The following is a 57,671-nucleotide window of genomic DNA, read 5'->3' as shown; positions in this document are numbered from 1 at the left end:
AGTACTATGCTTATCAACCTTTACACCTTCAATAGACGATAAATCAATAGTTTCACCACTATTCACCATTGCCATTGTTAAATCTTTAGTTTCTCTCTTATTCATTTTTTGAAAGTATATAGCCATAAGCAATGCTGAAACTTGATAATCCGGGATAGTTCCATCTGTATATCCGCCAACAAAAAAATTAATTTCTTCTGTAGTAAGTTCGTTGCCATTTCTTTTTTTTATTATTAAATCATTCATTCTCATACTAATCACCCCTAATTATTCATTTTAAATATATTTATATGTCTTCAAATTTAATAATTATAATTTGACTATTTAAATCCCTGGACTATTGCTATAGAACTACTAGCTCCTACTCTACTAGCGCCTGCTTCAATAACAGCTTTTGCATCTTCAGCTGTCCTTACTGCTCCAGACGCTTTAACTCCCATTTCTGGTCCTACAGTCTCTCTCATTAATTTTACATCATGAATTGTTGCTCCACCTGTTGAAAATCCTGTTGAAGTTTTTACGAAGTCCGCTCCAGCTTCTTTAGCTATTTGACATACCCTAACTTTTTGTGCATCTGTTAAAAGACAAGTTTCTATTATTACCTTTACTAGTGCGTATCCTTTACAAGCACCAACTACTGCTTTAATTTCATCTTTTACTACATCAAACTTGTTTGATTTTATAGCACCAACATTAACTACCATATCTATTTCCTGCGCACCATTTTCAATTGCTTGTTTTGCTTCAAATGCTTTAACTTCTTTTGTTGTAGCTCCCAGTGGAAAACCAACAACGATACAAGTTTTTACGTTACTTCCTTCTAATTCTTTTCTTACAAGTGATGCGTAATATGCATTAGCACATACTGAAGCAAATCCGTATTCTTTAGCTTCAGAACAAACTTTTATAATTTGGTCCTCGCAGGCTTCTTGTTTTAATAGTGTATGGTCTATATATTGTTCTATTTTCATATTAATCTTCTCCTTTATTTTTTATAAAATTATTTCCTATATACCTTTCTGATCCTTTTAAGAGAATCTCTGGCAAAATAGTTACTCTTTTAATTTCGGTAGGCTTGTTACTATTTAAATTTTCTAATAACATTCTCATACCAATTCTGCCAAGTTCAATAGATGGCCCATTAATAAAACTAATGTCCATCCCTATTATATTTAACATATCAAGCTTATCAAACCCAATAATCGCCATATCACGCGGTACATCTATTTTTTCTTCATAAAAAGCTTTTATGCATCCCAAAATCATGGTATTACTACTTACAAAAATAGCAGTAGGTCTATTATCCATTTTCAATATTTGCTTTGTGATTTCATAAGCAGTTTCATATTTGTAGTCACCATAAAAAATATATTCCTTTGCTACAGGAATATTATTAGCTTCTAATGCTTTTTCATATCCTAGCAATCGTTCTTTTGCAGGTCTAGAATTCATATTTCCTGTAATTATAGCAATTTTTGTGTGACCTGCTTCTATTAAAGTAGTTGTTCCAGCATAAGCCCCTTTTATATGATCTATAAAAACTCCACTAAAATCAAGATACTCAACATGCCCATCAATTAAAATTATTGGAATTTCTAAGCTTTTAAGAGCATTTAAGTTTTCACTATTACCTGAATCTTTGTAGAACGTTGGAGTTATAAGGAGTCCTTGAATCCTTTGCTGCTTAAGAACATTAATAGCTTTTAGTTCCTTATCTTTATTCTCATCAGTATCACAAAGAATTATATTTAGATTATGTTCATCCGCAATTTCAGTTACACCTTTAATAATCTCCCCAAAAAACAAATTGTTTATATCAGGAACTATAACTCCAATAGTATTAGTTTTACTTTTGGATAGGCTTCTAGCTATAGCACTAGGTGTATAATTTAGATCTTTTATTACCTTTTGAACTTTTTTTCTTGTTTCATCTTTTACATAACCTGAATTGTTTAACACTCTTGACACTGTTGCATGTGATACTTTAGACTTTTGCGCAATATCACTTATTGTCACTGTCATTTTAGCCATCCTCACTTTCAGGAAAACGATTGTAAAATTCTAAATAAACACCCTTAAGACTCAATTTTCTGAAATATGTTACCGCTTTCACATTTAGTATACTGCAAGGTTATGTAAATTTCAATAGGATTTATTCGACATTTTTATGAATTTTATAACTCTATGTTTGTCTTTCAAAACATGTAGTCACCATTTGAAATATGTCAGAAATAAATAAGATGTACTTTTGGTACACAAAACAAACGCCTAAGGACTATTTCAAAAAGTATACTTTATGAAATAGTCCTTAATCCACCTTTTGGATGCTGCATGTAAAAATATAACAGGCATGCCAGTATTAAATAATATGATGGAAAGGAATAGGCAATAAAGAAATTCAGAATCTCATTCTCACCATGAATAAATAATATAATATACAAGGTAATCCGATGGCAGATAGTATTGTGATTGCAGTATGTACTTTTTTCTCATCTCGTAATATACACAATAAAAACTTATACCCTAAAATACCAATCAATCCACCCAAACAATTTAGAAATATATCATCAATGTCTGATGCTCCAATGCCTAAAAGCCCCTGAATGATTTCAACAAACAAACTCACTATAAATATAAACAACAAATTGGTTATTACTCTTTTATCATTTTTGAATAATGACAAATATGTACCAAGTGGAATAAAAATAACTATATTGCCACCCACATTACCAAAAGCAAATGCTTTTATATTCGCAGAACTGCCAGATATATATTGCATTATACTATAAAAAGGAATGAGATTGATTGACCTATGCTCCAAATGCGAAATTCTTGATAACAACAATATTTTACTTAATAAAAGTATGTAACAAATGAAAACACCATATAAAAAGACTGTTTTAATTCTCTCTCGTTTATTCATAATACCTCCATTTATTCCTCTATTGATTTATTTAATGGTGCATGGAATCTAATCGATATGATGTTCTGTACACTAAAATAAGCGGACTATTAGATATTAAAAAAGCTACGAAAGATTAATAATTTTTCTTAGCTTTTTTTTAGCTACTAAATGAATTTTAGCCCTATTTCAATGTTCTAAATTCATATCCTTTTTCTTTTAAATACCTTATGATTCTAGGTAATGCTTTAGCCGTTTCTTCCTTACCATATGTATCATGCATCAAAAGGACTACCTTTTCAGTAGTTCCTATAGATGCTTTTGTTAACTCGAATATTTCATCTGCAGTTTTCTTTTTCCCCTCTGAATCAAAATCATAGGCATTCCAATCAATCTCATACATATTGTTTTCCTTTAATCTAGTACTAAACTCATCCAAATTAGGGTCATTATAGTGTTTTCTAGACATATATCCACCTGGCATTCTCAGAACTCTTGTATGAAAATCTTGTCCAATAATTCCTCTTATTACCCCATTAGTTTCATTAACTTCATTCATGTAGGCTCCTATATCAATCTTATTCCCAGGATATATCTTTTTTAAATCGTGGCTATATGTATGATTTCCTAAGGCATGACCATCTTCAAAAGCTCTTTTTACTATCTGCTTACTTTTTTCATCAGCTTCTACGCTTTTCCCAATTAAAAAGAAAGTTGCTTTCACTTCTTCTTCATTTAATACATCCAATATCTTAGAAGTCACCGTGACAGATGGCCCATCATCAAAAGTAAGAAAAACCATTTTTTTACCATCTTTCTTACTACTCATTAAACCCTTTAATTTTGAAATATCATAGGTATACTTATCCCCTTTTTCGTTCACATTTGACCCCTTGATAAGACCTCTATCCGTTGTACTACCTTCATTTTTAGGTTTAGTTTCTTCAACATCCTTAACTATTTCTACCCTACTAGCTTGTCCATCTTTATTATAAAAATGATTATATACCTTATAACCCCCAGAAAAACTTCCAATAATTAAGGATAATATTAAAATATTCTTTATTGTTACAAGGCCTTTGTTTTTTCGCCTATTTCTTCTTATCATTTGTGTTATTTGCATTATTTTTTCTCCTCATATAATCTAGTTATGAATTTTATCGCTTTAGTTCTCACAGGGACAATTAAAATGGCCGCCCAAAGCTTCCCATTCCCATACAGAATATCAATAACGGCTCGGGCTTCTTCTCAGCATTTCCCTATTATTTCATAGGTTCAAATTCTGGTTCAGAAGTAAAATTATTTTCATGATCAATAAATGTTATGCATACATTATTATTTTCTAAGTGTACTGAAACTGCTTAGCCATTTTGATCCTTGCTTTGTTTATAACGTACATTTATATACTATTCCTTTTTTTTTAATAATTATATTAATTTCAATTGTAATTACTTGTAAATTTTTGTAGATTCATAAAATTACCCTTTTCAACCGACCTCCTAAACGACTTAGCAGTTCACTGGCAATTGTCCCAGCATTTTTAGCTAATTGTTGTGCTGTAATTTTCTCTGGGCCATCACAACCAATCAATGTAGCAATTTCATTTTTACGAGCATCAGGAATATCGGTGACATCAACCATGAGTTGATCCATACAAATCCGGCCAATTGTTGGTGCAAAGCAGCCGTGAATCAAGACATAACCCACTCCACAGGAAAGGCTTCTCGGCAGGCCATCTGCAAAACCTATAGGAAGAATGGCAACGCGTGTCTCCCTTTGTGCAATAAATTGACGGCCATAGCTGACACTTTCTCCTGTATAAATTGTTTTTACGAGTACAATTCTCGCTTTTAAAGCCAGAACAGGTTGCAAATTTATCTGCATTCTTGTTTTATTATCGGGCGAACTTAATGCACCGTATAGTGCATCTCCGATTCTGACATAATCGCATTGGAGTTCTGGATAGTTCAAGACTCCATAACTGCTTTGAATGTGAATTTTAGGTAATGTATGCCCAAGTTTCTCAAGCCGATGCAACAGTGCATAAAAACTATGAAATTGATTTATGGTAAATTCAGTATCATCTGCTTTTGTGCTATCTGCGACGCATAGATGAGTGAAAATTCCACAAACCTTCAAATTCTCGCATCCCAGGATTTTATCAATCTCCATCGTGTTGTTGCAGCGTTCACCCAAACGATGCATACCAGTATCAATTTTAATGTGAACCTGTATAAGTTTTCCGAACACATTAAGCTGTTTTGCGTGGTCATAATCGGTTATCGTCTGCATCAAATTGTAACAAAGCATTTCTCTAGACCTCTTCGGTGAGGTATAACCTAAAATCAGTATATTGCCTTCAATTCCGTGCATCCGCAAATGGATAGCCTCGTCTATTGTGGCAACAGCGAAAGATTTAACGCCCAATTGGTTTAGATTGGCTGCTACCTCCACATCGCCGTGCCCATAGGCATTGGCTTTCACAACAGCCATCAATTCGCATCCATCTGAAAGAACCTCACTTAAGGCTTTCACATTATGTTTTAAGTTGGTTAAATTGATTTCAATCCACGCTCTGTCCATATGTGTTTGTTTTGAATTAAATTCCATTCTTTTCGTTTTTTTTAAAATCATACTGCTAAGGTTCGCAGTATCTTTAGGGTCTAATGTCAGTGTCCTCATCGTCTCATCTCCAGCATTATTAGGGAATCTACAATTTTATCAAAAGTCATACCAATTCCTTTAAGCATATTGGGATAGCGGCTATGAGAAGTAAACCCGGGAATGGTATTGACTTCATTAAAAATGATATCTCTATCCGGTGTTAAAAATAGGTCTACCCGTGCAAATCCGGAACATCGCAGCGCCTGATAAATTATGACAGATGTCCGCTTGATCCGCACAGCCATATCTGCGTCAATGCGGGCAGGCATATGAATTTGGGAGGTTTTCGGGGTGTATTTTTCGATATAATCATTAAACCCATTCGACAGTTCTATCTCATCCACCTCTCCAATAGTAAGTGAATCATTGCCAAGGACAGCGCAACCAACTTCGAATCCATTGATTGCTTCCTCTATGAGGATCTTATTGTCATACTGAAAGGCGACAGCGATCGCACCTTGAAGTTCACTCTCTTGCGAAACCTTTGTGATGCCAAGAGAGGACCCTCCACTTACGGGTTTAACAAACATTGGAAATTTTAAGGGAACAATCCGCTCCATCAGTTCTGCATCGGAAATCTTAGATCTAAGCAAAATTGATGGGGGCGTTTTTACTCCAGCCAAATGAACGATTTTATGGGCAATGTCTTTGTCCATGCACATTGCCGAGCTCAACGTGTCGCATCCTACAAAAGGGATACCAGCCATCGTCAATAAACCTTGTACTGTTCCGTCCTCACCGTTTTTTCCATGAAGGACGGGAAAAACCACATCAATTCTGGTCGCAATTATCTTATCATCATAAAACTCAAGCATCCCATGAATATGCCGATCAGGTGAAATAATAGCCGGAACACAGGCCCCAATATCCATCCATGTATTGTCACGAATTTGCTCCGGTGAACCATCATATCTCATCCAAACTCCCCACCGCGTAATACCGATTAGGATTACATCGTAATATTCCAGGTTAAGGCTTATAATAACAGAATAAGCAGATTGTAAGGAAACCTCATATTCGCTAGAACATCCCCCAAATATGATTGCAATTGTTTTCTTTTTCATTGTATTATTCTCCTTTTTCTATAATTTCTATATCATCATGTAACTGATATCCTATTTCACATATATTGTTATAAAGAAGACTATCGTAAAACTGTTGTAATTTTTCATCTGACTTTCTTTGATAAATAGATACCTGCTGAAATACATTGCACCCTTTTCTATAATAGGATATATCTCGATCAAATATTTCGTACGTGAAATCTAGCTCTTTATTTGTCAAAATACAACCCTGCATATAGCTGTCATTGAATGTAATCTTTATTTGGAATATGGAATTTGTCTCATTTTTAACCTTTAAATCCAACCACCCCTCACTGACAGTAGCATCCGTAGCTTCGGGAATATCACTTGCTTCTGATGAAAATGTTTTAATATCGTGGGTATGTCTCTCTACAATTGTAAGTGGGGTGTGAATCAGCAACCAAAAAATTAAATTACTTAATTGACAAAGTCCACCACCATACTCCCCTACTATTTTTCCATCCTGTAAGACTAATCCATCTTTATAATTTTCATAACGGTCGGCTGATTTGACAAGTTGCCAAAAGGAAAAGGTTTCTCCAGGTTGTATTAAAATATTGTTAACTGTTTTGGCAGCAAGTTTTAGGTTATATACTTTATTAATTTGATATTGTAAATCAAATCCACTGTTGTCGTTTATCAACAAAGACCCTGCTTCGAATACCTTGTAGAGTAATTCATTATCTTCTTTCGTTTTCGCATAGCTGTTTTTATCAAAATACATATGTATGTAGAAGAAATTTTTTCTTTGCATTTTTCTAAGTGGCAATAAAAATGGGAATATCTGTGTAATTCTCTTTCGTGTCATATAATCTATCCTTCCATCTATTTATTTGTAATATCTTTTCCTTACTCTCTAATATTACAAGAATTAGTTTAAGAAAATTGTAATTAAATCTTAAGATTTCTTAAGATTACAACTTATTAAGCAATATAATTAAACAATAGTTTTAATTTTTTTTTGTAGCATTTTTGTTAATTTTATCATTTGCATCATATGGAGATATATTCATTATTGAAAACAAATCTGAAAATAGCCTACGTGCTGCTGGTACTGCTGTCTGTCTCGCATAATATTTCATTGAGTTTGGTTCCTCTATAGTAGCTATTGAGCTTACCTTTGTATTACTTGAAGGCTCCATACCTACAGTTGAATTTACAGTAATTATATTTAAATACAACAATACAGTATCCTGCATTTATCATATTATAAATTAGGTAATCATTATACGAGTAGTGTTGTTAATAAGTTTTTATGGGAAGCTTATTTTTTTCCTAAGTTGTTGTACACTGTTAATGCATCGGTAATATTGTACTGCTCAGATTTGTGATTTCCCTTAGCACCGACTGTAATCAAAATATATTCTTTCCCGCCTACTTTAGCGAGACTTGCGAGGCATAGACCAGCCTTATCGGTATACCCAGTTTTTCCTCCTAAAATTTTTCCGCCACCAATATTTGAACCGTTAAGTTTTTCAAACATTGTACTGTTAAATGTTATCCCATCAGGGTGCTTATTCGTGGATTGGGTTGAATAGCTGGAAGAAGTGAAAATCTTACGGAATGTATCATTTTTAAGTGCATAGCTAAGAATTATAGTCATATCCTTAACCGTTGTATAGTGATTTTTATTGTCAAGTCCAGTCACATTGTCAAAATGGGTGTTATTCATACCGAGCTCTGCCGCCTTTTGGTTCATCATCTTTACAAAGTTCTGCTCTGAACCAGCAATTTTGTCGGCAAGCCCAATAGAACACTCCCCACCACTTGGTAGCAGCGCCCCGTATAGCAGGTCAATTGCACTGACTTGCTCATTCGGTAAGAAGCCGGCCATTGAAGCATCTGCATTGTACAGCTTTTTAAACATAGAATTAGGGAGTTCTATTTTTTCCTGCAAATTTGACAAATTTTCTATTGCAACAATTGCGGTAATTATTTTGGTCAAGGACGCAGGATTAATTTTTTCTTCACCCTTTTTCTGCATCATGATAGTGTGATCATTTAAGCAGACCAGAATCGCATGAGGACTATTCAGATTATTTGAAGATATAGAACTAGATGGGTCAGATGCTACCATTACCGAGGGCCTCAGCGTGGTTTTATTATCGCCACTCTTATCATGTAAAGATCGGCCTCCAACGATAGTAATAGATTTATATACGAGAAGGACAATGACAACCATCAATAATAATGACAAAAAAATTACTTTTGTTTTCTTCTTAGGTTTTTTAAGCATAATAAAACATCTCCTTATTTTGTGCTGGTTTTGTTTAATCACAGAAGATTGCACTTTTCTTCTCTTATGTATTATTTATTCATCACGTTTTACAGGAGTAAAATTATAAACTCCTTAATTTAATATTTTTAAAACTCATCCTTTTAACCATTTAAAGGATTGCTATTTTAATAACCTGTTTATTTTATGGTATTTACATATCTCGCCTTACCCTCAAAATATATATCTCACCTGGATGTTACCTTTCCATATCTCTGCACCTAGTTTATTATCATGTTCAAAACATATTTACTCTTCAAAGCTTGTACATTACCTTCTTCACTATCTTATTTCTAATATTACCAAAAGGAGTTTAAGAAAATTGTAATTAATTCTTAAGATTTCTTAAGATTACAATTTATTAAGAAATATTATTACAAAGCTTTGGTCCCAATTCTCATATTATAAACAACCGCTCCATAAAAAAAATAAAAAGGCTACATTCCTTTAAATTATCTTAAAGGGAATGTAGCCTTTTTATTTGGATATTTATTCTGAAGTCATAAATTGACTTTATTAAGAATTTTGCGGTAACTTCTAAATTTTTTTACCATTTTATATACCCAAAATCCTAAAATTGATCCTAAAACATTTAATATAATATCATCAATATCCAAGAACCTAAACTAAAAACTAACTGTATTATTTCAATTGATAAACTTACTGCAATTGTATAAAGAAGATATTTTTCAACTTGTTATATTCATTAAATACCTGTAGCCTAAGATGCTTTTATATTAATAGCTACAGATGTGAATTAACCTATACCATCCTTAGGTAATTCACTTTATTACTCTTATATCAGCTATTTATGGAAGCTTATTACCCGCCGCCCTATATATCTCATACCACTCAATCCTTGTTAGTTTAACCTGCGAGGCCTTACAAATATCCTTTAAACGCTTTTGGTTTGTTGTACCCACTAATGGCTGGATTTTAGCAGGATGCCTTAGAATCCAAGTAATTGCAATTGCTGTATTTGATACACCTCTAGTAGCTGCAATTTCGTTTATTGTTTAGCTCTGGGAATTTATCACCTTATTAACTATCCAAGGGCAATTTAATTATAAAAGCAGTTCTCTCATAATTGCTTTCAACAAAAATTTCACCTTCATGAAGCTCTATTATACTTTTGGTTATAGCGAGACCTAATCCTGAACCTCCAGTAAATCCTGAACGTGATTTTTCAACTCTATAGAACCTTTCAAAAATAAAAGGTACATCTATACTTGGTATTGGCTCACCATAATTAATTATCTCTATAACCGCACTATTATTTTCTTTCCTAGTACATATGTCAATATACTCAGTCCCACTACCATAGTTCATGCCATTAGAAATTAGATTTTCAAATGCCCTAGCCATTTTAACTGCATCAGCCACTATTAAGAGTTTATCCTCCGAAAAATATGTCCTACACTCTATATCTACTTTTCTAAACTCTAGCCTAAATTCCAATACCATTTGATTTATTAGTTCAATTACGTTTATTAATTCTTTATTTAATTTTAAAGTACTATTCCTCATTATAGTATACTGAAATAAATCATTGATTAAATTATTCAATCGTTTTGATTTTTCATAGGCAATATTTACATAATATCTAAGTTCAACTTCATCTTTATATTTATCCTTATCTATGAGTTCAAGATACCCTAGTATTGATGTTAATGGAGTACGTAAATCATGAGATACATTTGTTATTAATTCATACTTTGTTTGTTCGGATCTCCGCTCTTCCTCTATTGATTTATTTAATTTTTCTATTATTTCATTCATATTTTTAGCTATTTTCCCTAGCTCTGCTTTCGATTGTTCTGGTATCTTTTTATCTATCCTACCCTCTGCTATAGCTTTTATATGTTCATCGACTTCTACAAAGTACTTAATCTTCTTGTAAAGCAATAAATGGGAATAACTTATAAAAATTATTATCCATAGTTCAATTGCTATCTTTATAAAATCGTAATGTAGCCTTGCCCTATAAATTCTATCTAAAACTTGTTGTGAATAGATTGCACCTATTTCCAAAAAAAACTTCCACATAATATACATTACTGCCATTGTTAATGCTGATAATAGAAAAGCAAGTAATATATTAAAAACTACTTTTAACTCTAATTTATATATAAGTTTTCTTTTCAATTTTATACCCTACTCCCCATATAGTATGAATAAGTTTCTCACCATCTAAAACCTCATCAAGCTTATCTCTTAATTTACTCATGTGAGTCATAACTGTATTATTAGATTGATAATATTTTTCCTTCCAAACCCTTTGAAATATTTCTTCTGCACTAAAAACTCTCCCTGGATTATTAGCTAAGACGTGTAATATTTCGAACTCTGTAGAAGTTAAAGCAATAATCTTATTATATACTTCTACCCGATGAGTGGATTTTTTAATTTTAAGTGGTCCTATAACTATAATATCTCTATCTTTTAATTCGTTGCTATTTTTATCGAATTCGTAAATTCTTCTAAATATAGACTTAACTCTAACCATAAGCTCTAAAGGATTAAATGGTTTTACCATATAATCATCAGCTCCTGACAATAGCCCTTTTATTTTATCTGAATCTTGATTTTTAGCACTTAACATAATTATAGGTATATTAAGCTTCTCGCGAACTTTGTTACACACTTCTATACCATCAATTTTAGGCATCATTATATCTAGTATTATAAGATTTATATTATAATTATCTATAACCTGCAAAGCTTGTTCCCCATCATATGCTTTGTAAATATCATGTCCTTCATTGGTTAAATATATTTCAATTAAATTAACTATTTCTTTATCATCATCTACAACTAATATATTTTTACCCATATAATCACTCCATTTATTTGTTCAGATAGCATTTTGTTCAATATATAACTTCTAAGCGTACTTAAGGTTGAAACTTATACATTTTTAATAAGTATATAACTTAAAAATATATTTGTCGAACATAAATATAGAAACACAAAATATGGAAGATTTATTCCAAGTTCATTTACTAAAAACACAGGTAATATCATACCAAACATACTTTGATTATATGCTTTGATTGTTTAAGATCCTAAAAACTCCTCCAAAGTAATATCTTTTGAGTAAATTTTCTCTGAATTCTCGACACCTACATACCTTACATGCCAAGGTTCATAATTATAACCTGTAATATCTTCTTTTCCTTTTCCATATCTTATTATAAATCCAAATTTATAAGCATTCTCTTGAAGCCATTTACCTTCTTTAGTGTTTTCAAAACCTGTACTCTTTTCAGCATTAGTTATATCCATTGCTAACCCTGATTGATGCTCACTTTTACCTACCGTTGCCACATACTTATATGTATACCCTTTCCCTCTTATTTTAATACTATTTTCATATAACTCTTTTTGAGTTGCATAAGACCTATAACCAGATAATGCATAAAGTATAATTCCTTCCTCCTCACCTTTATCAAATAGTCTTTTAAGTGCATCTACTGCATTCCCTTCCATTTGCATTTCTTCATTTGACACGTTAGGATAAATTTTAACCTTTGCCACTTTTAAATTATGTGGAACATAATCCTTATCCAGAGTATTTTTTCTATTCACTAACATTAACTCTCCATCATCTACATTGCTATTGTCATTAGACATATCTTTAATAGATTCAATATAAGCATTCCTTTCAATTACATCCCCTATAACTTTTATACTACCATATTTGCTGTTTATATACATTAAGCATACAATTCCTAAAATCAAAATCACTCCGATTTTCTTCTTCACCTTAAACTCCTCCTTATTTACTTTTAAAACTTAATTTCAAGTAAATAACACATTTATTTTATTTGAAATTTTTCAACAAAGTAAAATGTATATTCCTTACTTTCTTATATTACAAAAAGGAGTTTAAGAAAATTGTAATTAAACCTTAAGATTTCTTAAGATTACGGTATGATTATCTTTATGTAGAATACAGCTACACCTTCAAGCTTCATTATTATGTATAAGTAAACAATAAAAAATGGTTAATTTAAACATTTTAGTATTTATTGAATCAATCATTACATACAAATCTTTAGGATAATATATTTCTTTAAAGGACAATATATTAATGAATTAAAATTATTAATATATGGAGGTATTATATATGAGCATACTTGATGGATTTTTTGAAAAAGGTGATTCCGCTGTCAAAAAAACTACTGATGATACCGCAAACCTTAGTCTGCGCAAAGAAGAGCTTGATATTTCGAAAAGCAGAGTACAAAAAGGTGATGTAGAAATTAGTAAGGAAATTTTAGAAGAACATAAAAAAGTTGAAGTACCCGTAATACGTGAAGAAGTAGTAATTGAAAGAAGAACCTTAAACAATGAAGCAAGTGATTCCCCTATTACTAGTGAAGAAACCATTAACATTCCTGTAAGTGAGGAGAAAGTTAATGTAGGTAAACATACAGTAATAACAGGTGAAATTTCAGCTCATAAACACGAAATTGAAAATACAGTGCATATAGATGAGACCCTTAAACGAGAAGAAGCTCGAATAAATAAAATTGGTGATGTCAATATAATTGACAATGGAACCGATCAAAAACAATAAATTAGAAAACACCTCACTAATGGCTCGTGAGGTGTTTTTCAAGATAAGTGGAGGGAAAAAGCATGGCAATGGATTCCACAGAAAACAAAAACGGTAAATATATGCCAAAAGCAGCTGCTTTGAAACAAAGCATATGTGACCCTAATAAAAATGTTACCCTTAAAATTAAAGAAGAACAACTTGATATCTCTAAAGAGTGGATGCAAACAGGAGATGTTAAGATTTATAGAGAGTCTTCTACGCTACAAAAAAGTTTTACTGTGCCTGTTGAACTCGTAGATCTTGTAATAGAACATACAATTCCTGCAGATATTACTACAAAACACAAAGATATGCATACAGAAGTAATACGCATCCCTCTTAGTGAAGAAAGTATCGAATTTACAAGGCACAAAGTTACTTTAGAAGATGTATCCATATATAAACAGAAGATACAAGATATAAAAATCATTGAAGCAACATTAAAAAGAGAAGAAGCTAAAGTTAAGATATCTGGCTCCCTAAGAATTAAAGACTAATTAAGTTTAAAGCGCTTTTAATTTCTAAATTTTATGTTACTTTTTCAAAGATTGAAAATATCCACATAAGTATATTAGGATGAATAGCTCTAGAATCTAGAAATTAAACCATCACCGTGTTATTGAAAACTCACTGTGATGGTTATTCCCATATCTTTCAATACAATACCTTATTTAATCGCATCTATATGTTCTATATTCCTTATAGATAGATACGCAATAAATCCTCCTATAATAGAAAGTGCTATTGATATTGAAATAATATTACTTAATGAGACCCCCCCCATATCGGAGCATACAATAGATACTATTAATATTGAAGATACTATCGTAGTAGGTACCGATTTTTTTCTCATCCCAAAATATAGAGGGATTAGTCCCATACCGGTAGAAGCTAAAGCATTAATACCAATAGTCATAAAACTCCTTATTATTGTGGAACTGGTTAATTTATCAGGCGTAAAATTGTAAAAGTTATTAATAATGCATAAAACAAGATCTATAAAAATATTAGATAAAACTGTAGATATAAAGGTGAATAATACAACAATAAGTAATTTAGCCATAATCAATTTTTTTCTACTTATAGGATACATAAACAATACCGTAATTGTATTGCTTTTATATTCTTCAATTATGAACCTAGCAATAAGCACTGAAGCAAATATTGTGAAATTAGCTTTTACCATTCTATCAACCATAGAAAAAGTAAAAAGAATGCTAGTAAACTCTATTTCCCCTTCATGTTTGGATACAAAAATTATTGCTACTAACATAGCTATTATAATTATGTTTGCGATTATCGCTCCTTTTATATACCCCCCCATCTTAACCTTCTTCATTTCTAATTTCATTAATTTAAACATCCATGTCATCTCCATGTAATAAATTTCAAAAGTGTATTTCCTATTTTTTATACCTCTAAATCTACTTGTAGTTCCTTAATCAAGTTCCTTCTAACAACCTGCACTCATTACTGTACTTACCCTTACCATCATTGATAAATGCAAGAGGTTTCAACTTCATTTATTCCTCTCCTAATATACAAATTTGCTAAATATTATTTAATCAAATCTATATGTTCTATATTCCTTATAGTTAGATACGCAATAAATACTCCTACAATAGAAAGTGCTATTGGTATTGCAATAATATCACTTAATGAGTACCCTCCATTATTAGAACATACAATAGATACTATTAATATTGAAGATATTATTGTAGTAGGTACCGATTTTTTTCTCATCCCAAAATATATAGGAATTAGTCCCATACCGCTAGATGCTAAAGCATTAATACCAATAGTCATAAAACTCCTTATTATTGTGGAACTGGTTAATTTATCAGACGTAAAATTGTAAAAGTTATTAATAATGCATAAAACAAAATCTATAAAGATATTAGATAAAACTGTAGATATAAAAGTGAATAACACCACAATGAGCAGTTTAGCTATGATCAACTTTTTTCTACTTATAGGATACATAAACAATACCGTAATTGTATTGCTCTTATATTCTTCAATTATGAACCTGGCAATAAGCACTGAAGCAAATATTATAAAAGTAGCTTTTACCGTGGTATCAACCATTGAAAAAGTAAAAGGAAGGCTAGTAAAGTCTATGTCCCCTACATTTTTTGATACAACAATTGTCATTGCGAATATAGCTATTATAACTATATTTGCGATTATGGCTCCTTTTATATATCCCCCCATCTTAACCTTTTTCATTTCTAATTTCATTAATTTAAACATCCATGTCACCTCCATTTAACAAGTTTAAGAAGTGTTCTTCTAATGAACTGTTTTTCTTAGTTATTTCTTCAATGAGAACATCATTTAAAACTAAGGTTTTAGATATAATGCTTTGTGGTACTGTAGCTTCATATATCCTTATTACACCAATATCCAGAACTTTAAAATTGGATATATTAAGATTGTTTGATAAAATATACGACGCTTTTTTGTAATCTTTAGTAACCAGTTCTATATATTCTGTATTACTTTCTCTGATGCTTTGCATAGAAACTTCCTCTATTAATCTACCACTATTTATAACTCCTATGGTATCCGCTATTTGCTCAATTTCTCCTAAACTATGACTAGATAACAATATAGTTATTCCGTACTCCTTACTCAACATTTTAAATAAATTTCTTAAATCCTTAATGCCTATTGGGTCAAGTCCATTGATAGGTTCGTCTAGTATTAATAATTCTGGCTTGGTTGTGATTGCTCTTGCAATTCCAAGCCTTTGCTTCATACCAAGAGAAAAATCTTTAACTAGTTTATTATCAATATTTTTTAGATTTACAAGATCTATCGCTTTATCAATTGCTCCCTTATCGTGGTAACCCATGTACCCACAGTGAAGCTCCAAATTTTCTCTGGCTGTAAGCCTTTCATAAAACACGGGATATTCAATGATAGAACCAAGTCTTTTTAAAACCTCATAAGAGGTATCTGTAAGCTTTTCGCCGAAAATTTCAACTTCACCACTTGTAGGCTTAACTAGATTTGTCATTATCTTCATAATTGTTGTTTTCCCTGCACCATTTGGTCCTAGAAATCCATAAATTTCACCCTTTTTAATATTCATATTCACATTTGCTACCACTTCTTTGCCATTATATGTTTTAGTCAAATTACTAGTTTTTAGTATATATTCCATTTTGTCTCCCCCTTCAACCACTTTCCATATTTATATTATAGCAATTGAACTTCTCTTTTTTATTACTTAAATCTTACAAACTTCTTAAGTCTTTTCTAAAAAAAGGTGCCCTATCTTTATAGTGGTACTATAGACAGGTCACCTTGCTTTTCATAATCATTAATAGGTTATTCTTTTTAATTTAAAAATAAATGACGTTTTCTCATAAGGTTTGCTCTCGAGGATTATCTCTCCCTCTAATTTTTCTACAAGTCTTTTAGTTATTGTAAGACCAAGACCACTGCCCTGATACAGTTTATTTCTTGAATCCTCAAGGGTGTACATTCTTTCAAAGACCCTATCTTGATGCGTTTCACTAATGCCTTTACCCTTATCCCAAACCTCTACATATACATACTCCTCATCACTTCTAAGTGTTAATCCTAAAACCATTCCATCGTTTCCATATTTAATGGCATTTGAAATGAAATTATTTATAATTCTATCTAGCGCCTCTTCATTTCCTAGACAATAAATGTTGATTTTTGGAATATCAATAATAACCTCAAAGCCTTTATTAGTTAAAATATCATAAAAAGCTAATATGTTTTTTTTGCAAACCTCATTAATATTAATTCTTGTTAGTGGGATATCCGTGTCCCCTGACTCTAGCTTTGCTAAGTCAAAGAACTTATTAATGAGCTTCATCACTTCTTTTGTTTTATTTTCAACCTTTGATAATAAGAAATTTCTTTCTTCGCTGCTTATATCGCTGTCCAGTTTTATTGTTTCAATATACCCAAGCACCACTGTAAGTGGTGTTTTTAAATCATGAGAGATATTTGAAAGCATTTTCTTCATTGTTATTTCAGCCTTCAAATAATCTGCTAGTATTTTTTGATTATGTTCTAAAACCTTATTAATCTCTATTAAAATGGGTATAATCTCTTTATCGTCAGTAAAGACTAAAAGCTTTTCACCGGTGTTGCTTTTTATAATATTGTTTAACTTTTCATGAATGTACTTTAAATTGTCACTTCTATGTTTTTTGGATTTATGCTGAATGTAAATGATACCCAATAAAATAACTATTACTATTAATAAAAAAATAATCATTTTAAAATTCTCCTAATTTGTAGCCTATGCCCCATAATGTTTTAAGATATTTAGGCTCTGAAGGATTGTCCTCTATTTTCTCTCTTAATCTTCTCATATGCACATTTATAACATTCTCATCTCCAAAATATTTATCATTCCAAACAACACTGTAGATTTGTGCTTTAGTAAAAACTCTATTTGGATTCGAAATGAATAGTCTTAAAATATCAAATTCTTTTGAAGTCAGCTGTAGATTTACACCCTTTTTAGTAACTGAATAGTTTTTCAAATTAACAGTAAGGTGGTTAACATTAATAATAGTCGCTTCTTCTTTCTTATCGTTTTTAGCATATTGATTGGCACGTCTTATCCCTGCCTTAATCCTTGCACAAAGCTCTATCATTGAAAAAGGCTTTGTGATATAGTCATCAGCACCGAGTCCCAGTCCTACAGCCGTGTCTACATCACTGTCCTTTGCTGACATAATTAAAATAGGTATTAAGCTTGTTTCTCTGACAATTTTCATAACTTCCATTCCATCAAGCCTTGGCATCATTATATCAAGAACAATTAAATCAAAGGAATTATTTAAAAACTTACCTACTCCTTCTTCCCCATTGAAAGCAGTAGTTATGTTAAAACCCTCTTTTATTAGGTAATTCTCAACCATTTCACTAATAGCTATATCATCTTCAACAAGTAGAATTCTATTTTCCATAAAAGTGACACCTCTTTTTTTATAAATATTTATAACTTTATTATAACTTAGTTATCAGTGTAAATAAATACCTGTAAATTTACACATTCATTGTTCTCTCTTTCAATAGAAAATACAATGACTAACACCTAATTTGATTATGCAAAATATTTATTTTTCTATAATATATCTTTCAAAAAATTCATTTACATTCATCCCTGTTTCTTCTTCCATCTTTTTATTTAGTTCATCATTCATTTTTATCATATTTTTTATATATTTTTTATAATCTTCATTAAGAATAGTCAAATATTCACTAAATTTCGTGTGAAAACGCCCAAATTCTTTAGAATAATCATCGCAAAATGAACCGAATTCGTTCACTTGTTCCTTTTCTTTTTCATCTTCTTTTAACAATAGGTAACTGTCCTTAATCCTTTTTATATACCCTTTAATGTATGCTTTATCATAATTTATTATATTTTTAATGCCGGACAAATGTCTTCTCTTATCTTCTTCTGAAATACCTTCATTTTCAAGCTTATTTTCAAGTTCCTTAAAATAGTTATTATCCAAAAAAAATTCTTCGGTATTTATTTCATCCAATTCCTCCACAAGTTTTAACCACACTCTTCTTTTTCCCTCGTTATCAATAACAATATTCAAAAATGGTTCAAAGTTCATAATAAGACTTTCACCAAATATTCCTGGGAATATTCTACTAAGAGCAGTTGAAATATATTCTTTCTTTTCACCTATGGACAATTCTAATGTTTCCCTAAGCAGCTTTATATGTTCTCCCGCAGCGTCATAATCAGTTAAATTTTTCTCTATAATATTTAAAATAATTAGTCTACTTTTCTCTAAATTTTCAATATCTTTATCTATTCTAGAAAGCGCTTGCGCCATAACTTCGGGAATACTTTTGTTACCAGAAGTCACAGTTTTGATTTGTGCAATGGGAATACCCACTACTCTAAGCGCCCCTATTAAATTAAGCTTTATGACATCTTGACAAGTGTACTCTCTATAGTTATTTTGAATATTTTTTAAAGGCATAATTAACCCTTCACTTTCGTAATACTTTATTGCCCTTTTGGTTAATCCAGTTTTTTCAGCAGCATCTTTTATGTTCATGCGTCACCCCTCCCTTATAATAATTCAATTTTAAACCTGACAGTGAGGTACATGTCAATTCTTTTTATAGTATTGTTAAATAATCTAGAGATTTACCCTCATTATTATTAATGTTACAATTATACTAAACAAGGCAAATTTTACTGGAAATTTTCAGATTTCTATTATATATAATATTAGGCGAAACTAACCATTGATGTTTCACCTTATTTTAGGGGTGTAAAAAATGTATAAGATAATGATAGTTGAAGATGATAAATCACTGTGCACTAACATGAATGAAATGTTGATAAAGTGGGGGTTTGATGCAATGCCTGTGGATAACTTTGAGAACATAACTGCAGAGTTTGCTCGCAACAATCCAGATTTGGTTATTATGGATGTAAATCTACCTTGCTTTGATGGATTTTACTGGTGTAATAAGCTTCGCGAAGTATCAAAGGTGCCTATAATATTCGTTTCTTCAAGGGATACGAATATGGATATTATCATGGCCATGAATACCGGTGGTGATGAATATATAACCAAGCCTTTTTCAATGGATATTTTAATTGCTAAAATAAATGCATTGCTTAGAAGAGCCTATTCTTATGGTGAGCAAACTTCTGATTTAGTAGAATGTGATGGAGTAATCCTAAACTTAATTGAAAATACTCTAATGCATAAAGAAGCGAAAATTGAGCTGACAAAAAATGAATTCAAAGTAATGCTACTTCTTATGAAAAACAGGGGTAAGACCATATCTCGCGAGAGGATAATGAGGGCACTTTGGGATGATGATAATTTTATTAATGACAATACTCTTACAGTAAACATTAACAGGCTCCGCGAGAAACTTTGCGGTATTGGCCTCAATGATTTTATAGTTACTAAAAAAGGATATGGGTACATGATACTATGACTATAATGACATATATTAAAAATTCAGCCTTAAAAATATTATATTTCATCTGTATTTTGTTTACTATAAATCTAATCCTATTAAGCAGCAATCCTATTGATGCACAATTTACCGATATAGCATACATGGATTTTTTGCTCCTTTTTATATCATTAATCTTTACATTTATTGATTATAAAAGGTGGGCATACAGTTACAAAGGGATTTGCGAAGCTATAAATAATAAAGATAAAGTAGATACAAGATTACCAAGTAGCAGTTACTATTTTGAGGTTCAGCTTATAAAAGATATAGTCAAACTTAAAAATGTTGAAATGGAAGAAAAAGTTCAAGAAGTAAAGTCAGACCTTGATGAAATGAATGATTATATAACAAAGTGGGTTCATGAAATAAAAATACCTGTTTCGGTATGTGAGCTCATCGCTGGTAAAATAGAGGAAATAACTATGTCAGAGCAGCTTATACTCGAATTTAATCGAATAAATTTCCTTATTAACCAGGTCCTTTATACAAGTAGATCATCTAGCTATTCGGAAGATTTACAAATCAATGAAATTAACATTGAAACTCTGATAAAAAAAGTCGTTAGAAGAAATGCTACACTTTTCATATCAAAAAACATAAGTTTAGAACTTGGGAATATAAACTACACTGTTACGACAGATGAAAAATGGCTCTCATATATTGTTGATCAGCTTATTAATAATGCCTGCAAATATGTACCTAATGATGGTAAAATAACTATTTGTGTTAATGAAGAATCGAAAGTTATTGTACTTCATGTTAAAGATAATGGTATTGGAATAAAAGAAAAAGACATAAAAAGAATATTTGACAGGGGTTTTACAGGAGAAAACGGAAGAATCTTAGCAAAATCCACAGGCATGGGTTTATATTTATCTAAAAAAATGGCTCATAAATTAAGTCATAATATATATGTTAAATCTGAGGAAGAAAAGGGTACAGAATTTAATGTGTGTTTCTATAAACTATCAGATTACGCAAAGGTTACATAAATGTAACCTTAAAACATTAAATGTAACTTAAATTCGATGGCAGGAAGCGAGGTCAATAGGTAGAATAAAGGTAAGCTTTTATTTTATGAGGAGGATTTTTATGAGTATTGTTATTGAAACTAAAAATTTAAAGAAAGTTTACGGCTTAAAAGGTATGGCGTCTAACGCTTTAGATGGACTTGATTTGCAAGTTGAAAAGGGTGAATTTCTAGGCATAATGGGACCTTCCGGGTCAGGTAAAACTACTCTTTTAAATATTATTTCTACCATTGATGAACCTACTAGTGGTAGCTATTTCTTTGAAGAAAATGATATGAAAAGAATTAAGGGACGTGACCTTGCAGCTTTTAGGAAGAACAAAATAGGTTTTATATTTCAGGATTTTAACCTACTCGATACAATGTCTATTCAGGATAATATAGCGCTCCCTCTTGCCCTTAGTAAAGTAAATCATGATGAAATAATAAAAAAGGTAAATGAGATTGCTGGCTTTTTAGGCTTAAAGGATCATCTAAGCAAATATCCATATCAGCTTTCTGGCGGTCAAAAGCAAAGAACCGCCGCAGCTAGGGCTCTTATAACTTCACCTTCGGTTATATTTGCAGACGAACCTACAGGGGCCTTGGATTCGAAATCGGCAGCAGAACTTCTGCAATGCCTTACAGACCTAAATGAGAAATTTAAAACTACTATAATAATGGTGACTCATGATGCGTTTGCTGCAAGCTATTGCAGACGAATAATGTTTATAAAAGATGGAAAGATTCATGCAAAACTTGATAAAAATCAAGGAAGAAAAGAGTTTTTTAAGCGAATTATGGACATGGGTGCATCAATGAGTGGCGATACAGATTATTACGGACAAAGGGAAGAAAATAGGAGGGCTTTTTAATGAATTCCTTCAGCATAGCTTTCGATAATTTTAAGAGAAACATAAAAGTCTACAGTCTATATATAATGTCTATGATTTTTTCAGTGCTTGTTTTCTACAATTTTGTAGCACTGAAATATAATCCAGATTTTCAAAAAGCTAATGAAACTAGTTATTATATTAAAGACGTATCAAGTTCAGTTTCTTGGTTGCTACTTTTATTTATTATATTTTTCATCTGGTTTTCAAGTTCTTTCTTTTTAAATCAAAGAAAAAAAGAAATAGGAATTTATGCTTTTATGGGCGTCTCCAATTCTCAAATAGCACTTATTTATTCTATAGAACTTATTTTTATGGGAATAACTGCAACAGCAGTTGGGCTTTTACTTGGAATTATCTTTTGTAAGCTGTTTCTAATGATGCTGGCTAAAGTAGCTCTATTAAACATGAAAATAGGTTTTTTCATATCTACTAAAGCAATAATTCAAACTTCCATCACATTTTTTGTAATCTTCTTTTTAAATGCAGTTTTAGGTTATATAAACATATCTAGAAGTAAGTTAATTGACTTGTTTAATGCAACTAAACGAGAAGAAAAACTTCCAAGGGCTAATTATGTAAAAGGTTTGTTGTCTATAATATTCATATTTACGGGATATTACTTTGCAAGAAATGCTATTGGTATGAAATTTACTGCAAACCTACCTCCTGCCATTATATTTGTAGTAATAGGTACCTGTTGGTTTTTTGGCTCTGTGTATTCTATAATAATGAAATTTATAATAAACAGAAAGAAAATATTATATAATGGAGTAAATATAGTATGCATGTCTAACATTGCCTTTAGGATAAAAAATAACTATCGAACTTTAGCGGCAGTTGCCATATTAGCTACAATTACTTTAACTTCTTATGGAACAGTAGCATCTCTTAAGTATTTTATTGGAATAAGAGATTATATACAATCTCCTTATGAAATTTCCTATGTTTCTTCTGAAAAAACAGTTAAGCAGCAGGTAAGAGACAAGTTAAAGGAATATAAAAAAGATATAATCCTTGAAGAAAACACTGAATTTCTTATTATAAAACCTCACGTTTATGTAGAAACCAAATTGAAGGATTCAGAAACAGTAGCCTTAAAATATTCAGATTTTATAAAAATAAGTTCTGACCTAGAAGCAAAGAACATTAATGATTTTAAAAAAGAGACCTTGTCCAGTGGCGAAACAATATATGTAGCACCACCTACTGTAGTAATGAGTCTTTATGATTATAAAAATGAAAAAGCTTCTATAAATAATAAGGACTATACTATAAAGAATACACTTAAAACTCCTGTTTTTGGTATTGGCATACCCACATCATGTCTTATATTAAATGATGAAGACTATGATTTCCTTAAGGCTACTTCTGACACATATCAGTTTAATGGGATAAAAATAAATAATACAGACAATATGAAATTGCTAAAACAGGAATTATACAAGATTAATTCACCTAAAGAGCCTTCGCGTGAAAATGTGAGTGAGAACATATCTTCTTTCCGTGAATTATTCACAACTAATTCAATTAAAGATTCTTTACGTGTAAATGCCAGCAAGGATACATCTTCTTACAATATTTTTGGAATAATTTATTTCCTTGGAGCTTTTCTTTCACTAGTTTTCATAATTGCAACAGGAAGCATAATATATTTCAAAATTGTAAGTGAAGCCTATTTAGATAAAAATAAATATGTTTTATTAAAAAGGCTTGGAATGACAGAGAAAGAAATTTTCAAAGCTACTGCAATACAAATAGGAATGTCCTATCTGTTGCCTTTAGTTGTTGGCATAATCCACAGCTGCGTTGCAATGTCTGTTTTAAGCAAACTGATGAATTATAACATAATAGTACCCGCTATCAGTAGCATTGTTATTTTTGTAGCTGTATATATCGTTTACTTTATTGCTACTACAAGGAAGTATATGAAGATAGTTATGTAAATGGTTTTTTTATTATGGACATGAAAATAGATTAGCACATTGACTTGTTATTTATTTAAATGCCCTCTCATTTTTAAAATAAATAGAAGTAGGGAGTCATTCATCCTGTAATCACTTTACAGCTTCTTGACCCCCATACTTCTATTTATTTAGTCTACTTTTTCCCAAGCTGTCCATGGTGTTTCTGGGTTTGTTGTTCCACCCGCTCCAGCACCTTAGTATAAAGTAACTCTACCGAATTCTGGACCATTTGCATGCATTCTTTGAGTCATTTCAATACTTACTATTCCGTCTAATCCATTTAATACTTTATCAGTTCTTAAATTAAACTTCATTGAAGCACCTGGCTTTATAAGTTTTTGTTCTGACCCATCAAATGAAAGAACATAGTATCCATTTTCTTCTTTAACTGCTGGTGCTGGATATTCTCCTCCAGTAATTTTAACTCCATTAGTTTTTATATATAATTTAGTATGCTTTAAAGTCTTTGCAGCTGTTTCTGTAAGTTGTATAGTTTGGCCGCTTGTTTCTATTTTACAATCATTTTTTAAATCAATAGATAAAGCACCTCCATTTCCCCATGCTGGTTTGCTTGAAGTAACTGAAGCTTTTGCATATACTTTTGGTTGAACTATTTTATAAGTAGGTAATGCATCTTTCCCAAATAAACCTTCTTTAGTTGCTTTTGTTAACTCATCTCTCTTAGTTGAATCTGTTTGCTTATCTTGAGATGCCATCCATGCAATCATCCCACCTAAGTTATTATCCTTAACATACTTAGTTTTTTCTGCAATTGATCTTGGGTTATCATAAGTGAAGAACGCTCCTGTCTTTTCATTGTACATGTATGGTGCTTTTGCAGTATCATCCCAATATTCTTTTATTCCTGGATATTTAGCTTTTAACTCATCTTGATTTCTCCATCCCCAAACTCCACTGTTACGACCACCGTCTCCCGATTTTACCGGAGCATAATTGGTAGCCCCATAAGAGAGTGTTCCATCTGAATCCTTTTTTATTTGAGTTGCTTTTCCAAATAAACCTGGAAGATTTTTATCTGGCACATCATTTGAAACTTTTTCCCAGCCTCTAGTGTAATATGCGGCACCTATAACTAATTTTCCTGATGGTGCTCCAAGTTCAATATATTTCTTAATACTTGAATCAACTGTGAATCCCTTTCCTGCAAACGGATCATTAGGATTATCATAAAGAGCAGTTTGATGACCACTTGTATCTGACCATGCACCTGCTGCATCATAAGTCATAATGTTACCAAAATCTAATATTTTAAACATTTCATTAACATTAATACCAACATTAGTTTTTTCATGTGCCATTGGTAACGCTGCTGACATCTCATATTTCTTATCTAATATTTTTTCCTTTGCATATAATGCTACTCTAAATTCTTTAAGCATTGTTATATAATTTTCTTTATCTGCCGGTATCGAATCGGGATTACCCATATCATTTTTGTTATCAACCTTGTCTGCCGCCCTAACTTCGCCTGGATATTCCCAATCAAAATCTACGAAATCTAAATTAGCATACTCCATAAAATCTAATACATTTTTAATAAACTTAGCTCTAGTTTGTGGATTTCTAGCTACCCATGTGAAATTATTTGATTTAGACCATCCACCTAAAGATGTACCAATTTTTAAATTCGGATTTTTCTCTCTTAAAGATTGGTATTCATTTATGATACCACCATTAATATCTCCATACGTAACACCTGCATTTCCTAGCGGATGTCCAATATTAGCGTCCTTATCACAAAATACCAACTCACCATCTTTAGTAAAGTCCATGAATGCAAGATTCAAATGTGTTAGTTTATCTACCGGTATATCTTTAGGAAAAAAGTTTCCTTCTCCGCCCCAAATTGACCAATCTCCATAATACATAACATTACGAAGTTTAGAAGTAGATGCTTTTTGCTCGACCTCCCGTTGTGGTGGTGCTGCTAGATTATTAACTGTAGCTGCTGGTACAACACTTGTCATTGTTAACGTGGCAATTGCAGCTAATGCTACTACTGATTTGATATTTTTAAATAATTTCTCTTTTGACATAATTTTTATCCCCCTTAATAATTTTTTTCATTTAATTACATATCTTTTCCTACTATAACTAAGTCATATATATCAATGATATTATCACCATCTGCATTACTTTACAGCGATAAATCAACAATAACTTTGTAATGTGACACACTCGTTGGTAATGTTCCAGCAGGTGTCCACCACGAAATATTTTCATAAATCTTACCTTCATATACTACCTTTTGTCCATTTGTATATAAAGTTCCGGCATCCCAAATAGCTGCATTTGAATGAGCTTTAGGAATAACATATATTTTTGCATCTTTTTTATCTACCATTCCACCCTTATCTGTAATACTATATTTTACTGTATAAGTTCCAACCTTTTTTGTATCAACTTCACCTGATACAGCTATACTACTAGTTATATCTCCATCTTCTACATCATTTGCAAAAATACCATTCATAATATTAAAAGGTGACCCTTCTACTATAACTTGATCTTTAACACCTTTAAGTGTAGGAAGATGATTACCATTAACAGGTTGACTAGCAGGAATCTTCCCATTAATCTTTATATTTTTAACTCCCGCGAAACATAACTTCATCTTAGCCTTAACTGATGCGGTCCTACCATTTGGAATATCAGTCCAACCAGATGTTTTTAAGTTTACTCTATAGAAATCGCCAACTTCTGTAACAGTTCCAGTTCCTCCTTCCGCTCCAACGTATAAAGCAGATTTAGGTATATCAAATTGAATCTCCCATCCCTTAGGAATCGTTGCTCCAGTATTGTTAGTTACTGTGAATACGGTTTCTCCATTTGGATGATCATATTTAGTAATAGTATCAACTTTAACATCGATTGCTTGAGCATCTCCAATATCTTCTTTTGTTTCTTTACAATTTCCCATTTTATCTAATCCACTTTTCAGATTTTTAGTTAATGTATCCCCGAAAGTATATTTACCTTCGTTTGTCTTATCTGAACCTTTAACATAGTTAGGATTAACACCATAGTCACCATTCATAACCCAGATTAAAGCTCCACCTAAGTTTTTATCTCCAATGTACTTAACTCTTTCATCTATTGATTGTTCGTTTTCGAAAGATAAAAATACTTTTTTATCTCCTTGCCACACATATGGCACCTTACCAACATCGTCCCAGTGAATTTTCAAGTTAGGATCTTTTTCCATAAGGTTTAATACATGCCATAATGGATTAGTGCCAGCAGGGTCCGGAGTTCCATCTTTATTATCATCATCTCCCCAAAGGTTGTACTTTCCTGCGGCAGGTGTTTTACTTTTACCATGTAAACCTGAACCATTCCCACCTTGTACGTTTTCCCAGCCTCTTGTATAGTATGGAATTCCCATTAAAATCTTTTCTGGAGGAAGCACCCCTCTATAGAACTTGTATGCCCAATCCATATTAAGAGTTGGCATCGCCATTCCAGTAGTTTCATTATCAGCTGCATCTGGGTAGATATTTGCTAAGTTTTCAACATTTTCATTCCATCCACCATGAAAATCATATGACATTATACTTAGAAAATCTAAATAACTTGCATATCTATTATCTTGAACTCCACCAAGCACCCAAGATGAAGCAGTAACTGCTGCAGTTAATAAATATTTTTCATTATCTGCTTTTGAAGCTGCATCTAATTTTTCTCTTAACGTTTTCATTAAAACGTTGTATCTTTCATTTAATACAGCTCTTCTTGGTTCTGATAAATCTGCATCCGCAGGATTCCCAGATGTAGCTACTGATGATGGATATTCGAAATCAATATCCACGCCATCAAACCCATATTTTCTAATAAAGTCAACACAAGAATCAGCAAATGTGTTAATCCCAGAATCTGTATCTATCATTTTATAAAAACCTCTAGTTCCTGTCCATCCACCTACAGATATTAATAAATCTACATCTGGATATTGTTTTTTCATTTGTTGTAATACATTAAAGTGACCTTTATATGGTAGATTTGGATCCAACTTTACCTCCTTCCCATTATGCTCTAATTTATGATCTGCGAAATCCTCTTCAATAGCTGCTTTTTTATCTCCAAATCCAATTTTATTGTCTTCTCCAACCATTGCAAATGAATATTGGATATGTGTTAAAGAATCCCATTGTAAATCAGCTACATCGAAATTACCTTGAACTTCACTTTTGTAAGCCCATTCTGGAAAATATCCAACTACCTTTCTTTCTAAGTCTTTCGTCTTTTCATCGCTTGTAACTGCCTTCGCCGGTGTTGCAAATGTACTAACTGCAAAAACAGATACCATAATTGCTGCCATCGCCTTTTTAAATTTGATTACTTTCACTTATTGCGCCTCCTTATTTTTTATAAAATTTACACTAACAGAAAAGTTATTGATTTACAGTTTTATTTAAATAAACTGGATTTTTATAATATTGTTGCGCTTTTGTAATCCACCAATAATCTTCAGTAGGTGGTGATCCAACTGCATCAGTACTAGAATTAACACCAGCACCAAACAACATTGATACTACTCCCGCATCTCTAGCTTCACCCATATGACTTCCCCAAGTAATAGTGTCTCCTTGCCTTTTTATATCAGGATCATTAGCCCCATTTGAAGCAAAATAATCTACTCTATCAGAATTTCCAGCTTTAAATGTATCTCCAAAGAAGAATGATGGTGCTGAATCTTCACCTGTCGTATCCTTGTTAGTTAAAGTTTCAAATGGTTTGCCAGTATATGGACTGTTTTCAACAGTTCCATTAATATGTCCCACAGGAATTTGCCATAGTATAACCGGCTTTTTTGTAGTTTCATGAAGAGTTTTTGTATATAACAAGTAATTATTCCAAAGGTCTGCATTCCAAAACCATTTAGAAGATTTTGGATTTACAGCTGCTCCTGTTTCGCAAACACCTCCATCTAATCCATACTTATCTATAGAAATAAATTCTGCATCATAGCTTGTAATTCCAGCTGCTAAATAATATTCAGCAGTTTCTTTCGCCACTGCTTCAATTTGTTGTCTTCCCGCTGCCCATCCATCTCTTTCAGTTAAATGCATTAAGCCTTGTCCTGGTATTTCTCCGTTTTCATAAGCCCATGTATTAAATTGCCATCCATTATATGCTTTAGGATAATATTTATTAACAGTATAGTTTATAGAAGTAACAAGGCCTTCCACCGTATTATTAAACTCTGGGTCTACACCCTTTTGTAGCACACCCGATGAATAAGCGGCTTCAACTAAAGCTGATATTTCATTTGGTTTTTTCTTAGATTGTTGCATCATATATCCTAAGAAATCTGGTTCAAATACCATTCCTATAGTTTCGCCTTGTCCATATTCAACACATATATCCAAAAAGAATTTTAAATTTTTGAAATAAGCTTCCATATATTCCTTACTATTGATATGGGCTAAATCTAATTCATAGTTTTCTCCGCTATCCGGAATGTTATAGTAAACAAAGAATGGAATTATTCCAAGCTTTAAACTTTCTTTAATATAATTCTTAGCCCTATCTCCATCAACAGTTGTCCACTCTCTCCACCCATTAGCTAGAGGTCCCCCATTTATATATATATATCTAACATCCATTCTCTTATTTGTATTATCTATATCTATATCTTTCCAAAAATCTAAATCTCCTTTTTTATCCTCTGAGACTTGTCCTAAAGATAAATACTTAGGCATACCTGGTAAGTCACCATTAGCCTCTTTAATTTTTACTCCTATGTATCTAGTTTCATTTGTGCTTGCTTCATGGATTTGAAGTCCACTTCTTCCAGCCGCAAGTCCTTCTAATGTTAAATTACCATCATTGTCTATAGTCGCTTTAAGTACTGATGAATTACTTATTTTCACGCTATATTGTGGCTCCTTTGTATTATTATTAACTACTTTATATTTATTTGTACCCTGTGTAATTACTGCTTGAAGCGCTTGAGAATCTCCATCAATGCCCTCAATTAGTATTTTACTTTCATTCGCTGTTCCAACGGAAACTTCAATTACATTACTTTTTGATTTCCCAAAACTATTAATTAATTCAACATAATAAAAATATGTTGCAGGAATTGTTCTTCCTTTAATACTAATCGCTTTAGATTGTGCTGCTGGTGTGTTATCAGTTAAATCCCCCTCGTCAACCACCTTAAATTCACTTAATCCTCCTATCTTTTCATAAAGTTTGTAGCTTGTCCCATTATTTCCATGCCACATACTTAATGTAATATTGTAATTACCATCTAAATCACCTGACCATTGATCATGAGATAATGATGCCACCCCTGGTGCATCTGCTGCTGACGCAAAAGTAATTTTTGCTGGAATCATAGTAATAAAAAACAACATTACTATAATTACTGATAGGCATGAGTTTTTATTAATTCCTCTTTTCATTTTTTTCTCCCTTATATATGTATTTATTACCATTATTATGTCATGATAGCAGGTCAGGTTTCAACCAAAATCACTCCCTTTTTTCGGTCATTTTTAATTATTTTCCAATTTTCTTCTAGGATTTAATGCTTAAAACGATGTTTTCTTTGAATTAATGGTCGATAATGGTTTAAAATATAAAATAAATTTATCCATAGATAATATAAGGTAGTAAAGTAGCTCCCATTCCCACCCCCTATAATATTGACGCATATTTCATATAATGCTATTCTATTTATAGAATAGCAAATGAGGAAAAAAATGACATCGTTAATAAGGATTTAAAGTGCTTTTTTCAATCTATAAAATAAATTAATAATAAGGGTGTGATTTCATGAGACTTCACAGGCTGCTCGGAATTATTATGTTGCTTAATACACGAGGAATAATGAAAGCCGGAAATTTATCAAAAATACTTGAAACCTCAGAAAGAACTATATACAGAGATATGGATATATTGTGCGAATCAGGTATTCCTATTTTATCAATTCCAGGTCCCAGTGGAGGTTTTTCTTTTGTTGAGGGGTATAAAATCAATTCTAATAACCTAGCGAGCGGAGATGTAGTTAATCTATTGCTTTCAGGTATGGGTATACACTCAGAAAAAAATACTGAAATGTCGCAGCAACTAAAACTTGCCGTCATTAAGCTTGAAAATAGTGTATCAAAGGAACATAGAGAAGAAATTATTAAAGCTAAGGAAAGGTTTTTTATTGATTCGCAACCTTGGTGGGGCACGCGAATACAAAATCAGAATGTAGATATAATAAAAAAATCAGTGCTTAATTTAAAAAAGTTAAAAGTTCACTATAAAAAATTTGACGGAGAAGTATCCGAAAGGATTATAAGACCTTATGGTGCTGTGGTAAAAGATTCTCAGTGGTATGTGGTAGCGTTTTGTGAATTAAAAAACGAGATTAGAATTTTTAAATGTAGCAGAATTGAAAGTATTGAAGTGCTAGATGAAAGCTTCAGCATGGATGAGAACTTTAACCTGGGAAAGTTTTGGGAAAATAGTAAGCATCAATTTGTGAGACAATCCTACCTCAAAGTAAACCACGCTTCATACCCTGTTAAAATTAAATTCTATGAGGAAAAGAAGCGGACCCTTGAAGGCTTTTGTGTACTCTCTTCCATGAAAGTTAATGATAATTGGTTTTATGATATCGACATGATAAGTTTTCAAACTGCCTGCAATGTAATTTTTCCTTTAAGTGATAGAATTGAGGTTTTAGAGCCTATAGAGCTTAGATCGTACATAATTAGAAAAACAAATATAATTTCATATTTATATAGGGCTACATAATTCCTGACATACTGTTGGCAAGGATTCCCTGATATAATTGTGATATCAAATAAATGGATGGAGGCAATAATTATGGAAGAAAAAATAGTAAGCTTTGAAGGATTTAAGGCTGTAGGTATACCTTATTTTGGAAACAATAGTAATAGTGAAATTGCTACTCTTTGGGAATCATTTAACAAAAACTGCGGAGACATAAAGCAAAAAAGCAAGTCCATGCTGTATTATGGTATATGTGATTATGGAAATTGTGGAATGGATTCAGAAGGTAGGTTCAACTATACTGCTTGCGCCGAAGTAGACAGCTTTTCTGATGTACCTGAAGGTATGGTAACAAAGGTTGTCCCAGAGGGTAAGTACATGGTGTATACTTATAGTGGAGCTATAAAAGATTTAGGTGCATTTTACAATGATGTATTTGAAAAGTTCATTCCATCCTCTTCGTATGAATTTGATTGTAGACCCCTACTAGAATTGTACGACGAGAGATTTATGAATAATGGACAATTTGACATATGTGTTCCTATTAAATAACACTTTTATAACTCATAATTGGGTGACTTCCACCAAATTATGAGTTATTATCACATATAACGAATTATACCTGCTACCCTAGCTAAAATATTAATTTTAAGATAATCAGAACTTCTTATATCTACTAAATATATTTCACTTTTTGCTCCCTAAAATTAAATTGTATTCTTAATTTCCCATCCTTGTAACCGGCTTTAATGATTTCCTTTGATTGTAATTTTTGTGGAAGTACAAAATTTCGTTTTTCATTTTTAATGGAAATACTAATTTCATCTCCATTTTGAAGTAAATTTAATTCATTTTTATCTACAAAAGGCATATTGATATTTAAATAATAGCTTTCATCTGTACTTGATTTTTCAATTTCAAAAATTTTGTCTTTAAAGAGCACTTTGTCTGCAGAAACTTCTTTAAATATACTTTCTCCCATATTTAATAGGACCTCATAATTCCTAACCTCGCTATGCATTAACTCAGTTTTGAAAATTGGTACCGGGCTAAAACTTTCACTTATCTCCTTAAGATTTTCACTTTGAAGCTTCATCCATTTTTCGAAATATCCTTTCCCTCCCTCTTCTGAAATTATTTTATTTACAATAATTGCGTCTACATTAAAATCATAGAGATGCAAATAAGAAAAATTTCTTTTAGCTTCCTTGATAACAATCTTTTCTGGAGTAGTAACTATTCTAAGGCTTACCTTATCCTTTTGGAGCATTAACTTATGGAGTTCATCAATTTTCTTATATAGCATTTCTATTTCATCAAAAGTTCTCTCATCAGGAAGCGGAATCTTTACTGTATGCTCAATTATTGGCTTTGCAATTTTTGCCATCTTTCTTTTCATAGGAAAAATTTTGTCCATCCACCACTTGAAAAGCTCTGGAAACTTCAAAAGCGACATAGTTTCGCCAGTAGGAGCACAATCAACTATTAACACCTCATAGTTATTTTCATCATTAATCTGTTTAATTTTAAGTAAGGAGATCAGATCCTCGAACCCTGGGAAAACCAGTAATTCTTCAACCTCAATGGTTTTTGCATTTTTTAAAAGCATCAATTTTTCTATATAGCCTTTGATATTCCCCCAAATAGCTTCATTTTCAATAAGAGCATCCACCTCTATAGCTTCTAAATTTTCTGAAATTTGGGTAGGTGTATTCGATAGCTTTACACCGAAGGCATCGGAAAGACTATGAGCCTGATCAGTGCTCATTATAATCACATTTTTCCCCTGCTTTGCAATCTGGCAGGCTGCGGCTGATGCGACACTAGTTTTTCCAACTCCACCTTTTCCTGTATATAAAATAATTCTCATTTTAATCCCTCCAATTCAATTATAAAAAATCTACTTTAACCTTTTTAATCTCTTGGTTTGCTTCCTCTTCCGCTTTTTCACAACCCTCGTTAATAAGATCCAATCCAATATCCTTAATAAGGATAATTGCTTCCTTCTCAAAGTTATTGATCTTGTGCAAGATTTTTTCTGGCAAAACATCTTTTATAACCTCATATTTAAGTTTTTCTATTCTTATCAATTTTTTAATTATTTCACCATTCATCTAATCCACCTTCTCATCAAAATAAATAGATAGATAATCCTCATTAAAATCAGCTTTACTTATTGAGTATTTTCTCAGTGAATTTGGACAAGGAATATTCCTCTTAAAATTGCCTATTTTTATGGATATATCAGAACCAGTTTCATACAGTTCTAAGTCTTTCTTATCTCCAAAAGGCACATAAACTTGAAGCTTATAACCACCCTCAACCTTTTCAAATTTCTCGTTAAAGGTTATTTTTTGAACCTTAAATATATCCTTAACATTCAGAGAATCCACAACTATCCTTTCTAAGCCGCAAATTCCATTAATATCTACCTCATACCATTTAATTTTGAACCTCGGTAAATTCAAAAATACTGAATCTATTTCTTCCATGTACTTTCCTTGAATGCATTTCCACTCATCAAAAAATTCATTACCTATATCCTGGGGTATTATCCTGTTAATATATATTGCATCTACATTAAAATTATAAAGATTTAAATACATGTAATTTCTCTTGGTCTCTTCAATAACCATTTTTTCAGGAATTGTAACCAATCTTATACTGCAACTCTCTCTATCCTTAAATAAGTTTTGAAGATCTGTTAGCATTATATAAAGTTTTTCAATATCATTCATAGCTTGCTTATCAGGCATTTCTATTTTAAATGCTATTTTAGAGATAGGTCTGAGCACTTTCATTGCAACCTTTCCAATGGGAAATAATTTCTCCATGTACCAACTCATAAGCTCTGGAAATTTTAAAAGGGATATGGTCTCTCCTGTGGGTGCACTATCCACAATTATTAGGTCATAAGTACCTTTGTCATATAAATCTTTAATTTTCAAAAGACAAAATAGCTCTTCCATTCCTGGAAACACAACAATATCCTCAAAACTTTCTGCTTGCTCTTCATCTTTAAAAACCATCATTTTTTTAAAAGCAGCTTGAATACTCCCATAATAATTCTCCATTTCATAATTAGGATCAATTTCAAGCCCCCATAAATTTTCCCGCATTTCTGTAGGCTCATTCTTTATTTGTTGCATAAAAATATCACTCAAGTTATGTGCCATATCAGTGCTAACAATTAAAGTTTTTATTCCCTCTATTGAAGCCTTAAGTGCATGAGCTGCTGCGGCGCTTGTTTTACCCACTCCACCTTTTCCAGTAAAAATAATTATTCTTTTCATATCAACCCTCCTAATTTTAATTCTTTAATTGAATAGTTCTTTTAACGAAGTATTTCTTCTTAAAATAACTCAGGTTCACTGAGCTATTCAATAATTATTTTTCTTAATTTTTTAACAGGAACATCTTCTTTAACTGGATTCTTAATTCCCTTAAAAACTCCCAGTACTTTGTTATAAATACTTAAAGCTGAAGAAATTTCCTCCTCGGTAAGCTTTCCGTAAATCTCAATAAAATATTTAACAATCATAGCCTTTTCCTTCTCAATCACAGTACTTGCAACCTCTGTAAGGGTTATTAAAACTATTCTTCTATCCTCTGCACTTCTTATTCTTTCTACCATTAGCTTTTTTTCTAATCTAGCGATAACCCCTGTGGCAGTATTTAATGGAGCATTTATGTACTCTGCTATTTCCGTCATATTAGCATTCTTTTTTCGATGCAAGAATAATAATGCTAATATTTCATTCTTAGAAAAATCTAAGAATATATCACTCCACTGTTCTGGAAAAAACAAAACCTTAAACTCATCAATATGATTAAAAATAATTTGCTCTATTTTGTTTATATCCATAAACTTCCTCCGAATTAGTTCTTGTTACGAATTATATTTTAATTCTATCACCGAAGTATTTTCTTGTCAATAAAATTGCATGAAAAAGTATTACATGTACCCTTCTGTGCTTAATTGCTTCCCGCTAAGTATCCTGTAGAAAATGCCATTTGAAGATTATATCCACCTGTCTCAGCATCAATATCCATAACTTCTCCTGCAAAATAAAGATTTTTTATAAGTTTTGATTCCATAGTTGAAGCATTTATTTCTTTAACTTTAACTCCACCTGAAGTTACTTGAGCTGCTTTAATCGATAAAGTTTCTCTAACTGTTAGTTTCATTTCCTTCATATAAGTAATTATCTTATTCTCATCAGTCTTCTTTAAGTCATTAATCTTAACCTCTGTTACTCCTAACATATCAAATATTTCTTTCAAGTAATTTTGTGGAAGAATGCCTTTTAAATTATTAAGTACAGTCTTATTTGGATTGCTCCACATAATCTCTGATATTTCCTCCTTAGACTTATTTCTTAAAAAATCTAAAGTAACTTGTACTTCTCCCTCTCCTAAAGCTTTGCTTATATAAGATGAAAGCTTTAACACTGCTGGTCCTGATATTCCAAAATGAGTGAATATCATATCACCAAACTTTTCTATACTCTTCTTTTTAATCTTAGCTGAAACTACAACATCCTTCATTGCAACGCCTTGTAAACTCTTAACAAACTCTTCCTTTATAACTAATGGGATTAATGCTGCGTATAAAGGTGTTATAGTGTGTCCACATTTACTTAATACTTCAAACATAGAACCATCTGAACCAGAATCTGGGTAGCTCTTTCCTCCTGTTGTAACAATTACCTTTTCGCCTAAAATCCGCTTGCCATCATCCGTTACTACACCTTTAATTTGTCCATCTTCAACTATCAACCCTTGAACCTTACTGTTATACATAATCTTAACATTATTTCTTTCTAAATCATTTTTCAGTAATTCTATAACTTCATCGGCCCTATTACTTTTGGTATATATCTTTTGGTCAAGCTCCTCCTTATATTCTAATCCAATTCCTTTAAAGTATTCTAAAAGTTGATTATTTGAAAATGTATAAAGAGCGCTATATAGAAATTTCTTATTACTTACTATCTTATCAAAAAATTCCTCTATATCTCTATTATTTGTAATATTGCATCTGCCTCCACCCGTAAGTTTTAGCTTTGCACCAATTTCTTTGTTTCTTTCTATTAATATAACTTCACTATTTTTTGCTGCACTGATAGCTGCCATGATACCAGCAGGTCCTCCTCCAACAACAATAACTTTTAGCATAAACACACCTCACTAATTTTCATTTTTTAGTCCTTTAATACACTTTTTTAAAATCCTCATAATATTTTTATCGCAAGTTTCACCCTGAAAAATAATGCTTAATACGCTACCTTCTAAAATGCCTTTTAATAATTGTGACTCATCTATAATAATCCCTCCCTTCTATTCTATTTATAGTAGTAATTATACTAATAATAAATCCTAGAATTCAAATGAAGCTAGGATTTATTATTATATCATTTTACGTGCATCAATTATTGTTTGATATAAAGCTATTAGAATACAATCAATAATCTGATCTTTTTTCTCCCCTGTAGTTTTCTCAGAGTAACAAATGATTTTTAGCTTCTCTATGCACTTATCTATTTTAGACTGATGTTCTTGCGATATTTTTTCAATATATTTAATTGGAATTTTCTCTTCTACCCATCTCTTATTCGTATCGTTAATGCCTAACTCTACTAATGATAGTATCTTACAAAACAAAATATCTGGATTATCCTGAATAGTTTCATTTATAAGCATGATTTGATTAATAATAGACTTCCATACATCATATTTAATTTCTAAAAACATCCTCATATATTTATCCTCAAAAGTAGGAATTTGATAATTTACTATATCATCAATATCATCAATAGCAGAGGATTCTTCCTTGTTGTGTTTCGAATCTTCCAACAAATTATTTAATCCTGGTATCTTTAAGGTCTTAATCAATAAAGGTAAAAAATTAGAAGGTATAGGCACTCCGACTAATGTTAGATTTTCTAAAATACTTATGCTCTCTGTAATTGCTAGAAAAGCTATAACAGTTTGAGATAACATGCTTGTATTTACTATTGGAACTATAATATTCTCTAACAATTTAACTGTAATTATGGAAAGTGTATAAGTGCTAACTTTTTTAGTGAATTTACGTAGTCCCACACTTGAAAACCTTTTATATTTTATAGCAGTATATATTCCTGTAATAGTATCTAAGCTAATAAGCACCAAAAGTATAGTATATGAAGTTTGTATGCTTGTGAATATTTTAGAAAGGATGCCCAATATTCCAGATATTCCATATATTTTTAAAAAAATGTTGTTCTTGTCCATTTTCTCATCTCCATTAATACTAGACAACTATAAACATGGGACAAATAATTAAAACAAATTATTTGTTCCATATAATATATGCAGCATTTAAGAGTACTGGCATAGATATATTTATCCATATTCTAAATAATATTAGTTGGAGATGACAAATGACTGTATACTAATATGAATAAAATGTTGATAAAGTGGCGGTTTCATACTATGGTTGTGGATAACTTTAAGAATACATCTACAGATTTCGATAAACTCGTATTAAGCAAGGTGAACTTCCACAAATAAATTCTACGTTACTTATGGTATGGTTCACCGTAACGGGTATAACGTAGACTTTTCCTAAGTTGTCTACTAGGAATATGGTATAAATATATTATACTAATTAATCTATTTTCTCCTTATAGGAATCCATACTTCGCATCTATATCCACTCTGCCCATCATCATTCCAAAAGTTTTTTTCAATACATGGCCCCTCCATTTGTTCAAATCCAGAAGAGGGGAACCATTCTGAATATATACGTCTCCAAATATCTTGTATAATCAAATTATTGGGCACAGCTCCATTACCTTCAAATACTGCCCATGTAAGTTTTGGTACCTCTAGTATAGTAAATTCATCTGGTATATCTTCTTCGAGAATTTCATCTCCCATTATATATTTTCTTGTTCCATCTTCTTCAAATCCATAATGAAATCCATTTAACAAAGTGCCTTTGGGGTTTCCTCGAAGTTCATTTATCCTATCATGTGTTCCATTTTTAAAAATCTTATTAATAAATTTGGGTATCTCCTCATACGCAGCATCATTAAGCGCCGTTGTTACAAATTCTGCACCAAATACTTTGAGATCTCCCTTTTCAACTATTCTATAAATAATTTCATATTCTCCTTTTATTGATATTTGAAAAGAAATCTTGGGAAAAGCTTTAATTTTTCCATTAAGCTTTTTTAAAGCTGATGGTGATATCCCATGCAATCTTTTAAAAGCTTTGGTAAATGCTTCGGGATTTTCATAACCATATTTCAATGCTATATCAGTTACTCTTTTGTCTGTTGCAACCAACTCTTCTGCGGCAAGGGTAAGTCTGCGATTTCTTATATACTGAGTTACTGTAAATCCTGTTAATGCATAAAAAACACGCTGAAAGTGATATCGTGATGAACATGCAACTTTTGATATGTCATCTATATTAAGTACTGCGTCCAAATTTCTTTCAATGTATTCAAGTGTATTGTTAAGCAATGTAATTATTTCTAACTTCCTCCTCTCCTTTCAAAATCATTATATGGAATTCCACTTATTTCATCATCTTATATATATAACTTGTTATAACTTCACAATACTTATCAGGCTCTTCAATTCTAGCATAATGACCAGAAAAATCAAATGTAACCACTTGTTTGTCTTTCGCTCGCTTCATAAATTCCTCTGTTTGTACTTCACAAGTTATTGGATCATATTTACCTTTAATTAATAAAGAAGACTTATTTACATTTGATAATTCAGTAAATACATCATTATATACTCGCCAATCCTTTAGTAATTTCATTCTTGTATTTGTAGATTTACGCCATAAGCTTCCACCATCTTTAGTAGCCACAGCTATTTTTTCAATTATTCGCTTATCATTTCCATACCACATAAAGTTATTACAGTTCCCTCCAAGCTCATTTAATGCCTTCATAAGAAGTTTATTAATTCCTTTGTAATCTTTAATATCTTTTAATGCTTTAAAATATTCTTCTGCCAATATAGGGTTTCCTAACTTAGCCAATTCATTAGCTGCCGCCTTTAGCATAGAACGCTCTGAAAGTGCAAAATCAAAAGACGGACATTCATATATCATATATTCAATAGAATCAGGGTATAAATTAGCATAAAGAACAGCAATATACCCACCAAATGAGTGACTAAGCAGTGACCATTTATTTATATGTAATTTTTTTCTTAATTCTTCAAAGTCTTCAATAATATCTTCTAGTGAAATATTTTCTTCATCTAAAATAGCCTCAGATCTCCATACTCCCCTTTGCTCTGGAGCTATAACTTTAAAGTTCTTTGATAATCTTTCCCCCTGATATTGAATAAAATCTACAACACCAATTCCACCGGGCCCACCATGAATAAATAACAATACTGGTGATGAATCCTCTCCTAGAATTTCAGTATAGATATCTTTTCCCCTAATTTTATAATAATCTCCCATCTAATACGTCCTCCCTATAATAACCTTAATTATTTCCTAACTTCTTAGCTAAACTAAAGTATATCAGAATATAGAATCTTAGTTCCGTCTTTTTGTGCTTTAATTTGTCTAAATTAATTCATTCTAAACTAATTAAATATTAACTACATTTTACTGTTACTATTTCTAGGCAGGGTAATTCTTAATAACACTATTAACATTAATAGTGTTACATAAAAAAAAAGTCTCAAAAAATAGCAGCCCCAGTTGCAATTGGATAGCTACTATTTTTGTAATTTATTTAAGTTATGATACGCCTTAGAACCCTATTATCTCTTTTGAAACCAGTCATACCAGTAATTTCGAGAAAAGTCTACGTTGTTTGTGGTATGGTTCTCCTTATCAGTATCAAGTGCGGTTTTTCGTTTAACCTATCACCTTGAAATCTACATAAATAATTATTAAATGTACTATTTCAAAAACTATAGTTGGAATAATAGCAATGAATTTGTAAATATAAAATTTTAATTATATATGAAATAGGTTATTTACCTATAGATATTGATGCTGCAAATTTATTTTTTCAACTAATATCAAAAAGATATGAAAGACATTGTACAATCATTACTACAAATCCCAACTTCTCAAATTGGTTTATATGTTAGAAATATAAAAGAATAATATATTCAACTATATACTTGGAGTATATCCTCTTTTATTATTCCCATGAATTTATCTACTTCTTCCATAAATGGGCTATGTTCAGAATTTTCCAATTTGTAGAATTGCTTTTTAGGAGCTTTTAATCCTTCATAATATTTTAAAGCAATGTCATAAGAAACCTGCTTATCATATATACCATGAAAAATGTATACTGGTACTTTCAATTCTTTAATTGTTTCATTTAAATTAGTAATATTTATAGAGTGATTCATAGGCTGTTCAAGGGATAATAAAGAACCTGCTGCATATCCATATTTATCTTTTATTGTATACTCCTTAGCCTTAAATATTGGCATTAACAACCCGCATTTTGATTTTGGCATATGAAATACACCATACCCCTGTTCATTCATAATTGAAGAACGTACCATAAGATAATCAGTAGTTATGTCCTCAGGTGTATTAAGTGTAAATTTCTTAAGATTTTTTATAGACTTCTCATCCCCATTTGCTTCAGCTGTTGATAACATAAGTTCATATCCAAGTTTTTCTGACTCAAATTGATTAACAACTTGTCCAATTCCTAAATAGGCTTCATAAAGTTCAGGATATCTATCAATAGAATTTATCCCCAAAAATGATCCCCATGAGTGTCCCATTATATATATTTTTTCTTTACCAAATCTCTCTCTTAAGTAATTTGTGACCTCTACAGTATCAAAAATCATTTGATCCAGAGTTATACTTCCCTTTTCAATTGATGAAGAATAAGACATTCCACTTCCTCTTTGTTCCCACCAACAAACTGTAAAATAATCTTCTAAATTAATATTATATTCTTTTGCAAGAACATATTCTGGATTGCCAGGTCCACCATGTAAAAATAATAACACAGGATTAGTATCTTTTTTACCTTTAATAATCATACCTTGCTCTAAGCCACCAATTTCAACCCTTGCAATTTCTGATACGCTTCCTTCTAATACATTTCCATTTTCATCAAGGTATGATTCTACTTTCCCTGGACCCCATAACCATAAAATAAATAACATAATTAATAACAATCCTATTATTGTACCTATTACAATACTAAACATTTTAAAATACCTCTTCACCCTAATTTTATTCATACCCTTCCTTTGCAATAAATTCAAATGTTTAATAATTAATTTAATCTTTTATATTTAACATTTGAATAACTGAATCTGCTAGTATTTTTATCATCATCTTAACATTAATCTCATTTAAATGATTCATTTTTTGCAATGCTACATGATTTACTATACCATCTATCACTATACCTATATACTGAATAATATTATATAAATCCTCTTCCGGTAGCATTCTTCCTGAGTCTATTTCACTAGATACATAGGCAACACTTTGTTGAATCATATCATTCATTACTTCTTTAAAATATAACTTATTTCCTATCTCTTGCCATAAGCTCAAATCAGCGTTTGCTTGATTAGAAAGCTCATAATACATCTTTGGCCCTATTTCTTCTAGGACATGATCTATATATGCTCCAATAAGCTCAAATAAGCTATAAATCTTTTCCTTTGCTGACTCCTCTGCATTTATAATTTCCAAAATCATAGACCGATTATAAAATGGTTGTTGTTTTTGATTTGCCAATGCAATAAATATCTCAAGCACAGACTTAAAATATCTATATACATTTCCTTGACTAAAACCAGTTTCTTTAATAATATCCCTCATTGTAATCTTATAGAGTGGTTTTTCTTCATAAATATTACTCGCACATTGCATAATAAATTTTCTTCGTTCTTCAATATACTCTTCTGATACTTTTGGCATAACATCCTCCCACCTTAAATGACACTTTGTCATTTATTTTTTCATTATAACTCATATTTTAAAATTAATCAATACAAGATGACACTTTGTCATTTTTCTCTAAAATAGCCATTTAGTTTAATCAACTCCATAAAGAATAGGAAGCCAAATAGCTTCCTATTAAAACCTCATTTATTTATGGTATGGTTCTCCGTATCTGTACTATATGAGATTTTACCATTTTATTCTTCTGTATATAATCTACATAATTATGGTATAATCCTAAAGCACAATTTAATAGTTGAATACGGGCTACTGGTATCACTTTACCTCTTGTTGAAGGGAGGGCGATACACATGAGTAACGATACATTAATGTTGCTATTTACAGCAGGTATATTCTTAATAGCATTATTAACATTTATAGTGTTGCTTATAGAAAAAAATCTCAAAAAAATAGTAGCCCCACCTCGCAATTGGATGCTACTGTTTTTATTTTCTGCATTTCTTATTTATATTATATTAAATTTTCATGAAAAATAAACATAAATATTTTTTAAATAATTATCTCATCTACAAATTGGAATTTATATATTTCGGCTTATCTTAAAACTGAGCACAATAAAAATCAAAACTAATCAAAAAACTTCCCCTTATAAAAATTCTCATTGTCAAGTTTCTTTGCCGTCAGCCTGAACATGACGCAGCCATCTGGGCATACAACGTCCTTGCTATATTTACCATTTCCGCCAATGTTCTCTAAATCTCCGCCACTTCTGACCGACTCCATGATTGGGAACATAATCATCATAACCTTGGAACAGATACCCTGTCCATCCGAATTTATGGGACAGCCATAGGTGCAGGTATACTTATCCCCCACTTCTTCGCCGTTTCGGCAGTATCGCTCTGTATGGTCACTGCGAAGAAACCCAGTTACCTCAATTTCAAATTCGTACTCCTCATCATACCATTTTTTCATGATTAACCTCCAAATTCTAATTTATCTTTCACTTAAAACTTATTTACTATTTTATTATAACATATTTTGTAAAATTATTATTACTTATGATACATTATTTTAGTCTATAAAGACAACCTTAACCAAGTAATATCAATGGTTAAGGCCAAAAACCTCATTTATTTATGGTACGGTTCTCCGTATCGCTACTAAGTGAGGTTTTTTTTAGATTATTTTTTAATTTCGTTTAATACCAAATCGGTAGTCTCTTTTTTATCAAATATTTTCCTTTCTATAATACTATCTCCTAATGCATTTGTAATAATTTCAATTATGCCTTCAACCAATAAAACTAATTTATCATTATCGTCTATTATTTCTAATATTGGTTTACAATAAGATTCAACTTTATTACTATTAAACTCTGGCATTTCTTGATTTTTAGTACTTATTATTCTTATAGCCATTAATATGTGATATCTCATTCTTTTGTTTGATTTATCTATCCTATTAGTTCTAAACAAAGATTCTAATTTATAATAAGCTAACGCACTCGTATAATATGGTAGGTGTTTGTGACCTTGCTTAAATATTTTATTTCCCATTTTCTTTGCTATTGTTCCATAGTAACCTGAGACACCATGTGGATTATTCAAAAACATAGATGTGAAAACTTTAATTTGCGTTGGAATATCTATTATTCTTGTTTTCTGAATACTATGTGTATTATATTGATTAGTTCTTCTTTCATAATACAATTTGTTAGAATCATTTTCATCTATCGTCTGATAAAAGACTTCTAAATTCCTTTGAAATTCTGATAAGGCTTCAAGTTGTTCCTTTTTAACTTCACTTTGATTATTGGTAGCCTTAGTTATTTCGTTCTTTATATCATCTCTTTGCGTTATAACAATTCTCAATGGTATATATACATTCTCTATTCCAACTCTAAAATAACTAATTTCTATCATAGTTATTACCTCCTACATAAAAATACTCTTACCCATATTGTTAAGGTAAGAGTTTTCTTTAATATAATATATATTTCAAAATAGTATTCATTACACATGAATTGGCCGTTTAAATCATTTTAAAATATTTAGAAGGTTGGAAATTGCATCATTTAATACTATTGGAACACTTTGTTCATTAATTGTTTTAAGTTTTAAATCTCTCCATCCTCGCATTTCACTTTATACAAATTAAATCTATCACCACTATCTTCATATTCTTTAATTTGTATATAATTTATAAAGACTTTTTATATTTCTTAAAGTAGTCTGAACTTGAAAAAATTAAAAAAGCACCAAAAATTATAAAAAATACTGCTGAAAAATATTGTTTCCCAATTAAATGCCATATTCCTATAGCTAACCATAGAACGCCTGCAATTGCATATAATTTCCATAAACTTTTATTATCTATTGCTTTACTATTACACTTACCATATTTTTTTATTTGCTTAATTATTGAATTATATGCTAAATAAGGCATAAAATTAAAGACAAATATAAATATATCAATTATTAATAATCCAAGGATAATCAAAAATATAGGTTTAATAACAATTAAGGAAACAACTAGCAACCCCATTAGTGCTATAGCTATTATTAAAGAATATAGAGTTCCTTTTCTTGTTCGATTTCTTATACTTGTATATTTATCTATTTCTGATTCACAATCACTATAAATAGGTTTAGTTCCAGCTTGTGCTGAAAAAATGTGCATATAATTTTCTATAGAAACAACAAGTTTCCATCCTGCTTCTTTAAATATAGTGAAGTATTCTTCATTTGTCTCTGTTTGGTAATCTAGGTTATATACTATGTTTTGAGGCTTATCTTTTCTTAGTTTATAGAAAAAGCCCCCTACTATGTCTTCTAATATCCAACCTTGACTTGCATAATTTTTTAGTTTTTCCATATCACCTTCTTCATTAAAGGCAAGTCCACTAATCATTACATATTTACTTTTCATGAATATCCCCCTTTTCTAATTTAAAAAATTTTGAGCAAATTTAACCATCTGTTTTTTACGCTCAATCTCTTTTATGAGCATCTCTCGTCCTTTATTTGTTATTTTATATACTTTTTTATTTTCATCTGTGTCAGAATTTAACTCCACCAACTCTGCTGCTAAAAGCTTTTTCAGTGTTGTATAAAGTGATGCAGGACCAATAGTAACTTCATTATTAGTAAGGTTCTCAATAGTTTTCATAATTAGATATCCATGCTTTTCCTCAGTAACACTAGATAAAATATAAAAAGCAGAATCTGTTAGTTCCCCAATATCAATAGAATCTTTTCTTGGCATAAAATGCTCCTTCCTATTATATATATATATATCATTTATTGATATATCATTTATTGATATATCAATAAATATAATATATCAATAAATGATATATTTGTCAAATGTTTATCTACTGCTTTTTTATTTATATATTCTTGTTTAATTATAAAAAAACACCACAAGGAAGGCTTCTACTATAGCCAACCCTGTAGGCGTTATCCAAACTTTTATCATTACATTTTAAAATCCAATTTTAGTAAAAACCTCATTTACTTATGGTACGGTTCCCCACTTATTATTCTAAACCCTCTATAAACCTGTTCCAGTAGCATTACTCTAAATAATTGATGTGGAAAAGTCATCTTTGAAAAACATAATTTGTAATTAGCTCTTTCTAAAACAGCCTTAGATAGTCCCAATGAACCTCCAATAACAAAAGCTATATTACTGTCACCTCTTATACCTAAATCCCTTATATAATTGGACAACTCCACTGAGGATAACGTCTTTCCATTTAGCTCTAGAGCAATTACAAACATATTATCCTTTATGCTTCTAACTATTGCCTCTCCTTCTTTGTCCTTTATTATAACCTCTTCCTTTTCAGAGGCATTATCAGGAGTTTTTTCATCACTTAATTCAATTATATTAAGTTTACAATATCTAGATAATCTTTTTGTATATTCATCTATAGCACTTTTTAAATACTTTTCTTTTATTTTTCCTACACAAATTATAGTTATATTCATTTTTAGCTCTCCTTTATTTCACTTATATTACATTTATCATAAATATAATATAAGATTGCATGACATATTTCAAAATTACAAACCAGATCATTACCTGCGGAGCTGGAATGTCGTTAAAAACAAATAACATGGATAAACCCCCATGTTATAACTAAAATTCGAATGGCATTCTATATGCTCAAGTCTCTTTTCTTATAAAACACATATGTGATGCTTATGGTTGCTGAAATAATTATAATTGATAAAACTACAAAACTCAATTGAAAACCACCACCATTAATCAAATTCTTAGCTTCATAATATTTGAATGGTGTAAAGTATTTAACATTTTTAAATTTACCGCTTAAGTCTATTGCCATAGATAACATATACGTTATTAAAAGAACTGCTGTAGATATTGATGTTGCAGTCTTTGGATTTTCGCTTATTGCAGCTATGGCCGTGCCAATAAACATAAATATAAGCTGCAAAACAAACATTCCGCTCATTAAGATTACTATCTCTGTGGTTACTGCTTCCCCTTTACTGTATTTCCCTACCACAATGATCGAAGAAACCAAAGTAATAATATTAAATATTAAAACATTCACAAAGGCTGCCAATAGTTTTGATGTTATGATTTTATTTCTTGAAATAGGTTTTGAAAGTAGAAACTCTGCAGTTTTATCTCTCTCTTCTTTTGAAATTATATCAGCCCCAAGCATAGCAGCATGAATAGTTGCCATAAGCGCCAAATATAAAAAGAGCATTCCATAATAACCACTAGCCTTTGACAAATCAAAACTACCTATACCAAAGATTGTTTGCATAGATTTTGGCATTTGATCAAATAAATCATTCATTGACTGACCTGAGGCTGATAATGCAACATATTTGCCCATACCAGCAATAACCATAAATAAAATACCAAAAGCCCATATAATAAGCCCTTTTCTATGGGCCCTCATCTCTACAATAAATACATTCATAAACTAACCCCCTCGTATCATTCATTAATAAATATTAAGTGTTAACATATCTAAGCAGCATGAACATCTTTTTTAGAATATATAAAATAGCTGGCAGTAATTGCAAACGCAATAAATCCTATTCCTATTATACTAAATGAAACCTCATAACTTGAATTTTTCATGATGTAATTTGCGTCAAAATACTTAAAAGGAGTAACGTAACGCATGGCAGCATCTCCCGATGTAGCTGCAAACATACCAATAATGAAAAATGTAAATACAGTACCAAGGGAAATAGGTAGCACCGATTTAATCTTTGGCATCACAACTGAAATTATAATCCCCAAAGCAAGAAACATAATCTGAACGAAAAACAATGTAATAGAAATCATAAAAAATAGCTTGTAACTATAGTCTTTTGTTGAAACAATGGACACCATAATGCTAGAAGCTAACAAGTAGATTATATTAGTAATTACAAGACAGGTTAATGCAGCCATTAGCTTTGATGTCATAATCGCCCTGCGAGTAACAGGCCTAGTTAAAAGAAAATCTGCTGTTTTTGCGCCAACTTCCTTTGATACAATGGAGGTTCCTAGATTCATAGCTTGAATGGCACCACAAAGTGTTGTATATAAAAACATATAGGAGTAAAACCCTAAAATAGAAGACATACTATCTACAGAGAATCCCATTGCTTTTCTTACTGGCTCTGGAAATCCTTTCATTATTTCTTTAAATGCCTCAGCTTCCTTTGAAAAAGCGGGGAACATTGATAAGAAAAGAATAACAAGTGTTATTAAAGAACAAGTCCATATAATAGTGGATTTCCTATAAGTCTTTAATTCATGAAGAAACATATTCATAGCTTTTAGTCCTCCTTTTCATAGTAATGCATAAAGATCTCTTCGAGGTCTGGCTCTTCAATCCAAAGATTACTTATTTCTATTTCCGAAATCTTTTTCATAATAAAATTAATATTACCACTAAACAAAAAGCTTACTACATTATCCTTTATATCTAAATTGGCGACTCCACTGATTTTAAAATAATTATCATCTATTTTTGATTTTACCTCAATTTTAATTTTTTTATGGTTACTTTCTTGTAATGTACTAATCTTATCAACCTTTATTATTTTCCCCTCTTTAATAATTGCAACACGATTGCATAGCCTCTGGACCTCACTTAAAATATGAGAAGAAAGTAAAATTGTTGCACCTTTTTTGTTCTCCTCCTCAAGAAGCTCAAAGAATTTTTGTTGCATAAGCGGGTCAAGTCCACTAGTGGGCTCATCAAGTATAATAAGTTTAGGTGAGTGTAGCAGGCCTTGAACAATACCCACTTTCTTTTTATTCCCAAAAGATAAATCATCAATTTTCTTATTGAGGTCAAGATCCATTATCTCAGCTAGTTCTGTAATTCTTTTGCTACAATCTTTCTTGTAAAAACTAGCAGAATACTTTAGTAAATCAATAACTTTCATATTATCATAATAAAAAATTTCTGACGGTAAATATCCTATTTCCTTCCTTATCTCAGGACCAAATTCTATACAGTCTTTACCGAAAATTGTAGCACTACCACTAGTAGGATAAATCAGAGATAATAACGTTCTTATCGTTGTTGATTTACCTGCACCGTTAGGTCCAATAAAACCAAAGATTTCTCCTTGTTCAACATTAAAACTTACATTTGTAATACCTCTTGCTTTACCATAACTTTTAGTCAAATTTTTGATTTCAATAGCATTCATTAATAATCCCCCCTGTAATCTTGATACAATTATATTGTTTATTATAGATATTCCTCCTTGTATACTGCATTTTTATAAAAATCATAAATATCAAGTGCCTGTTCATACATTTCGCTCATACTTGAATGATTTTTAACACCTTCGTTCCAGATTCCTTCTGAACACCATCCAATCATTTTATTTAGCTTTTCAATATCCGTGCCATCTTTGAACTTATTTAAATCGATTTTTTCAAACATTTGCTTATACATTTTTTCTTCGATTTTATCATTGATTTCTTTCATTGAGTCAGCAATCTCTGGCATTTTTTCGCAACTCGCTTTAATCACAAATTTATACATATAAGGATATTTTTCTAAAAGAACCATTGTAAAATTCAGACTTTGCGTAAGCATTTTAAAATAATCTTTCTCATCAAAATTAAACTTTTCGTACACTTTTTTCTCATAATTCTTCATAGCATATTCATATAAAAAAATAAATAATGACTTTTTGTTCTTAAAATATTGAAATAATGAACCTTTGGAAATTTTAGCCTCCGCTGCAATATCGTCTGTTGATGCATGTTTATAGTCCTTTATAGAAAATATATTCGTCCCTGCATTAATAATTCTATTTTGTTTTTCTTCATCCAATTTATAAAAGATCTGATACATAAAAAACTCCTTTCTGATTAGTATAGTCATAATATTACCCCGATGACTGAAAAAAACAACCCCCACAGGAAATATATTGTTATTTTACCAACAATATCTTCGTTAATTAATATATTTATCCTTTTATTAGAATAGCATCTAATTGATTAAATTATAAAAAAATGCAAAAAAAATAAATAAAACTTACCACAAAAGTGCAAAGTTTTATTTACTACAATTCATATATTGTTTTACATAATTATACTATATTATTTCCCACAGCATTTTTTGTATTTTTTCCCACTTCCGCAGGGGCAAGTGTCATTTCTTCCGATTTTGTCGTTATTGACCACCATTTTGGAATCTCTATAAGCTATTTGAATTTCTCTTCTTTTTTCTTTTGAAAAAATCCCTTCCCATTGTGGAAGTTCATATAAATAATCTGCTTTTGCGTCTAGCATATTGAAATAAAGTTTTTCAAAATCTATTTTGAAATCTACTTTTGTATCACTTTCAGTTTCTTCTAGTTTTATAGGGTCTAAAAGACTATCGTTTATCCCATCAGCAAATCCCATGAAATATATGTTAGATACATCAAAGTATTTTGCAAGCTCGTCCATTGTACCCTTAACTTCATCTTTATGGTTTGATAATAATTTTGTATAGACACGTTTTTCTATTTCCCCATAATCATGCCAAAATGCAGGTTCTCCTTTACGTTTAACATAATCAACCACCATATCTGTCCACTCTTTATATAAACTCATTCTCTATTCTCCTCCGAATCATACTATATTTTGTTATATTACATTATTTTAATAAATATTTCGCTAGCATTCAACATAAAATTGTTAAATCGAATATACTTTCAGAATTTCTTACAACTAACCTATTATTTTTTAATTGGAATTAGGTCCTCTTTACTAAAAGGCTTTGATATATCAAAATTTCCACCTATAGTATCAATATTCCTATTTTCCACTGTTATCTTTACTTTCTTTACAGATGACAATTGAGTTAATGACGCCGATATCCCTTTTAGACAGCTTTTTTCTTTTGTTTCTGTCATATCTATTTTAGCTTCTTTACTTAAATTAACATAAGCAATATTATCTTTAATAGAAAAACTTAATATCCTAGTCTCTTTAGGAAGTATTGGTTTTAGCTCACTTTTTACAGTAGGCCCTTTTACAAGTTCTTGCATAATAGTTTCCCCGATAAGTTCTTCTTTATTAATAAGTCTCTCATCTTTAACTACTCCTACATCAGAACCCTCTTTAGTGCCATCAAAATAAACACCCAATTGGATGAATCCATCTTTTTCTAGGGGCAGGTTTAGATTTTGAAGCTTTTCTTTATTTGTGACACTTTTCTCATCTTTTTTTTCGCACCCATAAAATGACATTGTTGAGCCAACTAGCAATGAACATAATAATATTTTGATTGCTTTTTTCATATTTGACCTCCCTTTAATAATCCACTAAAGTGGCCTAATTAACGACTTCAAAAGGAGATTTATGGCACTCACTAAAGTTTATATTCGTTATATTATGTAACACCTGCTTATAGACGTAAGTGACTTTCCTTCTGAAATGTTGTTAAAAGTTGATTACATCACTTGGCATATCTCTTCTAGCTAAATTCAAAGAAATATCCCTACCTATTTCAATATGATTTTCTTTGAGTATATTGACCACTGTTTGATAGGCTAAATCAGGATAATTATTAGTTTTACTCAAATGTCCCAAAAAAATATGTTTTTGCTTATCATTCATTATTTCTACTATAGCTTTCCCACATGCATCATTGGATAGATGTCCCATATTACTTAATATTCTTCTTTTCAACGGATACGGATATGGACCAAATTTCACCATTTCCACATCATGATTACTCTCGAGTAGAATTACATCTGCATCTTTTATCATATTCTTTACTTCATCAGAGAAATATCCTAAATCTGTAGCTATGCATGCCTTCTTATTACCACTATATAAAGCATATCCTATAGGCGCTGCCGCATCATGTGATATATTATAATTTATTATATGCATGTCTTTTATATCCACAGAATTATTATTGATGATTTTTATATTATTTTCTTTTATCTTACCTATCTTGATTTTCATAGCTTCCCAAGTATTCTCATTGGCATATATCGGTATATTATATCTTCTAGAAATAATTCCTGCACCCTTTATGTGGTCAGAATGTTCATGAGTAATAAAAATGCCATCAATATCATTAGGATCTTGGTTTATTTCTTTAAGTGCGCTTTCAATGCTTTTACCTGGCATACCAGCGTCAACTAAAATTTTTGTATTTTCTGACGCTACAAATATGCTATTTCCGCTACTTCCACTATATAATGGACAGAATATCATAATTGTCTCCTTTAATTTCAAATTGTTACATAGTAACTCTTTTTATATCCGCCCCTATGCTTCTAAATTTTTCTTCAATATTTGGATATCCTCTATCAATATGCTCTATGCCTAAAATTTCTGTAGTACCTTCTGCTATAAGCCCCGCTATAACCAAAGCTGCTCCCGCTCTTAAATCTGATGCAATAACTACTTTCCCTATAAGTTTATCTACGCCATCTACCGTAGCGACACTTCCTTCAACCTTTATATTAGCGCCCATTTTTTTAAGCTCGTCCACATGCTTAAATCTAGCTTCCCAAATGCTTTCATTTATTATGCTTCTACCCTCTGAAACAGATAACAATGTGTTCATTGGTTGTTGGACATCCGTTGGAAATCCAGGATAAGGCAAAGTCTTAATATTTACAGCCTTCAGTCTTCCTTCAGATTTAACAGTAACACTATCTCCACCTTCATGTACATCTGCTCCCATTTCCATAAGCTTTGCTGAAATTGATTCAAGATGTTTTGGAATAACATTATTTATAGTTACTTCCCCACCACAAGCAGCAGCTGCTATCATAAAAGTACCTGCCTCAATTTGATCTGGAATTACACTATAGTTGCATCCTGTTAATTCTTTTACACCTATAATTCTTATAACATCCGTACCTGCCCCTTTAATATTAGCTCCCATAGAGTTTAAAAAGTTAGCTACGTCAACAACATGTGGTTCTTTTGCAGAATTTTCTAAAATAGTTGTACCTTCTGCAAGCGTTGAAGCGGCCATTACATTTATTGTTGCACCTACACTAACAACATCAAAATAAATACTAGTTCCAATTAGTTTATCTGCCTGAATGTTTACAGCACCATTCTCAATAACTACTGTTGCTCCAAGTGCTTCAAACCCTTTTATATGTTGATCTATAGGTCTTACACCTATAGGGCACCCCCCCGGAAGCTCTACCCTAGCCTTTTTAAACCTAGCTAAAAGCGCACCAATCAAATAATAGGAAGCTCTCATTCTTCTTACATCTTCTGTGTTAGCATCAATGCTAGTTATATTTGTACTATCTATAGAAACTGAATTTTTTTCTCTTTTAATTTCACAGCCTAAATTTTCCAATATTCTTTCTATACAATTTACATCTTCTATATTAGGAATATTTTCAATGATACATTTACCCTTACTTGCTATTATAGCTACTGGTAAAATTGCTACTGCTGCATTTTTTGCACCACTTATTTCTACCTGACCAAAAATACGTCGGCCTCCGTTAATTACCAATTTATCCATATTTGTATCATCCTCACTATGCATTATATATTAATTACTTTCATTTTTATACATACAATTGAATTATACCATAATAACATTATATTTTAACATTTTTTTTAAATGTTAGACGATATTATTTTATTAAACACAGAATTTCTTACAATATTTATACTTTGCAAAAAAAATAACGTAAAAAATCACCCGTGCTTCCACGAGTGATCTTTACATTGTTTAACTTTATTATATTGTTTTAAAACTTCCGCAGTCTGTACATTCTGGTGTTTTAGCAACACTTTCATGTTTTACAACTTCAATTTTGTTTAAAGTGCAGTAATTATCATCTTTACAATGGTATTCACATTCATTTACGGTACAACCTATACTGTCATTATGTTTCATAAGAAAAGCACCTCCCTTTATTAATTATAAAACTATTGTTAGCATAATCAAAAATAATTATGCTAACAATACAAAAATATTTGAATTATAACATCTTCATTTTTTCCCCTTAATAAGTTACAAACAAATCTTCATACATAAATTTACACAGGAAATACAAAACCTAAAAATTATGTTATAATACACTTATAATTTACTCAAAATAATGTTAACCAACATTGGTTATTAATTTTGCTTGGAGGAAACATATGAAATATTTTTTAGTTGCGTTATTTGATGATTTATCTAATTCTACAGTTCAAAATATTCAAAGAAATATCTGTAGAAAATATAAACTATATAAGAGTTCTCCTAATCTTTTTATACCTATAGTTTCAATAATTAATCCTGATTTAGAAAAATTAGATGTTGTTGTTTCTAAAATTCTATCTCCTTATAAAAAATTTAAAGTGGGCATAAATAATAGTATTAGTTTAAACGAAAATTTAAGTCAAGTTAATCTTGATGTTGAAGATAAAGGATATATTTCTCGATTAGCAAGAAATATTACAGACACTTTAGATTTACATAGTTTTAACGTTAAAAGTGATGATTATAATATTGATTTAAATATTCTATTAGCTAATGCCAATCACATCATTAAAAAGTCATATAACGGAAGTACACTTTCTATTAATGACGCTTTAGATAAGGATGATTTCTTGCAGTTTGTAAAGGTTTCTAAACTTGAATTGTGGAAACAGGTTAGTACTAAAAAGGAAATGCTAGTTAAAAGTTATGAGCTAAGGGAATACTAAAAACATAAAGTTATATTTTAGGTTTGAGGGGGATGACAATGATTTACTACTTGGTTGGCTTATTTGATAAAGTTTCTTATAAATATATAGAATCTATGCAAAAGGCAATCTGTGAAAAGTATAACCTATACAAGTCTGATGCTAATTTACCTATGCTTCATGTAACTCTAGAAATAATAACTAATCCCAATCTTTACGATTTGGATACTGCTTTAAAAAACATTCTTAAGAATTATACTAAATTTGAAGTTGAATTGAATGGTGTGATATGTTTTGACCCTCCCTATAAGTCTGTAAATTTAAATATTGGTAATGAAGGCACTATATATCAATTATCTAAAGATATAAATTCAATTTTAAATTTACATGGCTTTAAGGTTAGAGATGATATTGAAACTTGGAATTTGCATATCTCACTAGCTAACACAACTTTTGCTGATAGAGAATGGTCTAATAGTGAATATTTAGCAGCTTGTGCTTCAGCCAAGGATGAAAATTTCTCAAGAACTATCACAGTGGATACTGTCGAACTTTGGAAACCTATAAATAACAATGATGAAATGGTGACTAAGAAATATATTCTATAAAATATATCATTCGATTTTCTTGCACCTTAATATCGATTAAAATGAATATACATAATTCAGTAAAAAGGCGGTTTCAAATATGAATTTACAAAAATTATTCCAGATGCAAAATACTTTAGACCATAGAATTCAAGTGCAACATAACCTTGAAGGAGTACCCTTATTACAAAAAAAAATACTTTCCCTTCAAGTGGAACTAGGCGAACTCGCGAATGAAACTCGTTGTTTTAAATTTTGGAGTACAAAGAAACCTTCAAGTAACGATGTAATTCTTGAAGAATATGTTGATTGTATACACTTTATTTTAAGCCTCGGAATAGAAAAAAACTTTCAAGATATTACTTTGAATACTAAATGTATTACCTCTGAATTATCTCAGCAGTTTTTAACTGTGTATACAAATATTTCAGATTTTATAATTTGTTCTTCTCTTGATAACTATTTAAATATTTTTCAAAATTTTTTGAGTTTAGGTCAAAATCTAGGATTTTCAGAAGAAGATATTGAAAATGCATATTTCTATAAAAATAAAATTAATCATGAAAGACAGGATAATGGATACTAATTCATATTCAAATATAGTGAAAACCTTTCTTCTGAAAGGTTTTCACTATATTTTTTTAATATTATAACACATTCTGGGTAAACTACTCTAGAGGAGTGTGATTGTAATTGGGATTAATATTTTCTATAGTCGCAGGCATCTGTATGAGTCTTCAAGGTGTTTTTAATACAAGGGTAAGTGAAAAAGTTGGGCTTTGGGAAACTAACGTATTCGTTCAAGGAACTGGATTCATCGTGACCTTAATAATACTCCTTATAGTTGGCAATGGTAATATCAAAGCTATAAAAGAAGTAAATAAATTATATTTACTAGGAGGATTCTTAGGGGCTATAATTATATTTTCTGTTATGCAGGGAATATCAATAATGGGACCGACCTGCTCCATTGCAATTATATTAGTTGCTCAACTACTAGCCGCCGGTGTAATTGATAGATTTGGAATGTTCGGAGCTCAGCAAATTAAATTTGCTTTATCTAAGTTTATAGGTATTGGCATAATGATTGTAGGTATAATAATTTTTAAATGGAAATTTTAATAATCTTTTTTATTAACATTTTCAAAAAATTTGCATATACTATAATAATGTAACAATACATTTAGGAGGCATACATGTTTTCCTTCAAAAATAAGTTAGGTCCCAACTTAAGGTGCGCTTTACTTAGTAACCTATATGAAAACTATAGGGTAATAATACATTGCAAATCCCTTGAGACTAAGACCGTTAATAAAATTAAATCTTTAAAATGTGATATCCTGCGCCATATCCCCTCAATAAATTGTATTTGTGCTATTTTAACTTCCAGTGCTATATATAGATTACTAGAATATCCCCAAGTAGCATATATAACTTTTGATTCTTATGCACATTTATGTGGTAATAGTATACTCGCGTCTAATGGCGTATCCTTTCAAAATGACTATAGCCTTACTGGAAAGGGCATTGGCGTTGGAATAATTGATAGCGGTGTGTATCCCCATCCTGACTTATTAAATCCTTGTAATAAAATCAGAAAGTTTGTAGACGTTGTTAATAATTTAAACTATCCTTATGATGATAATGGTCACGGCACCTTTATGAGCGGATTAATTTGTGGTAGTGGTTATGGATCTAAGGGTATGTATAAAGGTGTCGCCAAAAATAGCCATATATACATGATTAAAGCCTTTAATAAACTAGGAAAGGGTTTTGTATCTGATATTTTGTTTTCATTAGAAACCCTATTGAGCGAAGATAATGACTTTAACCTTAAAAT

The 57,671-nt window shown here is 31.0% G+C and carries 61 protein-coding genes and 1 pseudogene (2 of these 62 cut by a window edge); 15 read left to right on the top strand and 47 right to left on the bottom strand.

Features of this window, described 5'->3' with window-relative positions:
• The 14 genes and pseudogenes from KTC92_RS13505 to KTC92_RS13440 form a co-directional block, all read right to left on the bottom strand.
• Positions 1-252 carry the 5' end (the start) of a pyrimidine-nucleoside phosphorylase gene (locus KTC92_RS13505; RefSeq protein ID WP_216302050.1) on the bottom strand. It extends 1,074 nt beyond the left edge of the window, so 252 of the gene's 1,326 nt are visible here — the first part of the coding sequence; its start codon is at positions 250-252; the stop codon falls past the left edge of the window.
• A 68-nt stretch (positions 253-320) separates the two neighbouring features.
• Entirely contained in the window at positions 321-971 is a 651-nt protein-coding gene (gene deoC, locus KTC92_RS13500) for a deoxyribose-phosphate aldolase (protein WP_216302051.1), read from the bottom strand.
• A 1-nt stretch (position 972) separates the two neighbouring features.
• Positions 973-2,022, bottom strand: a complete 1,050-nt coding sequence (locus KTC92_RS13495; RefSeq protein WP_220286264.1) for a LacI family DNA-binding transcriptional regulator — start codon at positions 2,020-2,022, stop codon at positions 973-975.
• A gap of 376 nt (positions 2,023-2,398) precedes the next feature.
• Positions 2,399-2,923, bottom strand: coding sequence for a VanZ family protein (locus KTC92_RS13490; protein ID WP_220286263.1), 525 nt, complete (start codon positions 2,921-2,923; stop codon positions 2,399-2,401).
• A gap of 163 nt (positions 2,924-3,086) precedes the next feature.
• Positions 3,087-4,025: a polysaccharide deacetylase family protein gene (locus KTC92_RS13485; protein ID WP_258280606.1), complete on the bottom strand. Its 939-nt coding sequence runs from the start codon at positions 4,023-4,025 to the stop codon at positions 3,087-3,089.
• A 347-nt stretch (positions 4,026-4,372) separates the two neighbouring features.
• Positions 4,373-5,536, bottom strand: a complete 1,164-nt coding sequence (vanT, locus tag KTC92_RS13480; protein ID WP_220286262.1) for a serine racemase VanT catalytic subunit — start codon at positions 5,534-5,536, stop codon at positions 4,373-4,375.
• Between the two features lie 44 nt (positions 5,537-5,580).
• On the bottom strand, positions 5,581-6,630 hold the full coding sequence (gene vanG, locus KTC92_RS13475) for a D-alanine--D-serine ligase VanG (protein ID WP_220286261.1): 1,050 nt from the start codon (positions 6,628-6,630) through the stop codon (positions 5,581-5,583).
• A 4-nt stretch (positions 6,631-6,634) separates the two neighbouring features.
• Positions 6,635-7,459 carry a glycopeptide resistance accessory protein VanW gene (gene vanW, locus KTC92_RS13470; RefSeq protein WP_220286260.1) on the bottom strand — a complete coding sequence of 275 codons (825 nt, stop codon included), beginning with the start codon at positions 7,457-7,459 and terminating at the stop codon, positions 6,635-6,637.
• 142 nt (positions 7,460-7,601) lie between these two features.
• Positions 7,602-7,835 (bottom strand): hypothetical protein, encoded by a 234-nt coding sequence (locus KTC92_RS13465; protein ID WP_220286259.1) that lies wholly within the window; start codon positions 7,833-7,835, stop codon positions 7,602-7,604.
• Between the two features lie 80 nt (positions 7,836-7,915).
• Entirely contained in the window at positions 7,916-8,887 is a 972-nt protein-coding gene (locus tag KTC92_RS13460) for a D-alanyl-D-alanine carboxypeptidase family protein (RefSeq protein WP_220286258.1), read from the bottom strand.
• An 848-nt stretch (positions 8,888-9,735) separates the two neighbouring features.
• Positions 9,736-9,961: pseudogene (locus KTC92_RS13455) on the bottom strand (aldo/keto reductase); the annotation flags it as partial.
• Positions 9,962-9,967: 6 nt separating this feature from the next.
• Complete coding sequence (locus KTC92_RS13450) at positions 9,968-11,071, bottom strand: cell wall metabolism sensor histidine kinase WalK (protein ID WP_216302059.1); 1,104 nt, start codon at positions 11,069-11,071, stop codon at positions 9,968-9,970.
• On the bottom strand, positions 11,049-11,759 hold the full coding sequence (locus KTC92_RS13445; RefSeq protein ID WP_220286257.1) for a response regulator transcription factor: 711 nt from the start codon (positions 11,757-11,759) through the stop codon (positions 11,049-11,051). The genes KTC92_RS13450 and KTC92_RS13445 overlap by 23 nt, the downstream gene beginning before the upstream one ends.
• Before the next feature lie 224 nt (positions 11,760-11,983).
• Positions 11,984-12,691 carry a M15 family metallopeptidase gene (locus KTC92_RS13440; RefSeq protein WP_220286256.1) on the bottom strand — a complete coding sequence of 236 codons (708 nt, stop codon included), beginning with the start codon at positions 12,689-12,691 and terminating at the stop codon, positions 11,984-11,986.
• 364 nt (positions 12,692-13,055) lie between these two features.
• Here KTC92_RS13440 and KTC92_RS13435 point away from each other — a divergent pair, with 364 nt between their 5' ends.
• Positions 13,056-13,508, top strand: coding sequence for a YsnF/AvaK domain-containing protein (locus tag KTC92_RS13435; protein ID WP_216302062.1), 453 nt, complete (start codon positions 13,056-13,058; stop codon positions 13,506-13,508).
• Positions 13,509-13,570: 62 nt separating this feature from the next.
• Positions 13,571-14,026 (top strand): YsnF/AvaK domain-containing protein, encoded by a 456-nt coding sequence (locus KTC92_RS13430; protein WP_253198099.1) that lies wholly within the window; start codon positions 13,571-13,573, stop codon positions 14,024-14,026.
• Positions 14,027-14,196: 170 nt separating this feature from the next.
• Here the strand turns inward: KTC92_RS13430 and KTC92_RS13425 are convergent, their stop codons facing one another.
• The 6 genes from KTC92_RS13425 to KTC92_RS13400 form a co-directional block, all read right to left on the bottom strand.
• Complete coding sequence (locus tag KTC92_RS13425) at positions 14,197-14,892, bottom strand: ABC transporter permease (RefSeq protein WP_216302193.1); 696 nt, start codon at positions 14,890-14,892, stop codon at positions 14,197-14,199.
• A gap of 194 nt (positions 14,893-15,086) precedes the next feature.
• Positions 15,087-15,782 carry an ABC transporter permease gene (locus KTC92_RS13420; protein WP_220286255.1) on the bottom strand — a complete coding sequence of 232 codons (696 nt, stop codon included), beginning with the start codon at positions 15,780-15,782 and terminating at the stop codon, positions 15,087-15,089.
• Entirely contained in the window at positions 15,775-16,698 is a 924-nt protein-coding gene (locus KTC92_RS13415) for an ABC transporter ATP-binding protein (RefSeq protein ID WP_220286254.1), read from the bottom strand. The genes KTC92_RS13420 and KTC92_RS13415 overlap by 8 nt, the downstream gene beginning before the upstream one ends.
• A gap of 159 nt (positions 16,699-16,857) precedes the next feature.
• Complete coding sequence (locus KTC92_RS13410; RefSeq protein WP_220286253.1) at positions 16,858-17,793, bottom strand: sensor histidine kinase KdpD; 936 nt, start codon at positions 17,791-17,793, stop codon at positions 16,858-16,860.
• Between the two features lies 1 nt (position 17,794).
• Positions 17,795-18,493 carry a response regulator transcription factor gene (locus KTC92_RS13405; RefSeq protein ID WP_220286252.1) on the bottom strand — a complete coding sequence of 233 codons (699 nt, stop codon included), beginning with the start codon at positions 18,491-18,493 and terminating at the stop codon, positions 17,795-17,797.
• A gap of 150 nt (positions 18,494-18,643) precedes the next feature.
• Positions 18,644-19,609 (bottom strand): MerR family transcriptional regulator, encoded by a 966-nt coding sequence (locus KTC92_RS13400; RefSeq protein ID WP_220286251.1) that lies wholly within the window; start codon positions 19,607-19,609, stop codon positions 18,644-18,646.
• A gap of 226 nt (positions 19,610-19,835) precedes the next feature.
• Between KTC92_RS13400 and KTC92_RS13395 the strand changes: the two genes are divergently transcribed.
• The 4 genes from KTC92_RS13395 (at position 19,836) to KTC92_RS13380 (ending at position 24,382) form a co-directional block, all read left to right on the top strand.
• Entirely contained in the window at positions 19,836-20,510 is a 675-nt protein-coding gene (locus KTC92_RS13395) for a response regulator transcription factor (protein ID WP_216302067.1), read from the top strand.
• A gap of 125 nt (positions 20,511-20,635) precedes the next feature.
• Positions 20,636-21,526: a sensor histidine kinase gene (locus tag KTC92_RS13390; protein ID WP_258280605.1), complete on the top strand. Its 891-nt coding sequence runs from the start codon at positions 20,636-20,638 to the stop codon at positions 21,524-21,526.
• Positions 21,527-21,626: 100 nt separating this feature from the next.
• Positions 21,627-22,418: an ABC transporter ATP-binding protein gene (locus tag KTC92_RS13385; RefSeq protein WP_220286249.1), complete on the top strand. Its 792-nt coding sequence runs from the start codon at positions 21,627-21,629 to the stop codon at positions 22,416-22,418.
• Complete coding sequence (locus tag KTC92_RS13380) at positions 22,418-24,382, top strand: FtsX-like permease family protein (RefSeq protein ID WP_220286248.1); 1,965 nt, start codon at positions 22,418-22,420, stop codon at positions 24,380-24,382. The genes KTC92_RS13385 and KTC92_RS13380 overlap by 1 nt, the downstream gene beginning before the upstream one ends.
• A 215-nt stretch (positions 24,383-24,597) precedes the next feature.
• Here the strand turns inward: KTC92_RS13380 and KTC92_RS13375 are convergent, their stop codons facing one another.
• The 3 genes from KTC92_RS13375 to KTC92_RS13365 form a co-directional block, all read right to left on the bottom strand.
• Positions 24,598-26,460 carry a glycosyl hydrolase family 18 protein gene (locus KTC92_RS13375; protein WP_220286247.1) on the bottom strand — a complete coding sequence of 621 codons (1,863 nt, stop codon included), beginning with the start codon at positions 26,458-26,460 and terminating at the stop codon, positions 24,598-24,600.
• A 101-nt stretch (positions 26,461-26,561) separates the two neighbouring features.
• Positions 26,562-28,769, bottom strand: a complete 2,208-nt coding sequence (locus tag KTC92_RS13370; RefSeq protein WP_258280604.1) for a glycosyl hydrolase family 18 protein — start codon at positions 28,767-28,769, stop codon at positions 26,562-26,564.
• A gap of 46 nt (positions 28,770-28,815) precedes the next feature.
• Positions 28,816-30,834, bottom strand: a complete 2,019-nt coding sequence (locus KTC92_RS13365) for a hypothetical protein (protein ID WP_165412397.1) — start codon at positions 30,832-30,834, stop codon at positions 28,816-28,818.
• A gap of 373 nt (positions 30,835-31,207) precedes the next feature.
• On the opposite strand from KTC92_RS13365, the gene KTC92_RS13360 reads away from it, so the two are divergent.
• Together KTC92_RS13360 and KTC92_RS13355 are read left to right on the top strand one after the other, a co-directional pair.
• Positions 31,208-32,179: a YafY family protein gene (locus tag KTC92_RS13360; RefSeq protein ID WP_220286246.1), complete on the top strand. Its 972-nt coding sequence runs from the start codon at positions 31,208-31,210 to the stop codon at positions 32,177-32,179.
• Positions 32,180-32,251: 72 nt separating this feature from the next.
• Positions 32,252-32,710, top strand: a complete 459-nt coding sequence (locus tag KTC92_RS13355) for a GyrI-like domain-containing protein (RefSeq protein WP_216302090.1) — start codon at positions 32,252-32,254, stop codon at positions 32,708-32,710.
• Between the two features lie 124 nt (positions 32,711-32,834).
• Here KTC92_RS13355 and KTC92_RS13350 read toward each other — a convergent pair whose 3' ends face one another.
• The 8 genes from KTC92_RS13350 to KTC92_RS13315 all read right to left on the bottom strand — a co-directional run bounded on the left by KTC92_RS13350 (position 32,835) and on the right by KTC92_RS13315 (position 40,637).
• Complete coding sequence (locus KTC92_RS13350) at positions 32,835-34,028, bottom strand: ArsA family ATPase (RefSeq protein WP_216302091.1); 1,194 nt, start codon at positions 34,026-34,028, stop codon at positions 32,835-32,837.
• Positions 34,029-34,047: 19 nt separating this feature from the next.
• Positions 34,048-34,272, bottom strand: a complete 225-nt coding sequence (locus tag KTC92_RS13345; protein WP_216302092.1) for a hypothetical protein — start codon at positions 34,270-34,272, stop codon at positions 34,048-34,050.
• Positions 34,273-35,451, bottom strand: a complete 1,179-nt coding sequence (locus KTC92_RS13340) for an ArsA family ATPase (RefSeq protein ID WP_216302093.1) — start codon at positions 35,449-35,451, stop codon at positions 34,273-34,275. It abuts the gene before it with no gap.
• A gap of 83 nt (positions 35,452-35,534) precedes the next feature.
• Positions 35,535-36,023 (bottom strand): MarR family transcriptional regulator, encoded by a 489-nt coding sequence (locus KTC92_RS13335; RefSeq protein ID WP_220286245.1) that lies wholly within the window; start codon positions 36,021-36,023, stop codon positions 35,535-35,537.
• Positions 36,024-36,133: 110 nt separating this feature from the next.
• Positions 36,134-37,336: an NAD(P)/FAD-dependent oxidoreductase gene (locus tag KTC92_RS13330; RefSeq protein ID WP_216302095.1), complete on the bottom strand. Its 1,203-nt coding sequence runs from the start codon at positions 37,334-37,336 to the stop codon at positions 36,134-36,136.
• A 231-nt stretch (positions 37,337-37,567) separates the two neighbouring features.
• The gene (locus KTC92_RS13325) at positions 37,568-38,434 is read right to left on the bottom strand and encodes a phage holin family protein (RefSeq protein WP_216302096.1); all 867 of its coding nucleotides are present in this window, start codon (positions 38,432-38,434) and stop codon (positions 37,568-37,570) included.
• Positions 38,435-38,815: 381 nt separating this feature from the next.
• Positions 38,816-39,673, bottom strand: a complete 858-nt coding sequence (locus KTC92_RS13320; RefSeq protein WP_216302097.1) for an AraC family transcriptional regulator — start codon at positions 39,671-39,673, stop codon at positions 38,816-38,818.
• 55 nt (positions 39,674-39,728) lie between these two features.
• Positions 39,729-40,637 carry an alpha/beta fold hydrolase gene (locus KTC92_RS13315; RefSeq protein ID WP_216302098.1) on the bottom strand — a complete coding sequence of 303 codons (909 nt, stop codon included), beginning with the start codon at positions 40,635-40,637 and terminating at the stop codon, positions 39,729-39,731.
• Positions 40,638-41,122: 485 nt separating this feature from the next.
• Between KTC92_RS13315 and KTC92_RS13310 the strand changes: the two genes are divergently transcribed.
• Positions 41,123-41,281, top strand: a complete 159-nt coding sequence (locus tag KTC92_RS13310; protein WP_216302199.1) for an ATP-binding protein — start codon at positions 41,123-41,125, stop codon at positions 41,279-41,281.
• 21 nt (positions 41,282-41,302) lie between these two features.
• Here KTC92_RS13310 and KTC92_RS13305 read toward each other — a convergent pair whose 3' ends face one another.
• Together KTC92_RS13305 and KTC92_RS13300 are read right to left on the bottom strand one after the other, a co-directional pair.
• Complete coding sequence (locus KTC92_RS13305) at positions 41,303-42,376, bottom strand: alpha/beta fold hydrolase (RefSeq protein WP_220286244.1); 1,074 nt, start codon at positions 42,374-42,376, stop codon at positions 41,303-41,305.
• 73 nt (positions 42,377-42,449) lie between these two features.
• Positions 42,450-43,100, bottom strand: a complete 651-nt coding sequence (locus tag KTC92_RS13300; RefSeq protein WP_216302100.1) for a TetR/AcrR family transcriptional regulator — start codon at positions 43,098-43,100, stop codon at positions 42,450-42,452.
• A gap of 335 nt (positions 43,101-43,435) precedes the next feature.
• On the opposite strand from KTC92_RS13300, the gene KTC92_RS13295 reads away from it, so the two are divergent.
• A complete protein-coding gene (locus tag KTC92_RS13295) occupies positions 43,436-43,621 on the top strand; it encodes a putative holin-like toxin (RefSeq protein WP_253198108.1) in 186 nt (61 codons plus the stop codon).
• 91 nt (positions 43,622-43,712) lie between these two features.
• Here KTC92_RS13295 and KTC92_RS13290 read toward each other — a convergent pair whose 3' ends face one another.
• The 14 genes from KTC92_RS13290 to KTC92_RS13225 form a co-directional block, all read right to left on the bottom strand.
• Positions 43,713-44,060 carry a TIGR04076 family protein gene (locus KTC92_RS13290; RefSeq protein WP_216302101.1) on the bottom strand — a complete coding sequence of 116 codons (348 nt, stop codon included), beginning with the start codon at positions 44,058-44,060 and terminating at the stop codon, positions 43,713-43,715.
• 209 nt (positions 44,061-44,269) lie between these two features.
• Positions 44,270-45,010 carry an AIPR family protein gene (locus KTC92_RS13285; RefSeq protein ID WP_216302102.1) on the bottom strand — a complete coding sequence of 247 codons (741 nt, stop codon included), beginning with the start codon at positions 45,008-45,010 and terminating at the stop codon, positions 44,270-44,272.
• 277 nt (positions 45,011-45,287) lie between these two features.
• Positions 45,288-46,016 (bottom strand): DUF2812 domain-containing protein, encoded by a 729-nt coding sequence (locus tag KTC92_RS13280; RefSeq protein WP_220286243.1) that lies wholly within the window; start codon positions 46,014-46,016, stop codon positions 45,288-45,290.
• 15 nt (positions 46,017-46,031) lie between these two features.
• Positions 46,032-46,352, bottom strand: a complete 321-nt coding sequence (locus tag KTC92_RS13275; RefSeq protein WP_216302104.1) for a PadR family transcriptional regulator — start codon at positions 46,350-46,352, stop codon at positions 46,032-46,034.
• A gap of 248 nt (positions 46,353-46,600) precedes the next feature.
• Complete coding sequence (gene rlmH / locus KTC92_RS13270; RefSeq protein WP_165411754.1) at positions 46,601-47,080, bottom strand: 23S rRNA (pseudouridine(1915)-N(3))-methyltransferase RlmH; 480 nt, start codon at positions 47,078-47,080, stop codon at positions 46,601-46,603.
• A 170-nt stretch (positions 47,081-47,250) separates the two neighbouring features.
• Positions 47,251-48,048: an ABC transporter permease subunit gene (locus KTC92_RS13265; RefSeq protein WP_220286242.1), complete on the bottom strand. Its 798-nt coding sequence runs from the start codon at positions 48,046-48,048 to the stop codon at positions 47,251-47,253.
• A 50-nt stretch (positions 48,049-48,098) separates the two neighbouring features.
• Positions 48,099-48,896: an ABC transporter permease subunit gene (locus KTC92_RS13260; RefSeq protein WP_220286241.1), complete on the bottom strand. Its 798-nt coding sequence runs from the start codon at positions 48,894-48,896 to the stop codon at positions 48,099-48,101.
• A 5-nt stretch (positions 48,897-48,901) separates the two neighbouring features.
• Positions 48,902-49,786 carry an ABC transporter ATP-binding protein gene (locus KTC92_RS13255; RefSeq protein ID WP_216302107.1) on the bottom strand — a complete coding sequence of 295 codons (885 nt, stop codon included), beginning with the start codon at positions 49,784-49,786 and terminating at the stop codon, positions 48,902-48,904.
• Positions 49,787-49,827: 41 nt separating this feature from the next.
• A complete protein-coding gene (locus tag KTC92_RS13250; protein ID WP_220286240.1) occupies positions 49,828-50,442 on the bottom strand; it encodes a TetR/AcrR family transcriptional regulator in 615 nt (204 codons plus the stop codon).
• 248 nt (positions 50,443-50,690) lie between these two features.
• Positions 50,691-51,188: an SEC-C metal-binding domain-containing protein gene (locus KTC92_RS13245; protein ID WP_216302109.1), complete on the bottom strand. Its 498-nt coding sequence runs from the start codon at positions 51,186-51,188 to the stop codon at positions 50,691-50,693.
• 125 nt (positions 51,189-51,313) lie between these two features.
• Entirely contained in the window at positions 51,314-51,877 is a 564-nt protein-coding gene (locus tag KTC92_RS13240; RefSeq protein WP_216302110.1) for a GerMN domain-containing protein, read from the bottom strand.
• Positions 51,878-52,019: 142 nt separating this feature from the next.
• A complete protein-coding gene (locus tag KTC92_RS13235) occupies positions 52,020-52,805 on the bottom strand; it encodes an MBL fold metallo-hydrolase (protein WP_216302111.1) in 786 nt (261 codons plus the stop codon).
• Between the two features lie 25 nt (positions 52,806-52,830).
• Positions 52,831-54,087: a UDP-N-acetylglucosamine 1-carboxyvinyltransferase gene (locus KTC92_RS13230; RefSeq protein WP_165411760.1), complete on the bottom strand. Its 1,257-nt coding sequence runs from the start codon at positions 54,085-54,087 to the stop codon at positions 52,831-52,833.
• A 222-nt stretch (positions 54,088-54,309) separates the two neighbouring features.
• Entirely contained in the window at positions 54,310-54,468 is a 159-nt protein-coding gene (locus KTC92_RS13225; RefSeq protein WP_165411761.1) for a DUF1540 domain-containing protein, read from the bottom strand.
• A 248-nt stretch (positions 54,469-54,716) separates the two neighbouring features.
• Between KTC92_RS13225 and KTC92_RS13220 the strand changes: the two genes are divergently transcribed.
• From KTC92_RS13220 to KTC92_RS13200, 5 genes are all read left to right on the top strand, one after another.
• Positions 54,717-55,265 (top strand): hypothetical protein, encoded by a 549-nt coding sequence (locus KTC92_RS13220; protein WP_220286239.1) that lies wholly within the window; start codon positions 54,717-54,719, stop codon positions 55,263-55,265.
• A 38-nt stretch (positions 55,266-55,303) separates the two neighbouring features.
• On the top strand, positions 55,304-55,852 hold the full coding sequence (locus tag KTC92_RS13215; RefSeq protein WP_216302113.1) for a 2'-5' RNA ligase family protein: 549 nt from the start codon (positions 55,304-55,306) through the stop codon (positions 55,850-55,852).
• 79 nt (positions 55,853-55,931) lie between these two features.
• Positions 55,932-56,417 (top strand): dUTP diphosphatase, encoded by a 486-nt coding sequence (locus tag KTC92_RS13210; RefSeq protein ID WP_165411764.1) that lies wholly within the window; start codon positions 55,932-55,934, stop codon positions 56,415-56,417.
• 107 nt (positions 56,418-56,524) lie between these two features.
• Positions 56,525-56,953: a DMT family transporter gene (locus KTC92_RS13205; protein WP_258280603.1), complete on the top strand. Its 429-nt coding sequence runs from the start codon at positions 56,525-56,527 to the stop codon at positions 56,951-56,953.
• 74 nt (positions 56,954-57,027) lie between these two features.
• On the top strand, positions 57,028-57,671 hold the 5' portion of the coding sequence (locus KTC92_RS13200) for a S8 family serine peptidase (protein WP_216302114.1). It continues 550 nt past the right edge of the window; only the first 644 of its 1,194 coding nucleotides appear in the window; it begins with the start codon at positions 57,028-57,030; its stop codon lies beyond the right edge, outside the window.

It is taken from the genome of Clostridium sp. CM027 (assembly GCF_024730565.1).
Classification (GTDB): Bacteria; Bacillota; Clostridia; order Clostridiales; family Clostridiaceae; genus Clostridium_AD; species Clostridium_AD estertheticum_B.
This window is presented reverse-complemented; position numbering and strand designations above follow the sequence as displayed.

Excerpts from the sequence above, each read along its gene's own strand:
- KTC92_RS13245 (WP_216302109.1), bottom strand. The coding sequence starts at position 51,188 with ATGAGTTTATATAAAGAGTGGACAGATATGGTGGTTGATTATGTTAAA.
- KTC92_RS13345 (WP_216302092.1), bottom strand. The coding sequence starts at position 34,272 with ATGAATGGTGAAATAATTAAAAAATTGATAAGAATAGAAAAACTTAAA.
- KTC92_RS13235 (WP_216302111.1), bottom strand. The coding sequence starts at position 52,805 with ATGATATTCTGTCCATTATATAGTGGAAGTAGCGGAAATAGCATATTT.
- KTC92_RS13225 (WP_165411761.1), bottom strand. The coding sequence starts at position 54,468 with ATGAAACATAATGACAGTATAGGTTGTACCGTAAATGAATGTGAATAC.
- KTC92_RS13340 (WP_216302093.1), bottom strand. The coding sequence starts at position 35,451 with ATGAAAAGAATAATTATTTTTACTGGAAAAGGTGGAGTGGGTAAAACA.
- KTC92_RS13495 (WP_220286264.1), bottom strand. The coding sequence starts at position 2,022 with ATGACAGTGACAATAAGTGATATTGCGCAAAAGTCTAAAGTATCACAT.
- KTC92_RS13325 (WP_216302096.1), bottom strand. The coding sequence starts at position 38,434 with ATGGACAAGAACAACATTTTTTTAAAAATATATGGAATATCTGGAATA.
- deoC (WP_216302051.1), bottom strand. The coding sequence starts at position 971 with ATGAAAATAGAACAATATATAGACCATACACTATTAAAACAAGAAGCC.
- KTC92_RS13425 (WP_216302193.1), bottom strand. The coding sequence starts at position 14,892 with ATGTTTAAATTAATGAAATTAGAAATGAAGAAGGTTAAGATGGGGGGG.
- KTC92_RS13400 (WP_220286251.1), bottom strand. The coding sequence starts at position 19,609 with ATGAACATAAAAGATGCTGCTGAAAAAACTGGATTAACCAAAAGGGCA.
- KTC92_RS13260 (WP_220286241.1), bottom strand. The coding sequence starts at position 48,896 with ATGAATATGTTTCTTCATGAATTAAAGACTTATAGGAAATCCACTATT.
- KTC92_RS13285 (WP_216302102.1), bottom strand. The coding sequence starts at position 45,010 with ATGATAGAAATTAGTTATTTTAGAGTTGGAATAGAGAATGTATATATA.
- KTC92_RS13300 (WP_216302100.1), bottom strand. The coding sequence starts at position 43,100 with ATGCCAAAAGTATCAGAAGAGTATATTGAAGAACGAAGAAAATTTATT.
- KTC92_RS13230 (WP_165411760.1), bottom strand. The coding sequence starts at position 54,087 with ATGGATAAATTGGTAATTAACGGAGGCCGACGTATTTTTGGTCAGGTA.
- KTC92_RS13305 (WP_220286244.1), bottom strand. The coding sequence starts at position 42,376 with ATGTTTAGTATTGTAATAGGTACAATAATAGGATTGTTATTAATTATG.
- KTC92_RS13275 (WP_216302104.1), bottom strand. The coding sequence starts at position 46,352 with ATGCCAAGAAAAGATTCTATTGATATTGGGGAACTAACAGATTCTGCT.
- KTC92_RS13265 (WP_220286242.1), bottom strand. The coding sequence starts at position 48,048 with ATGAATGTATTTATTGTAGAGATGAGGGCCCATAGAAAAGGGCTTATT.
- KTC92_RS13390 (WP_258280605.1), top strand. The coding sequence starts at position 20,636 with ATGGATTTTTTGCTCCTTTTTATATCATTAATCTTTACATTTATTGAT.
- KTC92_RS13220 (WP_220286239.1), top strand. The coding sequence starts at position 54,717 with ATGAAATATTTTTTAGTTGCGTTATTTGATGATTTATCTAATTCTACA.
- KTC92_RS13290 (WP_216302101.1), bottom strand. The coding sequence starts at position 44,060 with ATGAAAAAATGGTATGATGAGGAGTACGAATTTGAAATTGAGGTAACT.
- KTC92_RS13250 (WP_220286240.1), bottom strand. The coding sequence starts at position 50,442 with ATGTATCAGATCTTTTATAAATTGGATGAAGAAAAACAAAATAGAATT.
- KTC92_RS13380 (WP_220286248.1), top strand. The coding sequence starts at position 22,418 with ATGAATTCCTTCAGCATAGCTTTCGATAATTTTAAGAGAAACATAAAA.
- KTC92_RS13215 (WP_216302113.1), top strand. The coding sequence starts at position 55,304 with ATGATTTACTACTTGGTTGGCTTATTTGATAAAGTTTCTTATAAATAT.
- KTC92_RS13490 (WP_220286263.1), bottom strand. The coding sequence starts at position 2,923 with ATGAATAAACGAGAGAGAATTAAAACAGTCTTTTTATATGGTGTTTTC.
- vanT (WP_220286262.1), bottom strand. The coding sequence starts at position 5,536 with ATGATTTTAAAAAAAACGAAAAGAATGGAATTTAATTCAAAACAAACA.
- KTC92_RS13460 (WP_220286258.1), bottom strand. The coding sequence starts at position 8,887 with ATGCTTAAAAAACCTAAGAAGAAAACAAAAGTAATTTTTTTGTCATTA.
- KTC92_RS13335 (WP_220286245.1), bottom strand. The coding sequence starts at position 36,023 with ATGGATATAAACAAAATAGAGCAAATTATTTTTAATCATATTGATGAG.
- KTC92_RS13375 (WP_220286247.1), bottom strand. The coding sequence starts at position 26,460 with ATGTCAAAAGAGAAATTATTTAAAAATATCAAATCAGTAGTAGCATTA.
- KTC92_RS13295 (WP_253198108.1), top strand. The coding sequence starts at position 43,436 with ATGAGTAACGATACATTAATGTTGCTATTTACAGCAGGTATATTCTTA.
- KTC92_RS13385 (WP_220286249.1), top strand. The coding sequence starts at position 21,627 with ATGAGTATTGTTATTGAAACTAAAAATTTAAAGAAAGTTTACGGCTTA.
- KTC92_RS13240 (WP_216302110.1), bottom strand. The coding sequence starts at position 51,877 with ATGAAAAAAGCAATCAAAATATTATTATGTTCATTGCTAGTTGGCTCA.
- KTC92_RS13350 (WP_216302091.1), bottom strand. The coding sequence starts at position 34,028 with ATGAGAATTATTTTATATACAGGAAAAGGTGGAGTTGGAAAAACTAGT.
- KTC92_RS13415 (WP_220286254.1), bottom strand. The coding sequence starts at position 16,698 with ATGGAATATATACTAAAAACTAGTAATTTGACTAAAACATATAATGGC.
- KTC92_RS13255 (WP_216302107.1), bottom strand. The coding sequence starts at position 49,786 with ATGAATGCTATTGAAATCAAAAATTTGACTAAAAGTTATGGTAAAGCA.
- KTC92_RS13315 (WP_216302098.1), bottom strand. The coding sequence starts at position 40,637 with ATGGGAGATTATTATAAAATTAGGGGAAAAGATATCTATACTGAAATT.
- KTC92_RS13445 (WP_220286257.1), bottom strand. The coding sequence starts at position 11,759 with ATGGGTAAAAATATATTAGTTGTAGATGATGATAAAGAAATAGTTAAT.
- KTC92_RS13280 (WP_220286243.1), bottom strand. The coding sequence starts at position 46,016 with ATGAAAAGTAAATATGTAATGATTAGTGGACTTGCCTTTAATGAAGAA.
- KTC92_RS13410 (WP_220286253.1), bottom strand. The coding sequence starts at position 17,793 with ATGATTATTTTTTTATTAATAGTAATAGTTATTTTATTGGGTATCATT.
- KTC92_RS13485 (WP_258280606.1), bottom strand. The coding sequence starts at position 4,025 with ATGCAAATAACACAAATGATAAGAAGAAATAGGCGAAAAAACAAAGGC.
- KTC92_RS13355 (WP_216302090.1), top strand. The coding sequence starts at position 32,252 with ATGGAAGAAAAAATAGTAAGCTTTGAAGGATTTAAGGCTGTAGGTATA.
- vanW (WP_220286260.1), bottom strand. The coding sequence starts at position 7,459 with ATGACACGAAAGAGAATTACACAGATATTCCCATTTTTATTGCCACTT.
- KTC92_RS13365 (WP_165412397.1), bottom strand. The coding sequence starts at position 30,834 with ATGAAAAGAGGAATTAATAAAAACTCATGCCTATCAGTAATTATAGTA.
- KTC92_RS13360 (WP_220286246.1), top strand. The coding sequence starts at position 31,208 with ATGAGACTTCACAGGCTGCTCGGAATTATTATGTTGCTTAATACACGA.
- KTC92_RS13435 (WP_216302062.1), top strand. The coding sequence starts at position 13,056 with ATGAGCATACTTGATGGATTTTTTGAAAAAGGTGATTCCGCTGTCAAA.
- rlmH (WP_165411754.1), bottom strand. The coding sequence starts at position 47,080 with ATGAATATAACTATAATTTGTGTAGGAAAAATAAAAGAAAAGTATTTA.
- KTC92_RS13395 (WP_216302067.1), top strand. The coding sequence starts at position 19,836 with ATGTATAAGATAATGATAGTTGAAGATGATAAATCACTGTGCACTAAC.
- KTC92_RS13430 (WP_253198099.1), top strand. The coding sequence starts at position 13,571 with ATGGCAATGGATTCCACAGAAAACAAAAACGGTAAATATATGCCAAAA.
- KTC92_RS13330 (WP_216302095.1), bottom strand. The coding sequence starts at position 37,336 with ATGCTAAAAGTTATTGTTGTTGGAGGAGGACCTGCTGGTATCATGGCA.
- KTC92_RS13210 (WP_165411764.1), top strand. The coding sequence starts at position 55,932 with ATGAATTTACAAAAATTATTCCAGATGCAAAATACTTTAGACCATAGA.
- KTC92_RS13405 (WP_220286252.1), bottom strand. The coding sequence starts at position 18,493 with ATGGAAAATAGAATTCTACTTGTTGAAGATGATATAGCTATTAGTGAA.
- vanG (WP_220286261.1), bottom strand. The coding sequence starts at position 6,630 with ATGAAAAAGAAAACAATTGCAATCATATTTGGGGGATGTTCTAGCGAA.
- KTC92_RS13420 (WP_220286255.1), bottom strand. The coding sequence starts at position 15,782 with ATGTTTAAATTAATGAAATTAGAAATGAAAAAGGTTAAGATGGGGGGA.